51 protein-coding genes, 1 other RNA gene, 2 pseudogenes and 1 other annotated feature (1 of these 55 cut by a window edge) are annotated in these 57,671 nt (G+C 60.9%); of the genes and pseudogenes, 19 read left to right on the forward strand and 35 right to left on the reverse strand.

The window, feature by feature from the left end:
- Window positions 1-301 precede the first annotated feature (301 nt).
- The 4 genes from AAA969_RS12040 to AAA969_RS12055 all read left to right on the forward strand — a co-directional run bounded on the left by AAA969_RS12040 (window position 302) and on the right by AAA969_RS12055 (window position 3,265).
- Entirely contained in the window at window positions 302-643 is a 342-nt protein-coding gene (locus AAA969_RS12040; protein WP_338246304.1) for a hypothetical protein, read from the forward strand.
- Between the two features lie 101 nt (window positions 644-744).
- Window positions 745-1,305 carry a hypothetical protein gene (locus tag AAA969_RS12045; RefSeq protein ID WP_338246305.1) on the forward strand — a complete coding sequence of 187 codons (561 nt, stop codon included), beginning with the start codon at window positions 745-747 and terminating at the stop codon, window positions 1,303-1,305.
- Between the two features lie 58 nt (window positions 1,306-1,363).
- Window positions 1,364-1,927, forward strand: a complete 564-nt coding sequence (locus AAA969_RS12050; RefSeq protein WP_338246306.1) for a hypothetical protein — start codon at window positions 1,364-1,366, stop codon at window positions 1,925-1,927.
- Between the two features lie 153 nt (window positions 1,928-2,080).
- A complete protein-coding gene (locus AAA969_RS12055) occupies window positions 2,081-3,265 on the forward strand; it encodes a cupin domain-containing protein (RefSeq protein ID WP_338246307.1) in 1,185 nt (394 codons plus the stop codon).
- A gap of 110 nt (window positions 3,266-3,375) precedes the next feature.
- On the opposite strand, the gene tkt is transcribed toward AAA969_RS12055, so the two are convergent.
- The 10 genes from tkt to metF all read right to left on the reverse strand — a co-directional run bounded on the left by tkt (window position 3,376) and on the right by metF (window position 16,229).
- Window positions 3,376-5,358, reverse strand: a complete 1,983-nt coding sequence (tkt, locus tag AAA969_RS12060) for a transketolase (protein WP_338246308.1) — start codon at window positions 5,356-5,358, stop codon at window positions 3,376-3,378.
- A 28-nt stretch (window positions 5,359-5,386) separates the two neighbouring features.
- A complete protein-coding gene (gene pgi / locus AAA969_RS12065; protein ID WP_338246309.1) occupies window positions 5,387-6,940 on the reverse strand; it encodes a glucose-6-phosphate isomerase in 1,554 nt (517 codons plus the stop codon).
- A gap of 78 nt (window positions 6,941-7,018) precedes the next feature.
- Window positions 7,019-8,152 carry an AGE family epimerase/isomerase gene (locus AAA969_RS12070; RefSeq protein WP_338246310.1) on the reverse strand — a complete coding sequence of 378 codons (1,134 nt, stop codon included), beginning with the start codon at window positions 8,150-8,152 and terminating at the stop codon, window positions 7,019-7,021.
- Window positions 8,153-8,176: 24 nt separating this feature from the next.
- Window positions 8,177-8,935: a YebC/PmpR family DNA-binding transcriptional regulator gene (locus AAA969_RS12075; RefSeq protein WP_338246311.1), complete on the reverse strand. Its 759-nt coding sequence runs from the start codon at window positions 8,933-8,935 to the stop codon at window positions 8,177-8,179.
- A gap of 90 nt (window positions 8,936-9,025) precedes the next feature.
- Complete coding sequence (locus AAA969_RS12080) at window positions 9,026-10,099, reverse strand: mannose-1-phosphate guanylyltransferase/mannose-6-phosphate isomerase (RefSeq protein ID WP_338246312.1); 1,074 nt, start codon at window positions 10,097-10,099, stop codon at window positions 9,026-9,028.
- A gap of 123 nt (window positions 10,100-10,222) precedes the next feature.
- The gene (locus tag AAA969_RS12085; RefSeq protein WP_338246313.1) at window positions 10,223-10,492 is read right to left on the reverse strand and encodes a hypothetical protein; all 270 of its coding nucleotides are present in this window, start codon (window positions 10,490-10,492) and stop codon (window positions 10,223-10,225) included.
- Window positions 10,493-10,697: 205 nt separating this feature from the next.
- Window positions 10,698-11,513, reverse strand: coding sequence for a TIGR00282 family metallophosphoesterase (locus AAA969_RS12090; RefSeq protein WP_338246314.1), 816 nt, complete (start codon window positions 11,511-11,513; stop codon window positions 10,698-10,700).
- A gap of 82 nt (window positions 11,514-11,595) precedes the next feature.
- On the reverse strand, window positions 11,596-14,253 hold the full coding sequence (gene metH / locus AAA969_RS12095; RefSeq protein WP_338246315.1) for a methionine synthase: 2,658 nt from the start codon (window positions 14,251-14,253) through the stop codon (window positions 11,596-11,598).
- 12 nt (window positions 14,254-14,265) lie between these two features.
- On the reverse strand, window positions 14,266-15,324 hold the full coding sequence (locus AAA969_RS12100) for a homocysteine S-methyltransferase family protein (RefSeq protein ID WP_338246316.1): 1,059 nt from the start codon (window positions 15,322-15,324) through the stop codon (window positions 14,266-14,268).
- Window positions 15,321-16,229, reverse strand: a complete 909-nt coding sequence (gene metF / locus AAA969_RS12105) for a methylenetetrahydrofolate reductase [NAD(P)H] (RefSeq protein WP_338246317.1) — start codon at window positions 16,227-16,229, stop codon at window positions 15,321-15,323. Before metF ends, AAA969_RS12100 begins: the two co-directional genes overlap by 4 nt.
- 192 nt (window positions 16,230-16,421) lie before the next feature.
- On the opposite strand from metF, the gene metK reads away from it, so the two are divergent.
- On the forward strand, window positions 16,422-17,603 hold the full coding sequence (gene metK / locus AAA969_RS12110; RefSeq protein ID WP_338246318.1) for a methionine adenosyltransferase: 1,182 nt from the start codon (window positions 16,422-16,424) through the stop codon (window positions 17,601-17,603).
- An 81-nt stretch (window positions 17,604-17,684) separates the two neighbouring features.
- Window positions 17,685-19,094 (forward strand): adenosylhomocysteinase, encoded by a 1,410-nt coding sequence (gene ahcY, locus AAA969_RS12115; RefSeq protein WP_338247248.1) that lies wholly within the window; start codon window positions 17,685-17,687, stop codon window positions 19,092-19,094.
- Window positions 19,095-19,178: 84 nt separating this feature from the next.
- Here ahcY and AAA969_RS12120 read toward each other — a convergent pair whose 3' ends face one another.
- The 5 genes from AAA969_RS12120 to AAA969_RS12140 all read right to left on the reverse strand — a co-directional run bounded on the left by AAA969_RS12120 (window position 19,179) and on the right by AAA969_RS12140 (window position 21,258).
- Entirely contained in the window at window positions 19,179-19,589 is a 411-nt protein-coding gene (locus tag AAA969_RS12120; protein ID WP_338246319.1) for a hypothetical protein, read from the reverse strand.
- Window positions 19,590-19,612: 23 nt separating this feature from the next.
- On the reverse strand, window positions 19,613-20,194 hold the full coding sequence (locus tag AAA969_RS12125; RefSeq protein WP_338246320.1) for a 5-formyltetrahydrofolate cyclo-ligase: 582 nt from the start codon (window positions 20,192-20,194) through the stop codon (window positions 19,613-19,615).
- A gap of 2 nt (window positions 20,195-20,196) precedes the next feature.
- Window positions 20,197-20,356, reverse strand: a non-coding RNA gene (gene ssrS, locus AAA969_RS12130) — 6S RNA.
- Window positions 20,357-20,390: 34 nt separating this feature from the next.
- The gene (locus AAA969_RS12135) at window positions 20,391-20,816 is read right to left on the reverse strand and encodes a cell division protein ZapA (RefSeq protein ID WP_338246321.1); all 426 of its coding nucleotides are present in this window, start codon (window positions 20,814-20,816) and stop codon (window positions 20,391-20,393) included.
- 4 nt (window positions 20,817-20,820) lie between these two features.
- Window positions 20,821-21,258, reverse strand: a complete 438-nt coding sequence (locus AAA969_RS12140) for a DUF4164 family protein (protein ID WP_338246322.1) — start codon at window positions 21,256-21,258, stop codon at window positions 20,821-20,823.
- A gap of 71 nt (window positions 21,259-21,329) precedes the next feature.
- Between AAA969_RS12140 and AAA969_RS12145 the strand changes: the two genes are divergently transcribed.
- Window positions 21,330-21,917, forward strand: coding sequence for a hypothetical protein (locus AAA969_RS12145; RefSeq protein ID WP_338246323.1), 588 nt, complete (start codon window positions 21,330-21,332; stop codon window positions 21,915-21,917).
- On the opposite strand, the gene AAA969_RS12150 is transcribed toward AAA969_RS12145, so the two are convergent.
- A complete protein-coding gene (locus AAA969_RS12150) occupies window positions 21,914-22,915 on the reverse strand; it encodes a glycosyltransferase family 2 protein (RefSeq protein WP_338246324.1) in 1,002 nt (333 codons plus the stop codon). The two genes, AAA969_RS12145 and AAA969_RS12150, sit on opposite strands and share 4 nt — an antisense overlap.
- Window positions 22,916-23,137: 222 nt before the next feature.
- Between AAA969_RS12150 and AAA969_RS12155 the strand changes: the two genes are divergently transcribed.
- Together AAA969_RS12155 and cysQ are read left to right on the forward strand one after the other, a co-directional pair.
- Window positions 23,138-23,854, forward strand: a complete 717-nt coding sequence (locus tag AAA969_RS12155) for an SLC13 family permease (RefSeq protein ID WP_338246325.1) — start codon at window positions 23,138-23,140, stop codon at window positions 23,852-23,854.
- Window positions 23,855-23,857: 3 nt separating this feature from the next.
- Entirely contained in the window at window positions 23,858-24,664 is an 807-nt protein-coding gene (gene cysQ / locus AAA969_RS12160; RefSeq protein WP_338246326.1) for a 3'(2'),5'-bisphosphate nucleotidase CysQ, read from the forward strand.
- A gap of 53 nt (window positions 24,665-24,717) precedes the next feature.
- Here the strand turns inward: cysQ and cysN are convergent, their stop codons facing one another.
- The 4 genes from cysN to glmS form a co-directional block, all read right to left on the reverse strand.
- Window positions 24,718-26,613: a sulfate adenylyltransferase subunit CysN gene (gene cysN / locus AAA969_RS12165; protein ID WP_338246327.1), complete on the reverse strand. Its 1,896-nt coding sequence runs from the start codon at window positions 26,611-26,613 to the stop codon at window positions 24,718-24,720.
- Window positions 26,613-27,581 (reverse strand): sulfate adenylyltransferase subunit CysD, encoded by a 969-nt coding sequence (cysD, locus tag AAA969_RS12170; RefSeq protein WP_338246328.1) that lies wholly within the window; start codon window positions 27,579-27,581, stop codon window positions 26,613-26,615. The genes cysN and cysD overlap by 1 nt, the downstream gene beginning before the upstream one ends.
- A gap of 145 nt (window positions 27,582-27,726) precedes the next feature.
- Window positions 27,727-28,854: a DegT/DnrJ/EryC1/StrS family aminotransferase gene (locus AAA969_RS12175; protein ID WP_338246329.1), complete on the reverse strand. Its 1,128-nt coding sequence runs from the start codon at window positions 28,852-28,854 to the stop codon at window positions 27,727-27,729.
- A 106-nt stretch (window positions 28,855-28,960) separates the two neighbouring features.
- Window positions 28,961-30,781, reverse strand: coding sequence for a glutamine--fructose-6-phosphate transaminase (isomerizing) (gene glmS / locus AAA969_RS12180; RefSeq protein ID WP_338246330.1), 1,821 nt, complete (start codon window positions 30,779-30,781; stop codon window positions 28,961-28,963).
- Window positions 30,782-31,008: 227 nt separating this feature from the next.
- Between glmS and AAA969_RS12185 the strand changes: the two are divergent.
- From AAA969_RS12185 to AAA969_RS12215, 7 genes and pseudogenes are all read left to right on the forward strand, one after another.
- Window positions 31,009-31,661: pseudogene (locus AAA969_RS12185) on the forward strand (IS5 family transposase); the annotation flags it as partial.
- A 115-nt stretch (window positions 31,662-31,776) separates the two neighbouring features.
- Window positions 31,777-33,005 (forward strand): IS3 family transposase gene (locus tag AAA969_RS12190; protein WP_338244211.1). Its coding sequence is split into 2 segments (ribosomal slippage): window positions 31,777-32,065 and window positions 32,065-33,005, totalling 1,230 coding nucleotides; the frame shifts between segments, so codons are not numbered across the junction.
- Window positions 32,058-32,174 (forward strand) — a sequence feature (AL1L pseudoknot). (Overlaps the previous gene by 117 nt.)
- Before the next feature lie 225 nt (window positions 33,006-33,230).
- Window positions 33,231-33,983 (forward strand): glycosyltransferase family 2 protein, encoded by a 753-nt coding sequence (locus tag AAA969_RS12195; RefSeq protein ID WP_338246331.1) that lies wholly within the window; start codon window positions 33,231-33,233, stop codon window positions 33,981-33,983.
- Window positions 33,980-35,191 (forward strand): glycosyltransferase, encoded by a 1,212-nt coding sequence (locus tag AAA969_RS12200; RefSeq protein ID WP_338246332.1) that lies wholly within the window; start codon window positions 33,980-33,982, stop codon window positions 35,189-35,191. The genes AAA969_RS12195 and AAA969_RS12200 overlap by 4 nt, the downstream gene beginning before the upstream one ends.
- On the forward strand, window positions 35,192-35,377 hold the full coding sequence (locus tag AAA969_RS12205) for an integrase core domain-containing protein (RefSeq protein ID WP_338246333.1): 186 nt from the start codon (window positions 35,192-35,194) through the stop codon (window positions 35,375-35,377).
- A gap of 166 nt (window positions 35,378-35,543) precedes the next feature.
- Window positions 35,544-37,907 carry an acyltransferase family protein gene (locus AAA969_RS12210; protein WP_338246334.1) on the forward strand — a complete coding sequence of 788 codons (2,364 nt, stop codon included), beginning with the start codon at window positions 35,544-35,546 and terminating at the stop codon, window positions 37,905-37,907.
- A 291-nt stretch (window positions 37,908-38,198) separates the two neighbouring features.
- Window positions 38,199-38,888: an HlyD family efflux transporter periplasmic adaptor subunit gene (locus tag AAA969_RS12215; protein ID WP_338246335.1), complete on the forward strand. Its 690-nt coding sequence runs from the start codon at window positions 38,199-38,201 to the stop codon at window positions 38,886-38,888.
- Between the two features lie 201 nt (window positions 38,889-39,089).
- On the opposite strand, the gene AAA969_RS12220 is transcribed toward AAA969_RS12215, so the two are convergent.
- The 11 genes and pseudogenes from AAA969_RS12220 to AAA969_RS12270 all read right to left on the reverse strand — a co-directional run bounded on the left by AAA969_RS12220 (window position 39,090) and on the right by AAA969_RS12270 (window position 50,071).
- Window positions 39,090-39,959 carry a hypothetical protein gene (locus AAA969_RS12220; protein ID WP_295695998.1) on the reverse strand — a complete coding sequence of 290 codons (870 nt, stop codon included), beginning with the start codon at window positions 39,957-39,959 and terminating at the stop codon, window positions 39,090-39,092.
- A gap of 86 nt (window positions 39,960-40,045) precedes the next feature.
- Entirely contained in the window at window positions 40,046-40,336 is a 291-nt protein-coding gene (locus AAA969_RS12225) for a hypothetical protein (RefSeq protein ID WP_295695996.1), read from the reverse strand.
- A gap of 279 nt (window positions 40,337-40,615) precedes the next feature.
- A pseudogene (gene tnpC / locus AAA969_RS12230) lies at window positions 40,616-41,356 on the reverse strand (IS66 family transposase); the annotation flags it as partial.
- A 46-nt stretch (window positions 41,357-41,402) separates the two neighbouring features.
- The gene (tnpC, locus tag AAA969_RS12235; RefSeq protein WP_338246337.1) at window positions 41,403-42,923 is read right to left on the reverse strand and encodes an IS66 family transposase; all 1,521 of its coding nucleotides are present in this window, start codon (window positions 42,921-42,923) and stop codon (window positions 41,403-41,405) included.
- Window positions 42,924-43,021: 98 nt separating this feature from the next.
- On the reverse strand, window positions 43,022-43,369 hold the full coding sequence (tnpB, locus tag AAA969_RS12240) for an IS66 family insertion sequence element accessory protein TnpB (protein WP_338244216.1): 348 nt from the start codon (window positions 43,367-43,369) through the stop codon (window positions 43,022-43,024).
- Window positions 43,366-43,773 (reverse strand): IS66-like element accessory protein TnpA, encoded by a 408-nt coding sequence (gene tnpA / locus AAA969_RS12245; RefSeq protein WP_338244217.1) that lies wholly within the window; start codon window positions 43,771-43,773, stop codon window positions 43,366-43,368. Before tnpA ends, tnpB begins: the two co-directional genes overlap by 4 nt.
- A 99-nt stretch (window positions 43,774-43,872) precedes the next feature.
- On the reverse strand, window positions 43,873-44,472 hold the full coding sequence (locus AAA969_RS12250; RefSeq protein ID WP_338246338.1) for an FkbM family methyltransferase: 600 nt from the start codon (window positions 44,470-44,472) through the stop codon (window positions 43,873-43,875).
- A 231-nt stretch (window positions 44,473-44,703) separates the two neighbouring features.
- Window positions 44,704-46,545, reverse strand: a complete 1,842-nt coding sequence (locus tag AAA969_RS12255; protein WP_338246339.1) for an exostosin domain-containing protein — start codon at window positions 46,543-46,545, stop codon at window positions 44,704-44,706.
- Between the two features lie 84 nt (window positions 46,546-46,629).
- Window positions 46,630-47,568 carry a sulfotransferase family protein gene (locus tag AAA969_RS12260; RefSeq protein ID WP_338246340.1) on the reverse strand — a complete coding sequence of 313 codons (939 nt, stop codon included), beginning with the start codon at window positions 47,566-47,568 and terminating at the stop codon, window positions 46,630-46,632.
- On the reverse strand, window positions 47,565-49,118 hold the full coding sequence (locus AAA969_RS12265; RefSeq protein WP_338246341.1) for a hypothetical protein: 1,554 nt from the start codon (window positions 49,116-49,118) through the stop codon (window positions 47,565-47,567). The genes AAA969_RS12260 and AAA969_RS12265 overlap by 4 nt, the downstream gene beginning before the upstream one ends.
- Entirely contained in the window at window positions 49,118-50,071 is a 954-nt protein-coding gene (locus AAA969_RS12270; protein ID WP_338246342.1) for a hypothetical protein, read from the reverse strand. Before AAA969_RS12270 ends, AAA969_RS12265 begins: the two co-directional genes overlap by 1 nt.
- 200 nt (window positions 50,072-50,271) lie before the next feature.
- Between AAA969_RS12270 and gmd the strand changes: the two genes are divergently transcribed.
- Both gmd and fcl read left to right on the forward strand, forming a co-directional pair.
- On the forward strand, window positions 50,272-51,345 hold the full coding sequence (gmd, locus tag AAA969_RS12275; protein ID WP_338246343.1) for a GDP-mannose 4,6-dehydratase: 1,074 nt from the start codon (window positions 50,272-50,274) through the stop codon (window positions 51,343-51,345).
- A gap of 4 nt (window positions 51,346-51,349) precedes the next feature.
- Window positions 51,350-52,300: a GDP-L-fucose synthase gene (gene fcl / locus AAA969_RS12280; protein ID WP_338246344.1), complete on the forward strand. Its 951-nt coding sequence runs from the start codon at window positions 51,350-51,352 to the stop codon at window positions 52,298-52,300.
- Window positions 52,301-52,315: 15 nt separating this feature from the next.
- On the opposite strand, the gene AAA969_RS12285 is transcribed toward fcl, so the two are convergent.
- Both AAA969_RS12285 and AAA969_RS12290 read right to left on the reverse strand, forming a co-directional pair.
- Window positions 52,316-53,296 (reverse strand): hypothetical protein, encoded by a 981-nt coding sequence (locus tag AAA969_RS12285; RefSeq protein WP_338246345.1) that lies wholly within the window; start codon window positions 53,294-53,296, stop codon window positions 52,316-52,318.
- Entirely contained in the window at window positions 53,280-53,972 is a 693-nt protein-coding gene (locus tag AAA969_RS12290) for a sulfotransferase family protein (RefSeq protein WP_338246347.1), read from the reverse strand. Before AAA969_RS12290 ends, AAA969_RS12285 begins: the two co-directional genes overlap by 17 nt.
- 116 nt (window positions 53,973-54,088) lie before the next feature.
- On the opposite strand from AAA969_RS12290, the gene AAA969_RS12295 reads away from it, so the two are divergent.
- Window positions 54,089-54,877: a sulfotransferase family protein gene (locus AAA969_RS12295; RefSeq protein WP_338246348.1), complete on the forward strand. Its 789-nt coding sequence runs from the start codon at window positions 54,089-54,091 to the stop codon at window positions 54,875-54,877.
- A 7-nt stretch (window positions 54,878-54,884) separates the two neighbouring features.
- On the opposite strand, the gene AAA969_RS12300 is transcribed toward AAA969_RS12295, so the two are convergent.
- Together AAA969_RS12300 and AAA969_RS12305 are read right to left on the reverse strand one after the other, a co-directional pair.
- Entirely contained in the window at window positions 54,885-56,087 is a 1,203-nt protein-coding gene (locus AAA969_RS12300) for a type II secretion system F family protein (protein ID WP_338246349.1), read from the reverse strand.
- A 15-nt stretch (window positions 56,088-56,102) separates the two neighbouring features.
- A protein-coding gene (locus AAA969_RS12305; RefSeq protein WP_338246350.1) for a GspE/PulE family protein crosses the window boundary here: on the reverse strand, window positions 56,103-57,671 show its 3' portion. The gene runs 225 nt beyond the window's last position; the window shows 1,569 of its 1,794 coding nt (coding positions 226-1,794); its start codon lies off the right edge, out of view; its stop codon occupies window positions 56,103-56,105.

The raw sequence follows: 57,671 nt of genomic DNA on the forward strand, positions 1-57,671 counted from the left end.
CGGATCTACATAGCACCAGCTGCGCGGTTGGAACAAGACGAGAACGACATCGGGGACAGCCTATACCAAGCCCACCTGTCAGCCATGAGAATGGATTGCATTGTCACAATATACCATCTGCACATCATTCTCATAGTCATAGCTAATAAGAATTACTCTCAATATCTCCCGCAACCCGCTGATTAAAAAGCGAAAAAAAATAGCCCGAATTGTTTGCCAGTCATCCGACCGCCGCATAAGCTAAACGTAATTCTGGCAGAGCTACATTGTGTAGCGCGCATTCTAAGGGGGAATTTGACACATGGCCAAAAAAGGCAAGCTGAGCCGCCGCTCCTTCCTGACCCGCGTCGCGGGCGGAACGATTGCTGCAGGTGCTGTGGCAACGGTCGCTGGCGCGGCAGTCATTCAGCGGAACTCGGACGCAGACCCGGCCGATAGCGGCGGTCGCGCCCGTACGGGCAACACGGATAGCGATCCGAACGATTACGCGAACCACGGCGTTCGCCGCACCGGTCGCACTGACAGCGACAGCGGCTCCTGCGCCGACCAGGCGGGTTATGGCCGCGGCAACACCGGCTACACCGACAGCGACAGCTCCGGCTGTTCCGACCCCGGTGGTCGTGGTCGCGGACCGAGCCTCTAAGACTTCAGCGACGGCGCCTTCGGGCGCCGTCGTCATATCTCGAGCGTGAGGGACGACAGGTAATTCTTGGGGGATTACCGACACGACTATGAGGTAGTTACATGGCCAAAAAGGGCAAACTCAGCCGGCGCTCCTTTCTGACTCGCGTCGCGGGAACCGCGATTGCGACCGGCGCAGCCGCCACTGTCACGGGCGGCGCTATCGCCCAGAACTATACGGGCCGAACAGATAGCGACACAGGCAGCTATGCAGACCGCAGCGGCTATGGCCGCACGGGCGCAACAGATAGCGATTCAGGCCGCAATTCGGACCGCGCCGGCTATGGCCGGGGCAGCACAGGCGTGACCGACAGCGACACCGGCTCCTATGCAGACCGGGCTGGCAATGGTCGCGGGCGCTCGGGCATCACTGACAGCGACACGGGCACATATTCCGATCCAGCCGGCAATGGCCGCGGACGCCGCACCACGGGTATCACCGACAGCGATACCGGCTCCTATGCCGATGCCGTCGGCAATGGGCGCGGGCGTTCCGGCATTACCGACAGCGATACCGGCGCCTATGCCGACCCGGCCGGCAATGGCCGTGGTCGTCGCTCATGCACAGACAGCGACACCGGTGCCTATGCTGACGCCGTAGGCCGTGGCGATCGCTGCCGCTGACACCAGGCCCGATAGTCGGTCGTCTCGGCCGACATCGCCCCTGCACATGGAGGCCTGAATGGCCCAACGCGGAAAACTCTCCCGTCGTTCTTTTTTGACCCGGGTCGCCGGCGCGGCGGTTGTGACCGGCGCTGCCGGCACAGTCGCCGGGTGCGCGACAACCGGCTACACTGATAGTGATATTGGTCGCTATGCGGACCCGACCGGTGCCGGCCGCGGCGGCAGCGGCGGATATGGCAGTACCGGCGCGACCGACAGTGATACCGGTCGCTATGCCGACCCCGTCGGCAACGGGCGTGGCGGCGGCTATACCGATGCTGATTCCGGTCGCTATGCCGACCCGGTCGGCGGTGGACGCGGCGGCGGCATCACCGATGCTGATACTGGGGCCTACTCTGACCCGGCCGGGCGCGGCCGCGGCAGCTCTGGCATTACGGACAGCGACACCGGATCCTACTCCGACCCTGTCGGGCGCGGCCGCGGTGGTAGCCGCCGAGGCGCAACGGATAGTGACAGTGGCCGCTATGCGGACCCGGTTGGCGGGGGGCGCGGCAGCCGGTCCTGCACCGACAGCGATACCGGCAGCTATGCCGATCCCGTCGGTGGCGGCCGGCGCTGCTGAGCCTCACCCGCCGGCGCGGTTCCAGACTGAACAAACCCCTGCGACCCGTCGTGGGGGTTTTTCATCGACCATGTGCAGTTGAGCACGCTCGGACAGGCGACAAGCCGCCCCTGTCTCGCTAACGTTTCCAGTACACTAGGGGAGAGACACCACATGACTGAACCGCTCTGGCTGACCGATCCATTTCGCGCAATGATCGACCCGATCGACCGCGAGACCTTCTTTCGGGACTACCACGAGAAAAAGCCGCTGATCGTCCATCGCGAGGATCCGTCCCGGTATGCGGGCCTGCTGTCCATCGCCCGGATCGACGACATCGTTTCCAGCATCGACCTGCGTGAGGGATCGCTTGACATGGCTCGCTCGGAGCCGCCGGTTCAGCGCGAGGACTACATGTTCGACACAGGCTATGTCGATCGTGGCGGTGTGGCCAACCAGTATCGCCAGGGCGCGACCATTATCCTTCCCCAACTGCACATGGTGGACGCCACACTTGGCGAGTTCTGTCGCTCCGTGGAGTCGATCCTGAGCTGTCATGTCCAGACCAATATCTACCTCACGCCGCCGGACAATCAGGGTTTCAATACCCACTATGATGACCACGATGTCTTCGTGATGCAGATAGAAGGCGAGAAGCTCTGGCGTTTCTACGCAACCCCGGTCGAGAACCCCTACCGAGGAGAAGGTTTCCGCCCCGAGGCCCACGAAGCCGGAGAGCCGGTCGCTGAATTCGTCCTGAAGGCAGGTGAGTGCATCTATGTCCCGCGCGGCCTCATGCATGATGCCCAGACCCACGGGACCGAGGCCTCGCTCCACATCACCCTGGGCCTGATCGTCAAGACCTGGGCCGATCTCATGCTGGAAGCGGTCTCGGAAGTCGCCTTGCGCACGCCCGCCATGCGCCGCTCACTGCCCACCGGCTTTGCCCAGCCCGACTTTGACCGGGCTGACGCGGCCGCGCAGTTCAAGGCGCTCACTGATACGCTCGCTCAGGAAATGAGCCTCGACGGCGCCATGGACTTCTTTGTCGACAGTTTCATCCGCTCCCGCGTGCCCAACACGCGCGGCACGATCAGCAGTTATCGTGCAGCGTCGAGCCCGGATCAGGCCTTCCGCCTGCGTCCCTTCGTGCCATGGCGCTTTGCTGGCGATGACAAGGAGAACGTCCTCATCACGGCTGGTGGTGAAGTCCGTTTTCCGGCCGAGGCGGAAGCCGGCCTTCATACGCTGCTTGATGGCGGCACCGTGACCGCGGCCAGCTTTGTCGGTCAGGACGAGGCCGCGGCGGTAGAAACCCTCGGCAAGCTGCATGCCTTCGGTCTTGTGGTCCCGGTCTGAGCGACCGACCACACCATCTCAACAACACGCATACCAAAAGAAAGCGGCCCGGTCATACCGGGCCGCTCGCTCTTTTCTGGATACGCTGAAACGGCGGCCTGAGGAACGCTCTAGCCGAGCAGAGCGTCGGCCTGGGCGACGATGGCCTCGGCGGTGATCCCGAAATGGTCATAGAGCACCTCGGCCGGCGCACTGGCGCCAAACCCCGTCATGCCAACAAAGCCACCCTTGCGCCCGATAATCTCGTCCCAACCAAACCGCAGGGCCGCCTCACAGGCGATGATCGGGGTGCCGGTCGGGAACAGGCTTTCAAAATAGGCATCACCCTGCTCGAGCAACAATTCCAGACACGGTGCCGAAACCACCCGAACCGAAAACCCCTTGGCCCGCAGGGTTGCCGCAGCGTCGACCGCCAGACTGACCTCGGAACCGGTCGCGACGAGAACGATATCAGCGGCTCCATCGCTCTCTTGCAGCGTATAAGCGCCACGAGCCGAGCGGTTTTCGCTGCCGTCATCATCGCGCAGGAAAGCCAGTTTCTGACGCGACAGGGCGAGGACCGACGGCCCGTCAATCCTGCGCAGCGCCAGATCCCAGGCTTCAGCCGTTTCCAGCGCGTCGGCCGGACGGAAGACATGCATGTTGGGGATTGCCCGCAAGGAGGCCAGCGTCTCGACCGGCTGGTGGGTCGGACCATCCTCGCCCAGACCGATCGAGTCATGGGTCATCACATAGATGACCGGTTGCTGCATCAACGACGAAAGACGCATCGACGGCCGGCAATAGTCAGCGAAGACGAGGAAGGTCGCAACGTGCGGACGGAAGCCGCCATGCAGCGACATGCCGTTGGCGCAGGCAGCCATGCCGTGCTCACGGACCCCGAAATGCAGATACTGGCCAGCATAGTCACCGGCCTTCACAACGCCGACATTCGGCGTTTTGGTCAGGTTCGAACCCGCGAGGTCGGCCGACCCCCCGGCGAGGCTCGGCCAGTCACCGATGATCGCGGCCAGGGTCTGGCCAGACGCCGCCCGGCTCGCCAGATCCGGCTTGTCGATGGCAACCTGGCGCCGCCAGGCATCCAGCGCAGCGAGCTCTTCCGGTCCCGGCTCGCCGGAAATACGGGCAACAAAGTCGTCGGCCTTGTCTGAACCGGCCAGTCGATCCTGCCAGGCCTGATGGGTATCTGCCGAGCCCGTAGCGCGCCAGGCATCGAGAATGTCTGCAGGCACCTCGAACGGTGCGGCATCCCAACCCAGCGCCGCGCGGGTACCGGCGATCTCCTCAGCCCCAAGCGGGGCCCCATGGCTGCCAGCGGTTCCCGCCTTGGTCGGTGCGCCGAAACCAATGGTCGTCCGGCACGCGATCAACACCGGCTTGTCCGAAGACCGAGCCGCCTGGAGGGCCGCGTCAATCGCGGCGTGATCATGCCCGTCAATTCGCGACACCGCCCAGCCGGCGGCCTCGAAACGCTTGAGAACATCAGTGCTTTCGGAGAGGTGGGTCGGGCCGTCGATCGAGATTTCGTTATCGTCCCAGAGCACGCATAGACGGTTGAGGCCGAGATGGCCGGCCAGCGAGATCGCCTCGTGGGAGATGCCTTCCTGGAGGTCACCGTCGGACGCGATCACCCAGGTGCGGTGATCGACCAGCTCGTCGCCGAAGTGTGCGTTCATCATGCGCTCGGCGAGCGCCATGCCGACGGACATCGAAATTCCCTGGCCAAGCGGACCGGTCGTCGCCTCGACACCCGGCGTATGACCATACTCCGGATGGCCTGCAGTCAGGCTGTCGAGTTGACGGAAATCCTTCAGCTCATCCATCGTCATGCCCTCGAAGCCCGTGAGGTGAAGGATGGAATAGAGCAACATCGAGCCGTGCCCGGCCGACAGCACAAAGCGGTCGCGATCGGCCCAACCGGGGGCCGCCGGATCGAACTTCATATGCTTGGCCCACAAGACCGTCGCCACATCGGCCATGCCCATCGGCATTCCGGGATGGCCGGAATTGGCCTTCTGGACCGCATCCATGGACAGGGCCCGAATGGCGTTTGCCATGCTGGACATCGAAACGGAGTTGGAAGGCGTGGTCATGAGAGCGTCTCCATGGGCCGGGCAGTGGCTAGCCGGGGGTCAGACCGGTCCTTGCGAGCAAGGCTCGTGTCGAGGCGTCATAGCTGGATATATCGCCGTCCAAAATGCCTTTGGTCAGCACCTTGCCCAGCTCCACGCCCCACTGATCGAAGGGATTGATGTCGTAGAGTACGCTTTCAACAAAAACCTTGTGTTCATGCAAGGCGATAAGCGCGCCCAGGCTGGCCGGGTTCAGATCATCGAGGAGCAGGGTTGCCGACGGACGACCACCCGGCATGGATTTGTGGCTGGCGAGTTCGGGCTCGACTGCCGGATCGACCTTGCGTCCATCCAGAAGGGCCGCACCCTGGGCCGCCATGTTCGCGGCCAGCGCCCGCTCGCGCGGATCATCGCTGGCGAAATGCCGGGCAATGCCGATGAAGTCGACCGGGACGACATCACCGCCCTGGTGCAGCCACTGGAAGAATGAGTGCTGGATCTCGGTGCCATTCCCACCCCAGACCAGCGCGCCGCCCGGCGTCTTGCCCGGCCTGCCGTCAACGGTCACTGACTTGCCGAGCGATTCCATTTCCAGTTGCTGGAAATAATCCGCCAGCTTGCCCATCCGGGCCGAATAAGCGGCGACACAGCGGGCGGGATAGCCAAGGCCGATGCGGTTCCAGACATCGATCAGCCCCTTGAGGACCGGCATGTTGCGCTCCAGCGGTGCGGTCGCGAAATGGGTGTCCATCGCCTTGGCACCATCGCGGAAGGCCTGGAAGACATGCGGGCCGAGCCCGATCTCCAGGGCCAGACCGACCGCGCTCCATACCGAGTAGCGCCCGCCAACCCAGTCGGGGAAGTCAAAGACCAGGGTCGGGTCGATGCCGAACGCCTTGGCCTTTTCCGGCGCTGCCGAAGCGGCGGCAAAATGCGCGCCGGCGCGGTCGGCACCAACATGGCCGGCGAGCCAGTCGCGGGCGGCCTCACCCGACATGAGGGTTTCCTGGGTCGAGAAGGATTTTGATGCGATGATGAAGAGGATGGATGCCGGATCCGCGCCCGCAACCGCATGCCTCAGATCACTCGGGTCGAGGCTGGCGACAAAGCGCAGCTCCGGCCCGCCCTCAGCCTGATCGGCCAGCGCATCTGCGACAAGGCGCGGCCCGAGATCCGAGCCGCCGATGCCGATATTCACGACCCGACCGATCCGCACGCCGGATGGGGCATAGGCACCGGAGCGAACCCGCTCGGCGAACTCACGGGTTTCAGCCTGGGTCCGTTTGACGAGAATTGCGGCATCGCTGCCCGCCAGATTGCCGCCCTCGCGATAGGCCATGTGCAGGGCCGGACGGTTTTCGGTAGCGTTCACAATTCCACCCGAAAGAAGCGAATCACGCTTGCTTTCAAGCCCACTTGCGCGCGCGTGCGAAAGCAGGGTTGCCAGCGCCTCGAGGTCAAGACGCTGCTTGGTCGCATCAAATTCAAGCCCGGCCGCGGTCAGGATTAGCGCCTCGTCGCGCCCGTCGCCCGCCTCGGCAAGCTCCCGCAGAGACAGGCCGGACAGGCGCTCGGCATGGGCCTTCAGTTCAATGTCGGACACGGGACCTCCTGTGGATGACGCGTCGTCGAGCAGACTATTGGGAGGGGCACCGCTTCACAAGGCGTTCAGGGCGTGGCGTCAGGATTCACGGGTCGCATCTGCAGCGTCGAGCGCGGCACCGAATAAATGATAAAGCGTACTCGCAGGGATCCGATCAACAGCTCGGTGTCCGATCTCATCAACATGATCAATCCAGCCGCCCGTGCCTGCGGGATCTACATGCCACCTCAACAGCTCTGCAGCAGCGGTTTCCGCCTCACTCAAGTTCGCGGAGCTTCCCTGGCGATAACGGGCCAGCGCGGCCCGAAGCCATTCAGTCTGGACCCAGGTCCGGCTGCCGCCCTGCAAAGCCCTGCCATCCCGCGAAATAGCACTCATCATGAAACCGGTGGCAGGGTTCACACCAAACATCTGAGCATGGTGATACAGGCGCTTGGCAATCTGGTCCGGAACCGGGCCACCAGCTCGCTGATACGAATCGAGGAGCCACACCCACTCCATCTCATGACCCGGTTCGACAACATCCCCGACCGTCGACGGATCAGGACGCCACTGATCATCGAAAAATTCCATCAGACACCCGCTGGCAGAATCGATGAAGCGCGTCACAAGCAAGCCAAGCACCTCGCTCGCCCGATCCAACCACATCCGATCGCCGGTCACGGCGTGCCAAGCCAGCATACACTCGAAAAAATGCATGTGTGGATTTTGCCGGCGCGTCAGTGTTGGGGCCCCGACACTCTCTGCGTACCCGCCATGGACATGTCGCAAATCAGCATCAAGAAACGCCAGAATGGCCTCAGCCTCACGCCGATATCGCGGATCATGCGTCAACCGATACAGCCAAGCCAGAGCCAGGAGGATGAAGGTATGGTCGTATAAGTCGCGGGTCGAATCTTCGACCCCTCCGGAATCAGTCAGGCGATGCACCCAGCCCCCGGATCCGTCCGGGGCTTTTGCGCGCTGTTCCAGAAGTTCATATCCATCGATCGCCAGATCGGCACTGTCACACCAACCCGCAATATGGGCTCGCGCGAAGACATATACCTGTCGAGCCTGTGTACGGACGCGCCGGGAATCGCCGGTGACCGGTCTACCGTCAAGGCTCAATGCCTCAAGAAAACCACCCGACCGACGGTCCCATGCGTGCTCCGCCCAGTAGGGGAGCGCAATATGCCTGCACCAATCGGCGTATCGCTGAACCGAGTTCATAACCGCCGCCCCCAATGGCGCTCGTCAGAGTTGCGCCATATCCTCGTCGGAAATGTCGAAATTGGCGTAAACGTTTTGCACGTCATCGCTATCTTCCAGCATTTCCATCATCTTCATCAAAGATCCGACCTTGTCGCCGGTGACTTCGATGAGGTTCTGCGGCTTCCATATCAGCTTGGCAGAGGAGGGATCCTCGAACGTCTCCGACAGATTGCCGACGACTTCCATGAGATCCTCGCGCGCCGTGTAAATGACGTGCTCACCTTCATTGTCCTCGTCGCCGGGCTCAGACGTGACATCCTCGGCACCGGCTTCAATCGCCGCTTCCATCATGGCGTCTTCATCGGCCTTCGACAGCGGGTAGCGGATTTCTCCGACATTATCGAACATGAAAGCGACAGACCCGGTCTCGCCCAGATTACCGCCATTCTTGGCAAAGGCGGTGCGGACTTCGGCCGCCGCACGATTACGGTTGTCCGTCGAGACTTCAACGATCACACCGATCCCGGCGGGACCGAAACCTTCATAGCGAATGTCTTCATAGGACTCGTCATCGCCCCCCGACGCCTTGTCGATCGCGCGCTGTATATTGTCCTTGGGCATGGACTGGCCCTTGGCATTGGCGATGGCCAGACGCAGGCGCGGATTGGCATCCGGGTCCGGGCCGCCCATCTTGGCAGCGATGGAAATTTCCTTGGACAGGCGCGAGAACAGCTTGGAACGCAGCTTGTCCTGGCGCCCCTTGCGGTGCTGGATATTGGCCCATTTGGAGTGTCCGGCCATGATCGGCTTCCCTATTCCTGCGGATTCGAGGCGACTTCCTTACCCAGAATGGCGCCCCAACGCTACTGCTCGCGCCACATGCAAGCGGTCTCAGAGCAAATCCGTCCGCCCCTCTTCTTTCAGCGCATCGACCAATGCCTTCACATCCTGGGATCGACCGGCGTCGCTTACGAGAACAGCATCGTCCGTCACGACAATCACGACATTCCGGACCCCGACGACCCCAACCCGGGGGCCCGTCGACATGACGTATGAATCGCGGGTCTCAACGAAATGCACATCGCCCCGGGCAACATTGCCATCGGCTGTCTTGTCAGACGCTATTTCCCAAAGCGCCTGCCAGGCGCCGATATCGGACCAGCCAATATCAGCCGGCACGACGACCGCCTTGTCGGTCTTCTCCATGACCGCGTAATCAAACGAGTTCGACGGGCAGTTTGCGAAGCTATCCACGCACAAATTGACTTCATCGCCATTATTGCTGGCGTTTTCCAGAGCCAGGAAAGACGCACTGGCGATCTCCGGGCAATGTCGGTTCATCTCGGAGATGACCGCGCCTGAACCGAAAAGAAAGATGCCGGCATTCCAATAATAGGCCCCGGTATCAATAAACCGCTGGGCAGCTTCACGATCCGGCTTTTCCGTGAAGCGCCTGACCCGGTACCCCTGACCCAGCTTCTCGCCGCGCTCGATATACCCGTAACCGGTCTCGGGCCCGGTAGGCTGCACGCCGAACGTGATGATCGAACCCGCCGTCGCGAGTTCAGCGGCCGCCTCGATCGCCGTGTGGAATCCATCGACATCGCGAATGTGGTGATCGGCCGGCAGCAACAGGACAAAGGCGTCGGGTCCATACTCGCGCGCCACCAAATGAGCCGCGACCGCAGCCACCGCGGCCGTGTTTCGCGCCACGGGTTCGATCACATAATGAGAGGTCGGAACGCTCATCGCTTCGAGCTGAAGCCGCGCCAAAGCATGCTGGCGCTCATTCAGCACGATCATCGGGCGGGCAAAAGAAAAATCCCGCCGCGTGTCACTCACGCGCGCTACAGTCTCCTGAACCATCGTCAGCTCGGAAACCAGTGCATGCAGCTGCTTCGGATGGGCAGTCCGCGAGAGCGGCCACAGACGAGTTCCGGAGCCTCCCGACATGATGACCGGCACTACCTGTCTCACGACATCCCCCTATCCGTCAGAACCGCGCCCACATGAACCATATCGGCGCTGGAACGCAATATCATTGGGCGAAGCATTGGCAAAAGCGACAGAGCGACAAGGCCGCAAGCGCTAATGGTCGGCCAAGGCGTAGGGTTTGTGCGCCGGGGTTGCCGGGGGGAAATCACGCGCCGCGAGGTAAGCCAGCAAGCGCCCGAGAAAATCTGCGCAATCTGTCTGAACAACCCGCAGGTGGGCGTTTCCTTCGAGGCTGCTCGATGTAAAAACGCAGGGCGTCTCGGCGGTCTTTTCAGCATCCATCGAGCGTAAAAACGCTGCCAGGTGCTCATCGAATTCATGGGCCGCGCGCACATCATCAAACCTGATCGTTTGCTTGAACACGTCCCTTCCCCCTTTGCCCTGCGCTGAACACGGCCACCATTTCTAAGCCGGGAAGCACCGCTCCTAGCGTGATGGCCATCACGCGCGCCTCACACTTAAACCTAGCAAGTCCTCTGCCAACACGCTAGCGGCACACCAAAGGCGATCAACCGGTTGCAGCTGCGCACCGACCGTATTGCGCTGCATCGCAGCAAATTTGTCACATTCAGACGGGAAGCGTCTCGGACAGCTGGCCACCAAGGCGGATCGGTTCACAGCGGAGCGCCAGACCGGTGGAATCATCGGTCTCCACGAAGACGCCACACAGTGTCGCCTCACCCGTCGCCGGCTCGAAACGGGCCGACCGCATGCGCGTGGTGAAGCGGCGCAGCGGCTCTTCCTTGTCCATGCCGATCACACTGTCATAGTCACCACACATGCCGGCATCCGTCTGGTAGGCGGTTCCGCCCGGCAAGACGCGGGCATCTGCGGTCGGGACATGTGTGTGCGTACCGACAACCAGGCTGGCGCGGCCGTCACAGAACACACCCATCGCCATTTTCTCGCTCGTCGCCTCACCGTGAAAGTCCACGATGGCCGCATCGGCGACCATGCCAAGGGGTGCGGCGGCGAGTTCGCGTTCAACGGCCGTGAACGGATCGTCCAGGGTCTCCATGAACAGGCTGCCCATGACATTCATGACAAAGACACGGCGTCCGTCGGGAAGGTCATACAGATTGGCTCCCGCACCCGGCGTTGAGCCAACCGGGTAATTGGCGGGCCGGAGAAGACGGGGCTCACGATCAATGAAAGTGAGCGTCTCGCGCTGGTCCCAGGCATGATTGCCCAGGGTCAGCACGTCGGCTCCAAGATCGAAAAGCTGATTGCAGATCCGCTCTGTGACGCCAAATCCGGCGGCTGCGTTCTCGGCATTGATGACGACAAAGTCGAGTTGCAGAGCCTTCCGGACCCGCGGCAGGTGGTCCTCGATCGCGCGGCGGCCGGTCTTGCCGACAATGTCTCCAAAAAAGGCCAGGCGCATGAAAAAGGCTCCGTCAGCGGTCAGGCCGACGGATATGGCGCATCAGACGTGGAAAGTCCAAGTCATCGCTGATGCAGCCTGCTCAGGCCGCTGTCTGCGACCCTGTCACATAGTCGAGGATCGGCGCCAGACAGCGCTCGGCTTCCGCGACCGTCCAGCCCTTGCGCCGGGCATAGTCCTCGACCTGGTCGGGAAGGATGCGACCAACCGCGAAGTAATGGCTGTCCGGATGCGAGAGATAAAGGCCGGAAACGGACGAGGCCGGGGTCATGGCAAAGGAGTCGGTCAGGTCGATCCCGGTCGTCTCTGCCGCGTTGAGAAGGGTAAAGAGGGTTCGCTTTTCCGAATGGTCCGGCTGCGACGGGTAGCCCGCTGCCGGTCGAATGCCGGCATAGGCTTCCGCGATGAGCTCACGATTGCTGAAAGCCTCGTCGGGCGCATAGCCCCAGTATTCGCGACGCACCCGTTCATGAAGCCACTCGGCCGCGGCTTCCGCGAGACGGTCGGACAAGGCCTTGAACAAGATCGAGTTGTAATCGTCCTTCGCCGCCTCGAAACGGGCCATCAAATCCGGATTATCGCCAGCCGTAACGGCGAACCCGCCAATCCAGTCGGCATGCCCGGCCGGGGCCAGGAAGTCGAACTGGCAAACATGGGGGCGGTCATTGTCCTTGGCCGCCTGCTGGCGAAGACCATAAAAGCGGGCGAGCTCTTCGCGGCGGGTGTCATCGGTGTAAAGCACCGCGTCATCCCCGTCACGATTGGCGGGCCAGAAGCCGACCACGGCGCGCGGCTCCAGCAGCGCCTCGTCGACCATCCGCGCAAGCATCGCCTGGGCATCGGCAAACAAGGCCCTGGCCGCCTCGCCGCGCTTGGGGTCCTCGAAGATCGCCGGATAGCTGCCCTTGAGCTCCCAGGTAAAGAAGAAAGGTGTCCAGTCGATATAGTCGACCAGCTCGGACAGGGACGGCTTCAAAACCGTCAGTCCAGGCTTGGCAGGCGCCGGTAGCGAACACGCATTCCAGTCGCAATCCCACGCCTTCTCCCGGGCCCGCTCGAGCGGCAGCCGCGCCTTCGCCGAACGCGCAGCAAGCCGTCGCTCCCGGATCCTGGCGAGATCGTCCTTGACCGATTGGGCATAACTATCGCGCTGGTCAGACAGGAGTTTCGAGACCACCCCGACTGCGCGGCTGGCGTCCAGCACATGGATCACCGGGGCGACGCTGATGGCCGGATCGATCTTGACCGCAGTATGGGCCGGGCTGGTCGTGGCGCCACCGATCATGAGCGGGATGTCGACCTTCAGGCGCTCCATCTCGGACGCCACAAAGACCATCTCGTCCAAAGACGGGGTGATCAGACCGGACAGGCCAATGATATCTGCCCCTTCTTCCCGCGCCGTTTGGAGAATTTTCTCGCACGACACCATCACGCCGAGATCAATGACGTCATAGCCGTTACATTGCAGCACTACGCCGACGATGTTCTTGCCGATGTCGTGGACATCGCCCTTCACCGTCGCCATCACGATCTTGCCGTTGGACTTGCGCTGGTCCCCGGTTCTGGCCTTTTCGGCTTCCATGTAGGGGATCAGGTGGGCGACAGCCTGCTTCATGACCCGCGCCGACTTCACCACTTGGGGCAGGAACATGCGGCCGTCGCCAAACAGGTCGCCGACGACGTTCATGCCGTCCATCAACGGCCCCTCGATGACGTGGAGCGGACGCTCACACGCCTGGCGCGCCTCTTCCGTATCCTCAACGATGAACTCGTTGATCCCGTGCACAAGGGCGTGACGGATCCGGTCATTGACCGGGGCTTCGCGCCATTTCAGATCGCGGACCTTGGCCGGACCGCTCGCCTGCCCACGATACCGCTCGGCGGCCTCCAGCAGACGGTCAGTGCCATCATCGCGCCGGTTGAGGATCACATCTTCGACCAGCTCGCGCAGCTCGGGCTCGATGTCGTCGTAGATGTCGAGCTGACCGGCATTGACGATTCCCATGTCCATGCCGGCCTTGATGGCATGAAACAGGAAGACCGAATGCATCGCCCGCCGCACCGTCTCATTGCCACGGAAGGAGAACGAAATGTTCGAAAGACCACCCGAAACATGACAGCCGGGCAGGTTCTCGCGAATCCGGCGCGTCGCCTCGATGAAATCGACAGCATAGTTATTATGCTCCTCGATCCCGGTCGCCACGGCGAAAATATTGGGGTCAAAGATGATGTCTTCCGGCGGAAAGCCGATCTCGTCGACCAGGATTTTGTAAGCGCGGTCGCAGATCTCGAACTTGCGCGCGGCGGTATCAGCCTGGCCGGTCTCATCGAACGCCATGACCACGACGGCCGCACCATAGGCCAGGCACTTGCCGGCCTGCTCGCGAAACTGCTTCTCGCCTTCCTTGAGGCTGATCGAATTGACGATCGCCTTGCCCTGGGTGTTCTGCAGACCCGCTTCGATGACGTCCCATTTCGAGCTGTCGACCATAACCGGGACGCGGGCCACGTCCGGCTCGCCTGCGATCATGCGCAGGAAGCGGGTCATGGCCTCGACACTGTCGAGCAGGCCCTCATCCATGTTCACATCGATGATCTGGGCACCATTCTCGACCTGCTGACGGGCAACAGACACGGCTTCCGCATAATCACCCTCGGTAATCAGCTTCCGGAAGCGGGCCGAGCCGGTAACATTCGTACGCTCGCCAACATTGACGAAACTGGGGACGGAAACGGTCATGTCAGAATGGCCTCAGGATGCCAGCTCAAAGGGTTCCAGGCCGGACAGGCGCATAGCACGCTTGTGTTTGGCCGGACGACGAGGGGCCGCTGAACCGGCAGCCGCGGCAATGGCCCGGATATGATCCGGCGTGGTGCCGCAGCAGCCACCCAGAATGTTGACCAGGCCGGACTCCGCCCATTCGCCGAGATGGGAGGCGGTCTGGTCCGGCGTTTCGTCATACTCGCCCATATCGTTCGGCAGGCCGGCATTGGGGTAGGCGATGATGCGGGTATCAGCGACACGGGACAGCTCGCTGATATAGGGCCGCATCTCATCGGCACCCAGCGCACAATTCAGCCCGACCGCCCAAGGCCGGGCATGCCGGACCGAGTACCAGAAGGCTTCGGCCGTCTGGCCCGACAGGGTTCGTCCTGATCGATCAGTGATTGTTCCGGAGATAATGATGGGAACAGTGTTGCCGGTCTGGGCGCGCAGATCGAGCAGGGCCTTGATCGCCGCCTTCGCATTGAGGGTATCGAAGATGGTTTCGATCAGAAAGAAATCGACGAAAGCTTCCATCGCCTCCGCCTGTTCGAGATAGGCCGCGCGAACGGTCTCGAAATCGACATCGCGAAAGCCCGGATCGTTCACATCCGGCGAGATGGACAGTGTCTTATTGGTCGGACCGATCGCGCCGGCCACTGCCCGGATACTACCCGTCTCAGACGTGACCTGGTCCGCAGCCTCGCGGGCAAGTCGCGCACCTTCACGGGCGATTTCCGGCGCCAATGCCTGCATCTCGTAATCGGCCTGTGCGATCGAGGTGGCCGAGAATGTGTTGGTTTCAACAATGTCCGCGCCAGCCTCGAAATAGGCCCTGTGTATTGCTTTCACAGCGTCCGGCGCCGAAAGGTTGAGAATGTCATTATTGCCCTTGATCGACACGCCCCAGTCAGAAAACCGCATTGCCCGGTAGCCGTCTTCATCAAGCTTGAGATCCTGGATCTGCGTCCCCATGGCCCCATCAAGAATGAGTACCCGCTCCGCTCCTTTGGCCTCTATAGCCTTGATACGGTTTTCTCGCGTCATGATGCCGCCGCCACCCGTGCTCGATCCCCGGATCTGACACCCAGCAGCTGACAGGTCGAGAGTGCCAGCTCGGCTCGATTGAGCGTATAAAAATGGAACCCGTCCACCCCGCCATTCCGCAGATTACTGCACAGCTTCGCCGCGACATGAGCTGTGACCAATTGGCGGGTGACAGGATCATCGTCGAGTCCGTCATAGGCCTCGTGCAACCATTTCGGCAAGCTGGTGCCACAAAGCCCTGCGATCCGCTTCAGTCCGTTGAAATTAGGTTGCAACATAACACCCGGCACCAAAGGAATATTGACCCCAGCCTCCACCGCCCTATCCCGGAAGCGGAAATAGATATCCGCATCGAAAAAAAACTGGGTAATTGCCCGCGTGGCGCCAGCATCAATTTTGGCCTTGAGCAAATCAATATCAAAATCCGGAGTGGGACTCTCCGGGTGTGTCTCGGGGTAACATCCGACTGAAATCTCGAAATCGCCAATATTCCGAATCCCGGCAGCCAGCTCAGCTGCGTTAGCATATCCGTTTTCCGGCGGCGAATACGCTCCGCCAATGGCATCGGGCGGATCTCCGCGCAACGCCACTATGTGACGCACGCCGGATGCCCAATAGTCACGGATCACCTCATCGACCTCCTCTCGCGTCGCATTGACACAGGTGAGATGGGCGGCAGGCCGGATAGTTGTTTCCTCGACGATCCGATGGACAGTCCGATGGGTCCGATCACGGGTCGACCCGCCAGCCCCGTAGGTCACAGACACGAAGCTAGGTGCGAGCGGCTCCAAACGAGAAATCGATTCCCAAAGCGTGGCTTCCATCGCGTCTGTTTTGGGAGGGAAAAATTCGAACGAGACCGCGAGGTCGCGGCTGGCGTTCGAAATCTCGGCATCGGGTCCCATGATGTCACTCCTTGAAGCCCGTAAAGTTAAGGCAGGCCCTACATGTTCACATAAAGATATCTTTATATAAGATTGATGGCTAGCCCCGCCGTAAGGTTGTTTCAGCACCAGAATTTTAAGCACCCCCGGCAGCTCGCACTTGCATCGCGGCCCCAGTTCTGGTCTATGCCCCGCATATAAAGCGATCTTTATATGAGGATATATGCCGTGAGCCGATCGTCCTACATTTTTACATCTGAGAGCGTTTCCGAGGGCCACCCTGACAAGGTGTGTGACCGTATCTCTGACACTATTGTCGATCTGTTCCTCGGCAAAGACCCAGAAGCTCGCGTTGCGTGCGAGACCCTGACCACCACCAATCAGATCGTCCTGGCCGGTGAAATCCGTTGCGCCGCAGCGGTTGACGACGCCGAAATCGAGGCTGCAACCCGTGAAGCAGTGCGCGACATCGGCTACGAGCAGGCCGGATTCCATTGGAAAAATTCTACCTTCCAAAACTTCCTGCATGAGCAGTCCGCCCACATTGCCCAAGGCGTCGACGCCAGCGGCGACAAGGATGAGGGCGCCGGCGACCAGGGCATCATGTTCGGATACGCCTCGGACGAGACACCCCAACTGATGCCGGCGCCGATCACCTACTCGCACCAGATCCTCAAGCGCATGGCCGAGCTTCGCAAATCAGGCGCGCGCCCCGAGTTTGAGCCGGACGCCAAGTCCCAGGTCACCATGCGCTATGAGAATGGCGTTCCGGCCGGTGTGACCTCTGTTGTGGTTTCGACCCAGCACAAGGAAGGCCTGACCCAGGCTGACATCCGCGAGCTGGTCCGCCCGATCGTCGCGGAGGTCCTGCCGGAAGGCTGGTTCCCGCCCGAGGACGAATTCTACGTCAATCCGACCGGCACGTTTGTGATTGGTGGACCGGACGGCGATGCCGGTCTGACCGGTCGCAAGATCATTGTCGACACCTATGGCGGCGCGGCACCGCATGGCGGCGGCGCCTTCTCAGGCAAGGACCCGACCAAGGTTGATCGCTCGGCCGCCTATGCCTGCCGCTGGCTGGCGAAGAATGTCGTCGCCGCGGAGCTAGCCAAGCGCTGCACCATCCAGGTGTCGTACGCAATTGGCGTCTCCAAGCCGCTCTCGCTCTATGTGGACCTGCACGGCACCGGACGCGTCGACGAAGCCAAGCTCGAAGATGCTCTGATGCAAATGGCAGACCTGTCACCGCGCGGCATTCGAACGAAGCTTCAGCTGAACCGCCCGATCTATGCGCGCACAGCGGCCTATGGCCACTTTGGCCGTACACCAACCGACGATGGCGGCTTTTCATGGGAGCGCACCGATCTCGCCGATCAGCTGCGCGGCCTACTCTAAACACCTCAATCACTTTGGGCCGGCGATGTCGGCCCAAACCCCAACACACCAATACTGCCCAAAAAGAAGGACCTGATGGTCATGACGCAATTTGCTGCGGACAAACCCTATGTCGTGAAAGACATGTCGCTGGCCAAATGGGGCCGGATCGAATTCGACATGGCCGAGATTGAGATGCCGGGCCTGATGGCCTTGCGCGAAGAATACAAGGACGCGCAGCCGCTCAAGGGCGCGCGCATTGCCGGCTCGCTGCACATGACCGTGCAGACGGCGATCCTGATCGAGACGCTGACCGCTCTGGGTGCTGAAGTGCGGTGGGCCTCGTGCAACATCTTCTCGACCCAGGACCACGCCGCCGCCGCGATTGCCGAGACCGGCGTGCCGGTCTTCGCGACCAAGGGTGAGACGCTTGAGGAATACTGGGACTATGCCGACGCCATCTTCCATTGGCCGAACGGCGAAACCGCCAACATGATCCTCGATGATGGTGGCGACGCGACCATGTATCTGATCCTCGGCGAAAAGGCGGAGGCCGATCCGTCCATCCTCAATCACCCGAAGTCGGAAGAGGAAACCTTCCTCTTCGCCCAGATCAGGAAGCGCATTGCTGCCTCCCCGGGCTGGTTCGCCAAGGCAAAGGCCGCGATCAAGGGTGTATCGGAAGAAACCACCACCGGCGTGATGCGTCTCTACCAGATGCACAAGCGCGGCGAGCTGCCCTTCCCGGCGATCAATGTGAATGACAGCGTCACCAAGTCGAAATTCGACAATCGCTATGGCTGCCGCGAAAGCCTCGTCGACGCGATCCGTCGCGGCACCGATGTGATGATGGCCGGCAAGAAGGCCGTCGTCTGCGGTTATGGCGATGTGGGCAAGGGCTCCGCCGAATCGCTCGCGGGCGCCGGCGCCCGCGTCTATGTCACCGAGATCGACCCGATCTGCGCCCTGCAGGCCTGCATGGATGGCTTCGAGGTCGTCCGCCTGAATGACGTGGTCGGCGACATGGACATCTTCGTCACCGCGACCGGCAACAAGGACATCATCACCGTCGACCACATGCGCGTGATGAAGGACATGGCGATCGTCTGCAATATCGGCCACTTCGACAACGAGATTCAGGTCGAGAGCCTGAAGAATTTCAAGTGGACCAATGTGAAGCCGCAGGTCGACCTGGTCGAATTCCCGGAAGGCAACCGCATCGTTCTGCTGTCGGAAGGCCGCCTGGTGAACCTCGGCAATGCCACCGGCCACCCGAGCTTCGTGATGTCTGCCAGCTTCACCAACCAGACGCTGGCCCAGATCGAACTCTGGACCAAGGGCGAGAACTATTCGAACGAGGTCTACATCCTGCCCAAGCACCTCGACGAAAAGGTCGCCGCACTGCACCTCGACAAGCTCGATGCCAAGCTGACCGTGCTTTCGGAAGACCAGGCCGATTATATCGGCATCCCGCAAGCCGGCCCGTTCAAGGCCGAGCATTACCGCTACTAGGCCAGCGACCAGGCCAGCGCCGAGGCCTGTCCGGCATGCACAGCAAACGCCCCGGTTCCACGAGCCGGGGCGTTTTTGGTCCGGCTATTCGGTAATCGGCAGGCAGTTGCAGGCGGCTGCGGACGTCCAGTCCAGCCGGATCCAGCAAAGCGCCGTCTCGCGATCATGAAATTGCCCGACCTTCCGGCCGAGCGAGTGGGCGACGGTGGCCACGATCATCGACACGGTCTCCTGGTCCTCGGCGCGACCAACGAAGCCGAGCTTGGTGCCGGGAAGAAGGTCATCGACAAGGCCCTGGACGTTATCGATGATTTCAACCGGCGGCGCCTCGATCGAGGCGTCTGTAATGTCGATAATGGCGCCGCGCACGGAATTGGCATTCGCCACCGCCTTCAACTCGAGACGGGATGCCCTGATTTCATCACCGCTGACGACGCCGATATGGATCAGGCAGGCTGCATGATTGGCGGGAACATGTGTGACGGTGAAAGTCATTGCGTGCCGGCTTGCTCCCCTGATCAGGCTCGTTCATCCCGAAAATCGTACACTTCAGCATCCGTGACCAGCCCATCCAATGGCTCATCATGAGCTTGGGCGGGAAGCTCGGCAACCATTTGACAATCGAAAGCCAGACCGATCGCGAGGATGGGGCCGGTCGCACGCAGAGCGGCCAGCGTGTAGTCATAATACCCTTTGCCGAAGCCAAGCCGGTTACCGGCCCGGTCGCAAGCAAGCAGCGGAACCAGGACCAGACCCGGGTGACACTCCGGCTGGCTTGAAAGCGGCTCGAAGACGCCCATGCCGCGCCGCTCCAGCGCGTCACCCTTCCGGTAGGCGCGGAATGTCAGCGGACGCCCCGGCCCCTCGACCACGGGAAGACACAGCCGGGCTCCACCGGTGACAAGACGCTCCATGAGCGGGCGGGGGTCGATTTCGCCGGCAAGCGGCCAGTAGCCGGCCACGACGCCACCGGGTGACGGCAGCCAATGGTCCGGAAATCGGGAGGCGAGCGCCCGCCCCGCATCCGGCGATACCAAGCCGGCTTCACGACGCCGCTCCAGCATGCGGGACCGCAGCGCGGGCTTGTCCGTGGAAATCATGTGGCGGCTCCACTCGCGCCGTTAGAGCGTGTATATCCCCACAAACCCGACTGTTCAGGTGGGCACCACTTGAACGGGACCAGGGTCCCAGACAGAGGCAGTTCCCTCGTGGAGGTGTACGGTCCGCAGGATAAACGCTCCAGTCGAACGCAGCAGATAACCGCCACCCCCTATGTGGGGCCGAATGGGCCGAAGCTCAAGCGTCGGCTTCGGCAAGTGCGTCATTCTGCGCAGACAGGATTTCATCGTCATCCGCATCGAGCTCACCGGTTTCCATCGCCCCGGCGAAACGCTCCATCCGGGCAGCCAGCCGGTTGAGCTGGTCGGTCAGACGCGTGCGGGCTTCGGCATGCAGGCTGGCGGCGCCGTGATTTTCGTGCCGCAGGCGTTGCAACTGGCCCTCGAGGCTCTCGATGCGACCGTCGGACTCCCGCAAATCGTCGACAAGAATGAGCGACGCCATCAGCAATAGCCGCAAATCACCGATCTGGCCGACCTGGCCCGAAATTTCCGAGACGCGCTTGTCGAGGCTTGCCGCGAGCTCGCGAAGATAAGCTTCCTGACCCTCTTCGCAACCGATGGTGAAGTCCCGACCATTGAGAGTGACGGTCACGCGCGACATCGGCTCAGTCCTCCCCACGGAGAAGATCACGGAGTTCGGTTATCGCGCCATCCAGCGCGTCTGACGCAAACTGTGCCGCCTCCTGCAAAGCGGCCTCGCGACCGCGCGCCTCGTCCAGCGCTTCGGCGAGGTGGGCGCGATCAACATCGGCGTCCCGTGCTTCGATCGCGGCAAGCTCGGCCCGCTTTACCCGCGACCGCATGGACCGCGCTGCACCCTCCACGCGCGTCATGGCGCCGTCCAGCCGTGCGATCACAGCCTCCAGGGCATCTTCAGGCATATCCGGACGCACGTTCATGCGCTGAGAATCAACTGTGTCGCGGCAAAGTTCAAGTTCTTGATCAACTTCATCCCCTGCGGCATTGAGTTCATATCCCTTCATGGCGGTGAAAAGGGGCCAAATCGAGGTGCCGCGGCCGGTCGGCCTGCCGCCGGGCATCATTTGACGCTTGTGTCCTGACAGTCCACAAGGTCAAAGCTTTACAGCGCTCGAACCAAAGGCGATTTCGACAGATGCTTTCCCTTCCCGACTGGGCATTCTACCCGATCGCGACCGCAGCGGCTGCCGCCATGATTGCCGCGGCCATGAGCTTTGGGGACACCGATCACCGCACACCGGAGGAGATTCGCGCTGAGGGCCTGATCTATGAGGGCGAACGCCTGGCGGGGATGACACTGGGAAATGGTCTCACTATCGAATTCCTCACTGAGGACGGCTCGCAGTTTGCCCGCATTGCCGCAGCCCGCGGTCCCTTGGACGGCCTCCAGTCGGCGGGTGCGTTTTTCACGCTGTCACCAGACGAGATCGAAGCGTTTCAGGGGCACCGCCTGCGAGTGACTTACACACTCCGGGCAACCCCGGACCAGGGGGCTGAACAGACCCTCCTCAATGTCTTCATACCCGGTCGGAGCCAGGCCGATTGGGAGAGCCAAGAAACCAGCGAAAACTATGAGAGCCTGACGATCGAACTCTTGCCCGCGCGCTGCGAACTTGCCTTCGCCTATGTCAGCCTCTGGCCGGACTGGCGCGCACAGCGCAACCGGATCGACCTGCAGCGTGTCGAAATCACCGCGTTGGAACCCCTGCCCTGCGAAAGTTAGGGCTTCTGTCGACTCAGCAGGCGTACTTTCGCCCGCCGTGTCAGCAGGTCGATCGGGTTCCAGTTCATCATGCGGGCAATCGCTGACGGCGGAACCCGTCTCGCCTTCTGAACCTCAGCCCGTGTCAGGAATATATCCCTCCGGCCGGCCAGACCGTCTCCCAGGGCTCGCGCGAAAACACGCCCTTGACCGAAGCGAAGTGACGATAACCAGAGCAGCCCGGTCACCAGAACATGGCCAGGAAGCAGCAACCAGAAAAGCCAGCCCGGGGTGTTCTTGAGGAAGACCCACAGCCGGTTGCGGACACCGTGATAGGTTGCGAATTCCGAACGTCGGCCGGAAGATCCATAGCCAACATGATCGACCGCCGCGCTGGCGAGCTGGATGACCTGATAGCCCTGCAACCGGGCACGGTAGCCAAGGTCGACATCCTCATTGTAACAGAAAAAGCGCTCATCAAACCCGCCCAGGGCTTCATAGACGTCGCGCTTTATGAAGAGCGCCGCGCCGCAGGCTGCGAACACTTCGCCCTCGGGGAGCGACCGGGCAGGTCGCCCATAGCCGGAGCGATAGGCCAAGCCGAGCGCATGGTAACAATCGCCTGTGCCATCCAGTGTATCGAGCTGATTGGCTACAAACTGGGTCGAGCCGAACATCGACGCCGCCGGATAAATCGTGCGGGCGCGGTCCAACTGCTCGATCCAGTCCGGGTGCGGATAGGCGTCAGGGTTCAGCAGCGCGAACCAGGCCCCCTTCGCGAGCGTCGCCAGATAATTGTTTCCACCGGCGAAACCAAGATTCTCGTCACTCTCCACCAGACGGACGCCCTCTGGCATATCGGCGGCCCGCACCCGCTGACCGTCGGGAGATCCGTTTTCCAGGACAATGATCTCACGTGGTGCGAGGCTTTGCGCCGTCAGCGCTGCGAGACAGCCTGCAAGAGTGTCGACGCTCTTGTATGAGACAATGAGAACGGAGATGTCAGCGGTTTGAGGCACGCGATTTCCCGGCTTCGATTGAGACGTGCTGCGTTGCAGCGCCTTTCATTTCCAGCAATAGCGGGTAGCATGCTTCCCGTCCGCCGCGAACTGCTCGCGCACGTCCCATCATCATGACGACACCCCGTGCGGATGTCCGAAGCAGGCTTTCACGGGCAGATATGGCGCTGAGCGCGTTCTCCGGGCATGACAGCGAATGAGTGAGGGCGTGGGGCAAAACGCATGAGCACAATCCTGATTGATGCGGGACTGGTCCTGGGGCTGGGCGCGATCCTGTTGTCCGGTCGCCTGTCGACCGCCCGCGCCTTTGCGCTGTTTGCGGCCGCGACCATACTCACCGGGCGTATCGCCTTCGACGATGCCCTGGACCGCCTCACCACTCCGGCCATCCTGGCCGTGACCAGCCTCGTGATCATTGCATCGGCGCTGGCCAAACTGCCGGGTCTGAGCCGGACGGTGTTCGGCCGACCGGGGCGGGCGCCCCGCGTGACGCTGGCGCGCTTCCTCGGCTCGGCCGCGCTGGCCTCCTCGGTCACGCCCAACACTGCTGTTGTCGCAGCTCTCCTTGGGTCCGCTGCGCGCCGACCAGACATCTCGCCTCACCTCCTCCTGCTGCCACTGTCCTACATGGCCCTCGCCGGTGGCATGCTGACACCCTTTGGCACTTCGGCCAGCCTCATGGTGACGGGCGAGGCGGCACAATTCGGGGTCGATCTCTCGGTCTTTGACTTCGCCCTGCCCGGTGCCGCGGTCGCGATTGCCGTGTTCATAGTCCTCGTCGTGACGGCGCCTGTCATCCTGAAGGACCGCAAGACGCAAGAGACCGACACCAGCGGCATCTTCCATGTTGAAGCCCGGATCGATGACGACTCCCCGCTGAACGGCCGCAGCGTCGCCGCTGCCCATTATCACCCTTTTGTATCTGTGACCTGGATCTGACCCATGCCGAATCTCGACGACAAGAATGCAATAGCCTTCGAATTTGCCCGCATATGCTCACTCGCTGCGGTCAAGATCATGGAAATCTATGAGAGTGATTTCGAAGCACGGGGTAAGGACGACAAGTCCCCGGTAACGGACGCGGACGAACTGGCCGAGAAAATCATCCTTGCAGAACTCGAGGCCGCCCTGCCCGGCATTCCTGTCCTCGCAGAAGAGAGTTTTGCTGCCGGTTTCCGCCCCAAAACCGATGGCGCCTTCATCCTCGTTGACCCTGTCGACGGCACCAAGGAATTCATCAACAAGAATGGCGAGTTCACAGTCAATATCGCGCTAATCGAAAATCGGGCGCCGACGGCGGGTTGCGTTTTCGCCCCGGCTCGCGAGCGAATCTTTGTCGGTGGAACGCACGCCTGGGCCGGCGCGCTGAAAGCCGGCGCACCGGTATCGGCCGACTCGCTTGATATGATCACGACACGCGACCGGCCTGCCGGGGGCATGACAGCCGTGATGAGCCGCTCGCACGCGGACGAAAAGACACGAGCCTTTGCCAACGCCCAAGGCGTGACGGAAACGGTTTCTGCGGGCTCGTCACTGAAATTCTGCCTGATCGCCGAAGGAACTGCGGACGTCTATCCACGCTTCGGGCCGACCAAGGAGTGGGACACCGGCGCGGGTCACGCGGTTCTCAACGCCGCCGGCGGCGCGGTTCTGACACCGGACGGAGCGCCCTTCATCTACGCCAAGGAAGCCGTCGAATACCTCAATGGGGCATTCGTCGCCTGGGGCCGTATAGCTGGGGCCGTATAGACTAACCCCATCTCGTGACGGCGGCGCCCGGCCGGCGCCGCCCTCGCCGAAACCTAACCCAGACGTCCCATGCGTTTGAGCTCGGCGATCACCTTGTCGGCAGCATCCTCGGCGCTCAGATCGGCTGTCTTGATATGCAGCTCCGGCATCTCGGGCACTTCATAGGGGCTGTCGAAACCCGTGAAGTTCTTGATCTCACCCGCCTGGGCTTTCTTGTAGAGGCCCTTGGGATCCCGCTCGATACAGACCTCAAGCGGCGCGTCGATGAAGACCTCAATGAACTCGCCATCCTCGACCAGCTCGCGCACCATTCGGCGTTCCGAACGGAAGGGCGAAATGAAGGAACACGTCACAATCAGGCCTGAATCGACAAACAGCTTCCCGACTTCACCGATGCGACGGACATTCTCAACTCGGTCCTCGTCAGTGAAGCCGAGATCCCGGTTCAAGCCGTGACGGATATTGTCACCATCCAGGGAATAGGTGTGGTGGCCTGCTTGCGACAGCTTGCGCTCAACCAGGTTGGCGACTGTCGATTTGCCAGCACCGGAAAGGCCGGTGAACCACAGGATGGCCGGCTTCTGCCCCTTGATCTGGGCCCGCGCTTCTTTCGTCACATCCATGGCGTGATGGTGGATGTTGGACGCCCGGCGCAGGCCGAACTCGATCATGCCGGCACCGACCGTCTGGTTGGTGAAGCGGTCGATCAGGATGAAGGCGCCCATGTCCCGGATCTGGTGATAGGGATCGAAGGTGATCGGGCGGGCGGTCGACATGTTGCAAAAGCCGATCCCGTTCATCTCGAGCTTGCGGCTCGGCTTCTTCTCATAGGTATTGACATCGACCCGGTGCTTGAGTGCCGACACGGTTGCCGGTGTCGTCGCAGTCCCGATCTTGAGCAGGTAGGAGCGGCCGGGCAGCAGGTCTTCCTCGGACATCCAGAGCAGCTTGGCAGCAAACTGATCAGTGACTTCAGGCCGCGCTTCGGCCGCCGCGATGATGTCGCCGCGCGAAATATCGATCTCATGATTGAGCACCAGCGTCACCGCGTCGCCGGCGACCGCCTCGGCCAAGTCACCGTCAGCGGTCACGATCCGCTCAACATTGGCAGCCTGTCCCGACTGCGCCACGACGATGGCATCGCCCGGCTTTACGGCGCCGGCAACGATGGTTCCGGAGTAACCACGGAAATTCAGATTGGGGCGATTGACCCACTGAACCGGCATGCGGAACGGCTCGTTCTGGATCTCGCTGTTGATGTCGAGGCTTTCGAGATGTTCGATCAGAGTCGGCCCGGTATACCATTTCGTGTCATCACTACGCTTGGTGACATTGCCACCATAGCGCGCAGACATCGGTATCGGGGTGATCGTCTCGAAACCCAGATCGTCAGCGCTCTTGAGATAACTCGCCACGATCTCGTGGAAGCGTCCGCGCGAATGGTCGACCAGGTCCATCTTGTTCACAGCCAGCACGATGTGGCGGATTCCCATCATGCGCGCGATATAGGTGTGACGCAGGGTCTGAACTAGGACACCCTTGCGGGCGTCAATCATCATGACGGCGACGTCAGCCGTTGAGGCGCCGGTCGCCATGTTGCGGGTGTATTGCTCATGGCCGGGCGTGTCGGCGACGACGAATTTGCGCTTCTCCGTCGCGAAGAACCGATAGGCGACATCAATCGTAATGCCCTGCTCGCGCTCAGCCTCGAGACCATCCAGAAGAAGCGCAAAATCGATCTCATCGCCCGCCGTGCCGTGCTTGCGGCTATCGCGCTCGAGCACATTGATCTGATCCTCGAACAACAGCTTGCTGTCATAGAGAAGGCGTCCGATGAGGGTCGACTTGCCGTCATCGACGGAACCGCAGGTCAGGAAGCGCAAAACACCCTGTCCGCCGGACTGGGTCAGCCGATCCATGACATTCGCGCGCGCATCTTGAGTATCCATCAGAAGTAACCCTCGCGCTTCTTCTTCTCCATCGACCCGGCCTCGTCATGGTCGATCAAGCGACCCGACCGCTCGGAAGTCCGTGCTGTCAGCATTTCCAGGACAATCTCTTCGAGCGTCTGGGCACTCGACTCGATCGCCCCGGTCAGCGGATAGCAGCCCAGGGTCCGGAAGCGCACGAGCTTGAGGTCCGGCGTCTCGCCTTCCTTGAGCGGCAGGCGCTCGTCATCGACCATGATGAGCTGGCCATCGCGCTCGACTACCGGCCGGTGGGCCGCGTAGTACAGCGGCACGATCGGGATATCCTCCTCGAGGATGTACTGCCAGATATCCAGCTCGGTCCAGTTGGACAGCGGAAAGACCCGGATCGACTCGCCTTGCTTGATCTTGGTGTTGTAGGTGTGCCAGAGCTCGGGCCGCTGGTTCTTCGGGTCCCAGCCGTGATTGGTGTCACGGAAGGAGAAGATGCGCTCCTTGGCGCGTGACTTCTCCTCGTCGCGACGCGCGCCACCAAAGGCCGCATCATACTTGTGACGGGTCATCGCGCTGCGCAGGGCCTCGGTCTTCATGACCTGGGTGTGAAGCTGGGAGCCATGATCGAACGGATTGATGCCCCACGCCCGACCCTCCTCGTTGATCTCGACGCGGACCTCCAGGCCAAGCTCCTTCGCGATCGCGTCGCGGAAGGTGATCATGTCCTTGAACTTGAACGTGGAGTCGACGTGCTGCAGCGGGAAAGGCGGACGCGACGGGTAGAAGGCCTTCAGCGCCAGGTGAAGCATGACCGCGCTGTCCTTGCCGATCGAGTAGAGCATGACCGGGTTGGAAAACTCGGCGACCACTTCCCGCATGATATGCATGCTCTCGGACTCGAGCGCCTTGAGATGGGCAGAGAGCGGGCGTTGGCGCGTCTTGGCCGAATTGAAACGCTCAGCATAAGCGCGCACCGTTTTCCCGATGTCAGCCATTTTGCCCCCCGATCAAGGTAAGATTTTAGTGCCACGCGTGCGGCACATCGCCCATTCAGGAGGCGATGTAGGACAAGCTGTCACAAATTACCACCCAGGAAGCCCGGGCGGTCGCCATCGCGGCATCCGCACAGAAGCCAACAGCCTACGAACGAAATCCGGTCACGGCGGCGACAACACGTTCGATGTCGGCCTGCGGCATGTCCGGATGCATCGGCAATGACACGACACGGTTCGCCGCAGCTTCTGTCGCCGGCAGGCCGCCAGGCGCACGCGGATAGCCGGCATACGGCTCATGCATGTGAAGCGGGATGGGGTAGTAGATCGCTGTCGGTACGCCTTGTTCGGCGAGGTGCGCGCGAAATGCGTCGCGATCCTCCACCTCGACCGTGTATTGCGCCCAGGTTGACTGCGCACCCGCGATGATGTGCGGAAGCTTCACGGCATTGCCAAAACCAGCCGCATAGGCGTCCGCCACCCGCTGCCGCATCTCGATCTCCTCGCGAAACACTTCAAGCTTCGCGAGCAGGATCGCGGCCTGAATTGTATCCAGACGGGAGTTGAGCCCAATCCGGGCATACTCGTAGCGGGCCTTGCCTTCACCGTGGACGCGAACCGATTTCATGGCGTCGTAGAGCGCATCATCCTTGCACAGGATCGCGCCGCCATCGCCATATGCGCCAAGCGGCTTGGCGGGGTAAAAGCTGACGGTCAGGACATCGGCCCAATGCAGAGACGCCTTGTCACCCAGCGTACAGCCAAAACCCTGAGCACAGTCAGAGACGAGCTTCAATCCGTGCTTGCGCGCGACCGGTTCGAGGCGCGGATAGTCTGCGGGCTGACCGAAAAGATCGACGGCGATGACCGCTTTCGGGTTCAGCGCGCCTTCGGCTTTGACGGCATCGATTGCGGCTTCCAGGCTTTCCGGCGACATGTTGTAGGTATCGGGGTCGATATCGACAAAGACGGGTGACGCGCCCGCCAGCACCACGACCTCCGCCGTCGAGGCGAATGTGAAACTCGGCACAAAAACCGCATCCCCCGGCCCGATCCCCCAGGCCATCAGAGGAATCAGGATCGCGTCCGTCCCGTTGGCGCAGGAGAGGGTTCGCCCGATGCCGGCAAACTCGGATAATTTTTCTTCCAGCTCGGCCACTTCCGGCCCGAGAATGTAACGTCCCTCGTCCAGAACCTTGGCGACAGCCGCGTCAGTCCGTTCCTTGATTCGCGCCCGCTGGGCCAGAAGGTCGATGAAGGGGATCATGTCAGCCATGGCGAGAATGCATCCTTGCTGCGTCGGGGCCCATACCCCGGATCATCATGCGCATTCTTCGCCTATAAAGGGCAGTACCGACCCGCCAAAGTCACGAAACATTTCGTTATTCGACCGTCACGGACTTGGCGAGATTGCGCGGTTGGTCCACATCGGTGCCCTTGTGAACAGCCACATAGTAGGCGAGCAGCTGCACGGCTGTCGCCGCGACGATCGGGGCAGCCATGCCCTGCACATCCGGCAGTTTCAGAATGGCGCTGACCTCCCCCTCGAGTTCAGCCGCACCCGCATTGTCTGTGATGGCGATGACTCGCGCGCCACGGGCACGCACTTCCTGGATCGATGAGCGCGTCTTGGCGAACAGGGCGTCATGAGGCGCGATAACGACAACCGCAACATCCTCCTCGATCAACGCGATCGGGCCATGCTTGAGCTCACCAGCGGCGTAGCCTTCGGCGTGGATATAGCTGATTTCCTTAAGTTTCAGCGCGCCTTCAAGGGCCAACGGGAAGAACGCGTTGCGTCCGAGGTAGAGGACGATGGATGCGTTGGCGAGCTCGGTGGCGAGCGCGTCAACTTCCTGGTCGATCTTGAGCGCTGCGCCCATGAGGCTGGGGATCGCCAGCAAGTTGGCGACATGGCCTGACTGGGCCTCACTATCCAGACAGCCACGCTGGTGTCCCGCCAACACGGCTAGTGCCGCCAAGGCTGCCAACTGACACGTGAAGGCCTTCGTGGACGCCACACCGATTTCTGGCCCGGCGAGCGTCGGCGCGACGATATCCGCTTCCCGCGCCATGGCTGAATGCGGCGAGTTCACCAATGCGATCGTCGTAACGCCGGCCGCCTTGCAGAGCCGCAGCGCCTCCAAGGTGTCAGCGGTTTCGCCAGACTGCGAAATGAACAATGCAGCATCGCCTTTGAGAAAAGCCGGGTTGCGATAGCGAAATTCTGAAGCAATATCGACTTTGACCGGGAGCCCCGATAGGGCTTCGAACCAGTATTCCGCGATCTGTCCGGCGTAGGAGGCCGTGCCACAACCGACGATCAACAAGCGTGTGATCGCGCGAAAATCGACACCGTCACGAGCTCGAATGCAGCCTGAAGCCGCGTCCAGATAGGCCGCCAATGTCCGACCGACCACTTCCGGTTGCTCGTAAATTTCCTTCTGCATGAAATGACGATGGTTGCCTTTTTCCGCTTGAGCCATCGAGGCTGGCGCGGGCACGGCGTGACGGACGACTGGCAAACCGTCCAAGCCGTAGACCTCAATTCCGGATGGTCGCACAAGAACGCTATCACCCTCTTCCAGATAGATAACTGACGTGGCCTCTCCGGTAATCGCCATTATGTCCGATGCCAGGAAGCCAGCGCCCTTGCCACTTGCCGCGACAAGCGGTGCCCCACGGCGCGCACCAAGAACAAGGTCCGGCTCGCCTTCGATAATGGCCGCCAGGGCGAATGCGCCTTCCAAGCGGGACAAAACATTCAACAAGGCTACTTTTGGATCCGACACAAGATCCAGTTCTCGATCAAGGAGGTGTGCAACGACTTCTGTATCGGTCTCACTGGAGAATGACCGGCCTTCAGCAAGCAATTCCTTCCTGAGCGGGCTGAAATTCTCTATTATGCCATTATGAACAAGGCAGACGCGGCCGGCTCGGTGCGGATGGGCATTCGCCTCAGTGGGAGCGCCATGAGTCGCCCAGCGCGTATGCGCGATTCCCGAGGTCCCACAAAACGGTGTGGATATCGCGGCTTCAAGAGCTGCCACCTTGCCCGCTGCTCGAGCACGTCGAATCGCGCCATCGGGCTCGTGAACAGCGATCCCCGCCGAATCATAACCTCGATACTCCAATTGCTTTAATCCCCTCAGGAGGATAAGCGCCGCATCGATAGAGCCTGATACGCAAACAATTCCACACATAAATTCGCCATTCCTGAATATGCTGAAGGGGAACTTCGACCGATAACTTGAGTGACACTTAAACTTCGACTCCCCAACGCTTTCAAGGGACAGTTACTGTTTCTTGGCTGCTCCTTGCTTGGGACTCTGAAGCGCACCGAGTTGTCTAGGCTCAAAACCCAATCAGTCTATTGATAGGGTGCTGCAAATCATGATTCCAATGGCTTGAGGCTTTTGGAGGATGTTGGATGGCGCGCCTGTTTTGGCTGAGCGATGCGCAATGGGCGCTGATTGAACCGCATGTCCCGAGCAACCAGCCTGGCGCGCGGCGTGTCGATGACCGGCGTGTGATCTCGGGCATCCTCCATGTCCTGAAACCGGGCTGCCGATGGTGTGATTGCCCGGCGGAATACGGTCCCTCGACGACGATCTACAACCGGTTCAATCGCTGGTCCCGCCGGCGCCTCTGGACCGATCTCGTGGAGGCTCTGGCGGTGTCCGGGGCGGTCACGAAATCGACCTCCATCGACAGCACTTACGTCAAGGCGCACCGCTCGGCCCACGGCGGAAAAGGGGGGCGAAAACTCAGGCGATCGGCCCTTCGCGCGGCGGACAGACGACCAAGGTCCACGCCCTCACAGACACGCTCGGGCGGCCCTACGCCTTCGAACTGACGCCCGGCAATGTGGCGGACGTGAAAGCGGCGGGTCTCTTGCTGCACCGCGCCGCAGGCGCACGCTATCTCATCGCCGACAAGGGCTATGACGCCAACGCGATCCGCAAGAGCCTGCGCCAGGCGGGAAAGGTCCCCGTCATCCCGGGCCGCTCCAATCGCAAGCGCAAGATCGTCTATGACAAGGCCAGATACCGTGACCGCCACCTCGTCGAAAACGCCTTCTGCCGCATCAAGGACTTCAGGCGTGTCGCCACCCGATATGACAAACTCGCCAGAAACTTCCTCTTTGAACCGCCCCGGGTTTCCTGGAGGCTCCAACCTGTGAGAAGGAGGAGCCATCATGGAACGACATACGACACGATATCCGGCGGAGGTTCGCGAGCGGGCTGTCCGGCTGGTTCTGGATCATCAGAGCGATCATGCTTCGCAATGGGAAGCGATTGGCTCGGTGGCGGCGAAGATCGGATGCACGGCGGAGACGCTGCGCCGTTGGGTCCGGCAGGCTGAACGCGACAGCGGGGCTCGGCCCGGGGTGACGAGCGAGGATCGCGACAAGATCCGCGCGCTCGAGCGGGAGAACCGCGAGCTGCGTCAGGCCAACGAGATATTGCGCAAGGCCAGCGCTTATTTTGCCCAGGCGGAGCTCGACCGCCGGTTCAGGCCATGATCGCCTTCATCGACGATCATCGCGAGGTGCACGGCGTCGAGCCGATCTGCAAGGTATTGCCGATCGCCCCGTCCACCTATCGCGAGCACGTCGCCCGGCGGCGCGATCCGGACAGACGCCCGGCACGGGCCAGGCGCGACGCGGCCTTGAAAGTGGAGGTCCGGCGCGTGTTCGAGGAGAACTTCGCGGTGTACGGCGTGCGCAAGGTCTGGCGTCAGCTGCGGCGCGAAGGCTTCGACGTGGCGCGCTGCACGGTGGAGCGGCTGATGCGTGAGATGGGGTTGGCTGGCGCCATCCGCGGCAAGCCGGTAAAGACCACCAGGAGTGACAAGAGCGCGCCGTGCCCGCTTGACCGGGTGAACCGCCAGTTCCAGCCATCCGCGCCGAACCGGCTATGGGTATCGGACTTCACCTATGTCGCCACCTGGACCGGCTTTGTCTACGTGGCGTTTGTCATCGACGCCTACGCCCGGCGTATCGTGGGCTGGCGCGTCAGCCGCTCGGCCCATGCCGCCTTCGTTCTGGACGCCCTTGAGCAGGCGTTGCATCAGCGCCGCCCGATGTCCGGCGGCGGGCTCGTCCATCATTCCGATCGCGGCAGCCAGTACGTTTCGATCAAGTACACCGAACGGCTCGCCGAGGCTGGCGTCGAGCCTTCCGTGGGCAGCGTGGGCGACAGCTACGACAACGCCTTGGCCGAGACGATCAACGGGCTCTACAAGGCCGAGGTTATCCACCGAAGGGGCCCGTGGCGTTCGCTGGAAGCGGTCGAATACGCCACCCTGGAATGGGTCCACTGGTTCAATAACCGCCGCATACTCGAGCCGATCGGCAACATCCCGCCGGCCGAGGCCGAAGAGCGCTACTACGAAAACCTGGATCAAACCGGCATAGCCGCGTAACACTCAAACCAAACAGCCTCCGGGAAATCCGGGGCGGTTCACTTTGCCGTCGCACTCGCTATCCTCGTCGCCTTCTGGCTATGAATGAGTCTGGACCCTCGGGCCGTAAAGTGTTTTTCGCAGACTTTTTTACGCACGCAGTTTCGCGATTAGGATAACCTGAAGTTCAAGAAGGGAAGTGGACCTTTCTATGTTTCGTGCAGGCGCACACAAGAAGACTCAGCAATGACCTCAACAATATCCTTTGCAGCAGCTGTCCCAATCGGATCCTGGCATGCCTTCATCCCGAAGGCTTTTGAAAGCCTCGCCACCCAAGAGGTGTCCCTTGCGGTTGCGCTGCTGGATGCGTCCGGCGACGCGCGGGTTGCCCTTGCCGCCGATGAAAGCCGACTTCCTTTCGCCTATCGCCGTCATGGACCCGACAAGGGCCAGTCCGATGCGATAGACGAAGGTTGGCGCGAAACCCACGGCTCGGTTGTTTTTTGGCTAAATGGTGATGACCGCCTGACGCCTGACGCACTCAAGCGGGTTAACGACCTGTTCGAATTCAATCCCGGCGTAGATGTTGTCTACGGTCGGTCGAATTTTATCGACGGGCGGGGGCGATGCATTGGCCACCATGATCAGATTGGGGTCATGTCAGACCTGCTCTACCGATCGAACATCATCTCACAACCGTCCTGCTTTGTGCGGCGGTCAGCGCTGAATTCCATTCAAGGCATCGACAAATCCTTACATTACGTGATGGATTGGGATTTGTGGATCCGGCTTTATAGAAATGGAGCACGATTTCTCCACACAAATGATACCTACTCGGAGGTCTATGTCGGCAGAGACACGAAAACGGGCGCAGTGTCGCCTGACAGGTTGGCGGAAGTATTCAACTTGGTCCGTCGACACGCCGGCTACTGGTCCGCGCTCAAATCGACCATCTCGCTCGCATCGCACACCCTTCAAACTAGGCGAAAACACGCATGATGAACGCGGCGCTCCCCAATATTCATCTGGTCACCCCGAACTATAACGGGGCCGACTACCTAGAAGACACGCTCCTGTCGGTTCTCGATCAGAACTACCCAAACATCCACTATGCGATCGTAGACGGGGGTAGCACCGATGGTTCGATAGATATTTTGGCGCGATATCGCGACCAGCTCTCAGAAATCGTAATCGAACCAGATGGTGGTCATGCCGATGCATTGAACAAGGGCTTCTCGACCCCGCGCGGCGACATTATGGGCTGGATCAATTCCGACGACATTCTTTTGCCCGGTTGCCTGTCAATTGTCGGCCGGATTTTTGCCACCTACCCGGAAGTCTCATGGATCACAGGACTGCCGACAACTTGCGATCTAACCAGCAAGCTGACCTATGTCGGCCCCACCAAGCACTGGTCAAGACTTCGCTTTCTTGCGGGCGACCACCTTTGGATCCAACAGGAATCAACCTTCTGGCGACGCAGCCTGTGGGATGAGGCGGGCGGCCTATTGGACACACGCTTCAAGGTCGCCAACGACTTTGAATTATGGTCACGCTTTTTCCGTCACGCCGACCTTCATACAGTGGAGTCCATGCTTGGCTGTTTTCGCGTCCGCGAAGGACAGCGCTCTGACGTCGACCGAGCTCGCTATATGCGGGAGGTTGATACTGTGCTGAAACGGGAACTCGACCAGCTTGCGCCGGATTTCCGCGAAACATTCGGCAGTCTTGTACCGAGATCCCCACGCCTGTTGGAACCGGAAACACGCCTCGAATTTGAATCCGAGCTGTCCCAAGCGGACCCGCCGATCATCACCCGACGCGGACTGCGGCGGCATGAACCGCTTCACCATCGAGATGTAGCCGAAATGGTCGCCGCCCCACGCCATCCGGTCAATCCGATTTCGAGCGTCTGGCGCGGCGTCGCGCGTCGAAACTGGCGTTTTCTGGTCGCCGGTGCAGCTCTATGTGTGACCAGCCTCCTCGCCGCCGCGACATTTGCGAATTGGGCCATCTGGATCGCCCTGGCGGCTGGGCTTGGCGCGTCGATTGGCCTGACCCTCGCCATTGCCATCAAGGTGCGGAGAATACTCCAATCGCTGATCAGATCCATCAACGACGAGCGACTGATGATCGCCAACTCCACACTCAGCAGGCATATGGCTGAGCTTGAACTCGATGAATTATACGAGCGGACTTCCGATTGATTGACCCAGCCCCGAGAGCTGCTGCCGCGATGGAGGCATGACTATAACCACCACCGGCCTCACTCATCCCTGGGCGGGCTGGCGCCCGCAGCGTGCCGGTCGCTCGAGCTAAGCAGGGGCTCCGCTCCCGGCACCCTCGCCAGATCGCAAACCGTGGACTATCAAAGCATCAGACTCTCAAAATAAACGAGGGAGCCGAAGGGCTCAGGTCAGGGGCGATATAAATTCGGTTACACCTTCAATCGTCGCTCGTCACGGGCAACGACGGTGTCCAAGATGGAAATGAAATCGAGCGCGCAGTTTCGCTATAAGAATGTCGAATTCGTTAGACAAATAAATACAAGGCCCATCAATGATGCGAACCACCTCTAATTACATTCCCGCATTGGATGGATTACGCGCAGTTTCGATTATTTTGGTATTGGTTTTTCACCTCAACAAAAACTACTTGCCTGGTGGTTTTATAGGGGTAGATATATTCTTTGTAATATCCGGATACATTATTTCTCGTCACATAATAAATGAGCGCACCACTAAATTTTTCAATTTCAGTAAATTCTACTGGAGACGTGTAACGCGTCTGGTGCCTGCAGCGACCGTCACGGCGCTTATTACCTACATCGCCTCTTTGCATGTTTTCGGTTCAGATCGCACCGCTGAACTCACTGGGTCATTCGCGACCTCGACGCTGTGGACCTCAAACATCTACTATTACTTCAATATTGGATATTTTGACACAATTTCATCAAGCAATCCGTTTTTGCACTACTGGTCGCTATCAGTTGAAGAACAATTTTACCTTGCTTGGCCAGCACTTATCGTCTTTGCCGTAGGAGTCAAATTTTACCGGTATGCATTACTGTTCATTGCATCCCTAGCTTTTGCGGCGATCCTGTTTTCGTTTGATCCGCAAGCCATGTTCTACCTGATGCCCGCTAGGGTCTTTCAGTTCGCCGCCGGCGCATCGATCGCGTGCGCACACTTTTACCGTCAGGCTTGGTTCGAATCGGGAAACGGGGCCGCCAGTGCTGCCGGATTCGTCTCCCTTGTCATCATGGTCGGCAGTGCCGTTTTCGCCTCCGGTGAAGACTATAACTTCATTATCGCCGCGCTCGCCCCGACGGTCGGCGCATCGATTTTTATTCTCTATGTCAACACCGTACCGCTTAGCCTCACCATCGGTTCAAGCTGGTTCACCTGGATCGGCAAACGCGCCTACAGCATCTACCTGGTTCATTGGCCGATCATGGTGTTCGCCTCATTCTACCTTGGCCCCAACAAACCGATTGTCATCGATGCGCTGATTCTCCTCGCCTGCTTCGCCGCCGCTGACCTGTTGTACCATCAGGTCGAAACGCCCTTGCGCCAGTACGGGCGCAAGTTTGGCGACCGGACCGGAAAGGCGATTGGGCTGAGCTTGGCATCGCTCGCTACAATTACCGCCGTCGCCCTGGCCTATTCGGCCTTTTTCCTGCAACGGAATGCGGCGGATGGCGGTCCCGTTGCCGCCACGCCTTCCGTCAGCGAGCAACAAATCGCGGATACAGGCGCGACACCAGCGGAAAGCAGCAATGAGATCGAGTTCGGTGCAAACCACTTCACCCAATTGGCTGGAGAGATCAGTGCGCGCCGCTACAGGCAGGGGCGCATCTCGCGGGGTTGCCATCTTCCCTATGGCGAACCGTTCGATCAGTTTATGGTCGACGCTTGCCTGCCCACACTACCAGCGGGGCAGAAGGTGATATTGATTGGGGACAGCTATGGCGCAGAAACCATACCATTAATCGAGACTTGGATAGCGCCGGACCAATTGATCAGCGCCGTCAGTGGAGGTTGCCTGCCTATCTACCCGGAGCCGGGTGTCGCGAGCCGCCCGCAAAGCTGCCAGGAATTGAATCGCTACCGATATGATGTCTTGGCAAGCCGTGAGGACGTTACCGCAGTCGTGCTCGTCAGCAACTGGCGACATTGGCGTGCGATCAATATCGAAAGTACGATTGAATACATCACGTCGCTTGGAAAGCAGGTCTTCGTGATCGGCGCGCGCCCTCAATACTCCGAAAGCATCCCAGGGTTGCTTGACTCGCCCATAGGATCACAAGTCTACCAGGATCTTAGCCGCTATCACATGTACGATCCCCATGAGAAAAATGCCCTCCTTGAGGACATTGTCGGCCGGTTCGACGGGGCCTTTTTCATGGATGTCCTGCCGGCATTTTGCACGGACACCTGCCCGGCTCTCTTCGGCGATCAACAGCTCATCTACATGGACGCCGCGCATACAGGACCGGATTTCGCGCAGCAGATCGCGCAGCAAATCGAACTGAATCAGCCAGACGTGATCGCCGCGCTGCGCGGGTCGGTCGGCCAACCGGACACCCCCGCACTGCCAGCGAGAACCGGAACGGTCAGCCCCATCCTGGCTCTTCGCTTGGAGTGCGCAGCGATCAATGAGGACCTGCCCGCCGCGACGCGGACATTCCAGGCCCCGCTAACCAACGGCGCATTCAGCTTCCAGATTGGCACCCCATCCGACGATCGATATGAGCGCTGGAGGGGCGTTATCGATGCCGATGGCCGATTAACCATCGAGGGCGAGTACATCGAAGGTGCTGGTGGGATCAAACCGGTTCGGCTTGAAGGTAGGTATCGCCCAGGACAATTGTCAGCGAGTGGCAACCGCGGCATTCGTCTATGTGATCTTTTCATCGATTGAACAGACCGGTGAGTCGCACTCGCTAGAGCAGATTCTGATCATTCGGGCTCATACCCTGCGGCGATGAAGTAGTTGCGGCAGGGTATGAGCCCGAATGATCAGAATCTGCTCTGAACGAACTTCGGATTTTCCGCAACCACGGCGCCGTCCCCGAGCTGTATCTTGCCATAGGGTGTTTCGCACAAACGCCCACGCTCATAGTCCATTCGTAACCGTCCGGCCAACCCGCCCTACCGATGACGCTGGGCCTGTCTTACGCTCAGTTTCGCTGAGCGTAAGACGTAAGACCGCATGTCCTTTCCAACCAGCTGCAGCCTTATCGAACGCGTCCGCAACTCGCTGATCAATGCGCAAGGCGTGCTTCAGGATATCGCGCGTCAGCGGCTGGAACGCGAACGCCAGTTGAGTGAAGTACGCCACCAGGTAACCCAGTTGCCTACCCGGCGCGATCTCGAACTGTCCCGGGCGCGAGACAGCGTAACGGCACTGGAGCAGGCCCGGCGCGATCTCGAACGCGCAGCCGGGTACACGATTTCCGCCCCGATCGCCGGCCGCGTGACGTCCGTCCAGGCCTCGATCGGGCTGGCAGTCCGACCCGAGCTGCCATTGGCCGCCTTGGTGCCGGAGGGTGAGGTCCTGCGGGCCCACCTCCTGGTGCCGACCAGCGCGGCGGGATTCGTCGAACCCGGCCAGGCCGTCCGGTTGCGGATCGATGCGTTCAACTACCAGCGTTTTGGAACGGTGGAGGGCCACGTGGCCGACCTTTCAACCTCGGCCCTGTCTCCGAGCGAGCTCGCCGCGCCGATCTCCGTCCAGGCACCGGTTTATCGGCTCAGCGTGGATCTCGCCCGGCAGAGTGTCTCGGCCTATGGCTCCTCCCAGCCGCTCCAGCCCGGCATGACGCTAAGCGCCGATGTGATCGTGGACGAACGTCCGCTGTGGCGATGGGTAATGGACCCGGTGCTAGCGGTGCGAAACTAGCGAAGCTTCGGATGTCGAGCAGATTGCAATTCCGGCGGCGCCGCCTCAGTGCTCTTCGAAACGAGCTGACAACGTGCGCGAGGAGAAAGCCCGCCTGTCCCTGATCGGTCACAATGATTTTGAAGAGCGTTTCCGGTACACTGCAACATACATAGTATCCTCTTCGTCAAAGATCGTGACCAAGGGATTTTTCTTGTGCCACTAATCAGCCTCTTCAACACATAGACCTATCGTCGAGCGAGCGATTTTCTCTCCTTCTAGGATGACTTGGCTGTCAGGCAACGGATGTCGGAGATTCATACCGCCTACGAACGACCACTGCGCTACCATGCGATCCGGCAATGTTTCATCGTAGAGCTGGACGGTTGCTTGTTCATGATCGTCGCCACGCCATCGTTGGAGCGTTTCGGCTAAAGGCAACCAGTACTGGTGAGTACTCTCGAACGCTGTACGTCCGTTCGCGACCAATGATATGACACCATCGTTGATCGCTCCGGCACAAATTGGCTCCACTAGAGCGGTGCTTTCTAAATGAAATCTCCACGGGATTGTCGCCGCCAATTGAAAACTTCTCTCGAACTCTGCTCCGACATCTGCGACAGCCCGATGCTCTGCCTGCGCCCACTCAGCGGTGCGCCGAATGAGCTCCAGCCGATATCCTAATGTGGAGTGAGCAACGAAGATCGCTCGCTCGCGGAGCACCGCTTTGTTCGCTCCTACGTAAAGCTCGACGCACGCCGAGATGCATATGCCGTCGAACGCCACCGCAATGGCTTTACTATTGATCTGCTCAACTATCGTATTGATCAGAATGCCATCACCGCCCGTACTTCTGACAGTGAGGAACTCAAGCTCACCTGGTTCAAGCGAAACTAGGAAGTCGCTTGCAGTGCGCCCAAGGACACCACAGAGCATGCCCTCCTGGCCGGATTGCCAGATCTGGGGTGGGCTTGCTCGAGGGTCACATTCTGCATCGTGTTGCGATGGCAGTAGAGCAGTGAATTCCTCTGCAGCGGGAGTATCACATCCCCAACAAAACACTGCAGAAATAATGATCCAAAATCGGGCCATGGAAGGCATTATCACATCAATTTGGAAGCGGGCGCCGCGTGTCACGCGGCGCCCGCTCAGATTTCAGCAGAAACACCAGTCGAGGACTAGTTTCCTTCGGTCTCGTTATCACGTGCGTGCATACAAATGCCTGCGGTTATCGCGGGATCGCCGCCCAGCGCGGTGAGAATAGCGCAGGCTGTAATAGCAGTTAACCCGCCTTCATCATTGTCCCCTTGACCCCCACCAATTTCCGGCTCGATAAGATCCCGATTGTCCTCAATCGGAGGAAACGGCCCCGGATTGTCTGGGTCGGGTCCATCGGGATTGTCGGGCGGATTACCATCGTAATATCCACCAGCCACGTAGTCCATTTCCGCTACGGTCAGTACACGCATAGGGTCCTCCTTTTAAGCATGCCATCTCAGACTGCCGCTTAGGTTGTTTCGTGTCCAGAAAAAATCGAGAGAATATTGCTTCCGCCGATTCAAGGAGAGCGCTTCCGTGGCGAAATGGTTTCATTCACAACTACTGGTCATTGGGCAAGCGTTGCAGCAGCTTGCCGTCAGTTACAATCGACTAGGGCCGTGGCCAGACGCTAATGAGCCGGGACGAGCTGGCCCTCCAAAACCGTCCGGTGAACCCGCCCTGCCGGTGAAGAGCGGCCTCGCCTACGCTCAGGCTCGCTGAGCGTAGGTCCAGGGCAGGAGGTCGTCGAGAAGGGTGATTTTGGTGTCGGCGATGCGGGCGAGCACGTCGGTGAGCCAGGCCTGGGGATCGACGCCGTTGAGTTTGGCGGTCTCGATCAGGGTGTAGAGGCAAGCTGCTGCGTGGCCGCCCTTCATCGAGCCGGCGAACAGAAAGTTCTTGCGGCCCAGGGCGACCGGGCGCATGGCGCGCTCGGCAGCGTTGTTGTCCAGTTCCGTGACGCCATGCGCCAGCCACGGCTCAAGCCGCTTCATGCGCGTGAGGGCATAGCGGATCGCCGCGGCGAGAGGCGTCTTACCGGATATCCGGGTCAGTTGGGTCGCGAGCCAGGTGTCGAACGCCTCGAAGATCGGCCGCGACCGGGCCTGTCTCACCGCGGCGCGCTCGTCCAGCGGCTTGCCGCGGATGGCCTTCTCGATGGCGTAGAGCCGGGCGATGCGCTGGATGGCCTCTTCGGCGATCGCCGAGCCGGAGGCCTTGTGCACGTCGACGAACTTGCGCCGGATATGCGCCATGCAGGCGACTTCGGTAATCTCGCCGGTGTCGTAGAGCGCGTTGAATCCGGCATAGCCGTCGGCATGCATGAAGCCTCTATATCCCGCCAGGTGCTCGACCGGGTGCTCGCCCTTCCTGTCCGGGGTGAAGCGATAATAGGCCGCCGGCGGCGCCTCACCGGCCCAGGCCCGCTCGTCGCGCACATAGGTCGTAACCGTCCGGCCAACCCGCCCTACCAGGGGCGACGCACCTGTCTTACGCTCAGTTTCGCTGAGCGTAAGACCAGGGCATGAGGTCTTCAAGGCGAGTGATCTTGGTGTCGGCGATGTTGGCGAGGACATCGGTGAGCCAGGATTGCGGATCGACATCGTTGAGCTTGGCTGTCTCGATGAGGGTATAGGCGATCGCCGCGGACTTACCGCCGCTGGGCGAGCCGACGAAGAGGTAGTTCTTTCGCCCGACCGCCAGGGGTCGGATGGCGCGCTCCGCGGTATTATTATCGAGCTCGGTGACGCCGTGGTGGAGCCAGGGTTCCAGCTTTTTCATCCGCGTGAGACCATAGCGGATCGCTGCGGCAAGAGGCGTCTTGCCGGATATCCGGGTGAGCTGGGTCTGCAGCCAGGCGTCGAGGTCCTCGAACACGGGTCTTGATCGGGCCTGGCGTACCGCGGCGCGTTCGTCCGGCGGTTTGCCGCGGATCGCCTTTTCGATCGCATAAAGCCGGGCAATGCGTTCAACCGCCTCCTGGGCGATGGCCGAGCCGGACACCGTTTGCACATCCACGAACTTACGCCGGATATGGGCCATGCAGGCCACCTCGGTGATCTGGCCGGTGTCGTAGAGCCGGTTGAACCCGGCATAGCCATCGGCATGCATGAACCCGCGATAGCCGGCCAGATGATCGGCAGGATGTTCGCCCTTGCGATCTGTTGAGAAGCGATAATGGGCCGCGGGCGGGGCACTGCCCGACCAGCCGTGCTCATCACGGACATACGCCCACATGCGGGCGGTGGCGGTGCGCCCCTTGCCCGGAGCGAGCATCTTCATGGGGGTATCATCGGCGAAGATGGCCTGGCCCTGGCGGACATGGCGCCCGATGGCTTCGGCCAGCGGTTCCAGCAGCCGCGCGGACTGTCCCACCCATCCGGCCAGGGTGGAGCGTTCCAGCTCGATGCCTTCGCGGGCATAGATCTGGCTCTGGCGGTAAAGCGGCAGGTGATCGCCATACTTGGAGATGAGGACATGCGCCAGGAGCCCCGGTCCGGGACGGCCCTTCTCGATGGGGCGTGAAGGCAGTGGGGCCTGGTGCATGCGCTCGCAGCACGTGCACGCCATGCGCGGGCGTTTGATGCGGTTCACAACAAAGCGCCCCGGTACGTATTCCAGTTCTTCGGTTATATCCTCGCCCAGCGGCTTGAGCCCGCCGCCGCAGGATAGACAGGCCTCGCCGGGCGAGAGGATCTCGTCATGACGCGGCAGGTGATCGGGCAAGGACTTGCGGCTGGGCTTGGCCGGTTCGTGCGCCTGCGCTGACCCGGTCTCGACTTCGGTCCCAACCGCTGGTGCCTCAGCGGCCTCGGCGATCTCCTCGTCCTCCAGCCGCATCTCAAGCTGATCGAGGCGTTCCGAGCGGGAACCGAACTGGTGGCGGCGCAGTCCGGCCAGTTGATGCTTGAGCTTCTCGATGAGAAGATCGCGATTATAGAGCTCGCGCTCGAGCATACCGACCGCGCCCTTGAGGGCGTCGATGTCATCGGGAAGCTGGCTTGGCGCGGTGATCATGGGCTCAACATCTATCTGAGCCGCAGCGTGATGTGAATCGAAAATCGGCAATTTAGTACAATAAATACAATGATATGCGTCTATACTTTATAGACACTTCAACCCGCCACCAAGGGCCTCCAGGTGTGCTGCGGCATGCGCCAGTCGATGCCCTCCAGCAACATCGCTAGCTGCGCCCGGCCGAGCGCCACCTTGCCGTCGGCCGCAGACGGCCAGACAAACCGCCCCCGCTCCAGCCGCTTGGAGAAGAGGCACGCCCCCTGGCCATCCCACCAGATGATCTTCACCAGATCACCGCGCCGGCCCCGGAAGATGAAGATCTGACCGGAATGAGGATCTTCGCTGAGCTTACTCTCGGCCAGTGCGGCCAGCCCGTTAAACCCCTTGCGCATATCCGTCACCCCGCCAGCCAGCCAGACCCGCGTCTCGGCAGGAACCGGGATCATGCTGCTGCTCCGATCGCCCGGATCACCCGCGTCAGCGCGGCTTCTTCGACATGGCTCTCAACGCGTAGCCGCGTACCGCACACCAGCGCGATCTCGATCGGGCTGGGCGATGCAGGTGGATCAGTGGCCGGCAAAGTCGCATCAGTGCGAGACCCCATGGCGATGGGCGCAAAGGCTTCGGTCCCGATCTCAACCGGCAGGAAGACCGGCTCGGCTTCAGGCAAGGCGCCCTCGGCCAGGCTCGGGTTAAAGCGCGGATCGCGGCGCCAGGTACTGATCAGGTTGGCGTTCATGTCGTGACGCCGCGCCACACCAGCGATCGACATGCCGACTTCGAAACTCTCCGCCACGATCGCCCGCTTCTCTTCCAGGCTCCAATACCGGCGCCCCGTAACTCCCGCCATGTCCCTCTCCGATAATGCCCACGATGAACGCTAGTGGGCACTACCACCCGACCGCGAGCCCATAGACTCGCGATACCGGAAATCTAGACAAGGGCGGGTTCACCGAACGCTTACGTCCATTCGGATCCGCCATCCAGCATTCCGAAACAGTGTGACCATCGAGTGATGTCCGTCTGATGACAAATGTGTGCCAATGAGAACCGTTTTCACGCGATCATTCAGAACGCCGATTACCTGCGGGACCGTATCATATTCGGCGCCCTGAATGTCGACATGCATGAAATCAGCAGGGCCAGACATCCGGTTCAACAACTCTTCAATCGTGTAGGCGCGTACCGTGACATATTTTGGAGCCGTCGCCGTCCCACGGAGTGACGCGCCAAAGTCCTCGTCCGGATTCTCGATCACAGGAAATGATATCTCGCCCAGCTCTGCGCTGACCGCACCATGAATGAGATGAACCCCCGCGGTAAGCAGACCATTTTTGCGGAAATGGTCTTCCATCCATTGCCAATGAGTGAGATCGGCTTCGACTGCTACCGCTTCAACATCGTGAATCTCGCGCCGTTGTCGCACAGCTGCGAGGGCGGTGGACGACCAAGTCCCCCAGCCCGCACCCAGCTCGACGAACCTATAAACGCCTTTCGCGCGCGCCACGCTCTCGAGCACCGCAACCCAGTCAAGATAGTGCTCATTCAATACCGGCAGCTTGGCGCTGAATCGTTTGCCCGCTTTCGGCGCGAACCGGGACCAGCCCTTCTTGAAGCGAACCTAGGTCCCGACCCCGAGGAAATCATAGATGCTCGCACCATCAGTTTCGACGTCGATGACATCAAATTCTGAGAAAATCGGGTCGTGAGTCGACATATTCAAATCCAATCCTGATCTTTATTCGTGTCTTCCCGCTACCATCGGTGCCTGCGAGCCAATCTAGGCTGATTGCAGGGCCTTGAGCACGTCAGGGACGAAATTGGTTCGGCCATAGCGGGCAGCAAGTATTTTCAGCGCGGCCCTGCGCCGGCGCAGGGCTTCGGTATCGGCTGCGATTGCCTCGAGACGCCCCGGCAATTGGCTGATGCTCTGACGATCTTCACCGCATTGGATCACGGCCTGTTCCCAGATCGATTGGGAGCCGGGAGCCTTGTAGGTGTCGGCGAGCACAACCGGGATGGCACCGCTGCAAATGGTTTCCCAAAGACGGATCGAGTTCGGGCCGGTACCCGACGGGCAGAGGGCGAACTGCGTCTGAGCCATGACCTGTTTGAACTCTTCAGACGCGTTCTTATCAATCAGCCCCGCACTGCTCTGCGCGCGCGCCAGGACCTGATGGTCATAGACGATCTTGTTGTAATGCCAGGTTTCACGATCCTGAACGAGACCCCGCGGGTGTTCGGCCAGCTCCTCGATCAGGAATGTCCGCGACTGGGTGAGATAGATCGGGGTCGCCTTGGCGCCGACGAAGGAGAACAGATAGGGCCGCTCCTCAATCGGTATCTCCGGGCCTTCCGGGATCTGAACCGGGTAGAGCGGGAATGGATGGATGGCCAACCCCCGATCGTCACCGAAACGGATCCGGCCGTGGGTAGCATGTGACCAGAATACATCGGTCACACCCGCCGCTTCGAACAACTCAGGGAAGTTCAGCATGTGGATATGCTGACAAACCGTAATGACCTGCTTGTAGCCCGAAACGGCCCGCGCAGCGCTTTCAAGACCGGATTGGAGGGCCGAGAGACGTTCCGTATCACCCTTGTTGTGATTGCTAACATCGATCAGGGTTGCCCATGGAAACCCGAGGTAAGCGGCATTCCCGCCACGCATCGCGAGCAACCTGATCTGGGAGAATGCGTGCTGTTCGGTGATGGCTGGATGCTGCCAGTGCGCATCGTATGCGACAATATTCCGGTCGACGTACAGATCTCCGTCCCGCGATGGCACGGCAAGCGGTGCTGTCTCGACCCATATAGCAGACTGTGCCTTCGCGCGCAGCGGAGCATCGACCGCACCCGGTTCGATCGGCCGGACAGGGGGGAGCGAAGTTCCCCGCTCACTCGCCCAGCGCTCGAGAGACTTGTTGATCTTGGCATCTCGAAAATGTGTTGATCGTACGGGCCAGACTTCAATGTCCAGCGCAGCCGGGTCTGTCAGGCCTTCACTGGCATGAACCATAGCCGTGCCGCCGACAATGCGAAGGTCTCCCTTCTTGTCGTAGGTTCTCAACCCGGTTTCATGGACGTGAATGCTTCGAACCTCGCGGCAAGGATTGTAGATGGCGTGGCCATAGACGGCGAAGGTGTAAGCCACTTTGTTGTCGCACCGCGGTACGCCCAGCGGGAAGTTCAGGCACCGATCACGGTCCGGGTTGGACGCGTGCGCCGGCCAGTAGGCCCAGGTATCCTGCGACCAATGCGGATTGGGATGCAGGCTGGTTTCATTGCCCGACAATTCATGCCGGCTCAATGCGACAAACCCCGTCGGGTCGGCATCAAACACAGGCTCGAGAAGGCTCAGCGTTTCATCAAAATAGATATCGGCATTGGCAAGCACCGATATATCCTTGGGACAATACGCCTCGGAGAGTCGCGTCCAATCCTCATAGGTCGGCCTGCGGTCCATCCGCAACACGGTGACCCGCCCATCTGACTGATCGACAGCCGCATCATCATCAATCATCAGATAAATATGAGAAATCAGATCATTCGCCCGGTTCTTTTCCAGACAGAGGACCAGTTCCTTCTCGCGCGCCGGATCGGATGGCTTGAAATACGGCATGAACAAAGAAATCGGCACTACTTCCCCCTTCGGGCATGTTTATTGGCCATCATCACCGCGAGGAAAGCGAATCTGGCCTCGTCGTCAATAGGCATGTTCCGCCCTATCCAGCTCAGCGTCATAGCCCAATTGCAGGCAGAGATCCTGATAAGCGCCGCTCGCCTCGGCTTCCACGACAAGCTCATCGGAGTAGTCCCGCCGCGAACGCGGTGCGATCTTGTCGCCGCTCCTGCCACTATCGCCGGACAGTCGCATAACCGAAATCAGCGCTTTCCAGTCCGGATTGTAGGCAAGTTCGAGATGTCGGCAGATCTCACGCATCGTCTCATCCGGATCTGACACAAACCGCTCATAGCGGACGATTGCAATATTCTGATACGCAGAGAGAAATGCCAAGTAGCGGCGCGCGTATTCCTCGAGCGAAAACGGTGAAAAATGCCGCCAATCATTGCGATCAAGCGCAAGATAGGAATCAATGGGATGCCGAACGGTCACGATCGATCGCAGTGGAAACCAGTCAGCCAGCATGGCCGCCAATGTCGGCCGCCCTTCCCAATCCGCGTCGGTACAGAATTGTGAATGGGCATGATCACGCAAAATCAAGCGCCGCCCGATTCGGTGCATCCGTCCGTGCAATGCCTTCATCGATGCACAAAACATCTCCACCGCCGTGTCTTCATCAATCGGGCTGAGCGCGCCCCGCGCCAGCAGGATCGGGTCTGTCGGGGCAAACCGCGAGCGCTGCGTATTCAGCTGGATGGTGCTGAGCGGGTCCACTTCACTCAACAATAGGGCGTTTGGTTGCGATTGTAGCCCTCTGGCAATCAGTGTGCCGCCTGTGCAGGCAAAATGATGAACAGTACGAATCGGCGTCAGATCATACTTGGGGCGCGCTTTCAGGAATTCCGACACGCTCCGAAGCTCGGCCTCGCTCATCCGACCGAACGCAGCCATCGGCGACCGTGCAAGGTCGCCAAAATCCACGGCGGACGGAGCACCGGAATGAGGCAATAATGCACTCATGAAGGCTTCGCCCGGCTTTTTGCTCCTGCACGCTTCGGCGTGGACTTCGAAGCGGCCCTTGTCCGACCGGCTATGCGCTTGGGAGCTGGCAGCGGTTCTTTCTCCTCCGACTCGATTACCTTCTGCGCAAGACCATCCAGGAATTGCTCCAACTGGCGCTTCTCGTCAGCCAGCATCGCGTATCGGTCTTGCAGGTCAGCCAGATCGGCCTGAGCAATCCGCTGGATCCGCAACGACAGTCGATTGTCGTCGCGTAGCGCATCAATTTCCGCACTCAACCGCTTTGTAGACTGGTCTTGATCATCATAGCGATGCCGGGCGGCATCCAGCTCTGCCTTCAGCCGATCACGCTCGCTCCGCATGGTTTCAAACGCTGCGAGGTTCGCCTGGGCGTCTTTCGCAGTTTGGTCACGTGCAGCCTTCAACTCATTCACTTGCTGTTTCAGGGTCTCAAGGTCGTTTTTGGCCGACTCAGCAGCCTTGGAATTCGCCTCCTGCTGAGCCACCATTTCTTCCTTGAGCGCATCGCGCTCATGCGTCATCGAATCCAGCGACGACTGGGCAGCCTGCGTGGCCTCGTCATGCTCCGTCCGCAGTCGATCCAATTCCTCATTCAGCGCATCGCGCTCATGCGTCATCGAATCCAGCGACGACTGGGCAGCCTGCGTGGCCTCGTCATGCTCCGTCCGCAGTCGATCCAATTCCTCACTCAGCGCATCGCGCTCATGCGTCATCGAATCCAGCGACGACTGGGCAGCCTGCGCCTCGGCACGTGCTTGATCCCGCGCCGCGGTCAAGGCGCCCACCTCCTCATTCAAGTGGTCGAGACTGGCCCGGTTTTCTTCGGACACCCGGGAATAGGAATGTCGCAATTCCGATACGATCGTCTCGAGCTCAAGCGCACGCCTTTCATTCCGCAGGTTGCACGTCTTCCAGTCCTTCTCGACGAGCGCGAAACGAACATCCGGATCAGCGGGATCGGATTCCCAGACAATTCGGCGCTGGCTCTCTGTGAGCCAGGCTTCAACCTGCTCCAGATCAGCGCCACCTTCGTGAAGCTGTACCGCGGCGACTCGAATGACGACCGTGTCGAAGTCATCAAGCAAGCCCGCCTCATCGAGGTCCGACAATACGAGCAGAACTTCTGACGGTGCATCTACGACCAGCGCTGATCGCCCGCTCGACACCCCGGCCCCGCGGGCTGCCAAAAGGTTTCTGGGTTGAATCAGCTTTACCGGCACGCTTTCGAGACTTCGGAGTCCCGGAAACAAAGTCATGGCCCCGGTCGGCACGCGCAGACTATTCAGATCGCCAAAGCTCGTTCGACGAAAGGAACCGTCGCCGTTTCGCTCCGCTACCGCTGCCTCGACAAGCTTTCCAGATCCGCCGCCATCGAGCCATTTCCGCACAGCATTGGCGCGCTGAGGGTCAGGCTCCACCAGAACAAGGTCGTCAACACGACCCTGCCAGAAGCGGCCCGCATCATCGCCGCACCCAATATGAACGACCAGACCGAAGTTTGCCGTTTCGACGCCGAACAATCCTTGCATTACTCAACGCCCTCGTCCGCCACGGAACCGCCGCGAAACATGCGCAAGGGCGCCGTCACCTTCCATGAGGTCGAGTTTCGTGTCTGTTTCAACGCGTCGCGCAATTGTTCCGCGTCCCGCCTAGACCATTCCAGATGGAATGCCTGTTCGGCGCTCTCCGCACGCAGTCGATCCCGCTCCCTGATTGCCGCATCCCGTTCTTGCTCAATCCGCCTCTGCTCGAGCCCCCCCCCCTGACGCGACGCCAACCGGTGGTACCATTCGAGCTCTGACTGGCATTCGAGGAGCGCATCCTGCAGGTCGGCGACCAATGCTCGCTGGGCATCCAGTGCCGTCACGGGCCCTTCGCCGACACCCGCGGGCGTCTGGTTGGCCGAGCCGACACGCTCGATCAGCTCGGTGAGGCCGCTCAATGAGACCGCAACCTCCTGCTCCAGCACTTCGGCGTCACGCTCGACGCATCCCATGCTTGCTCGCAATTCCTGGTCGAGACGGGTCAGGAGCGGGCTGGCATCTACGGCCGCCCTGCCAACCAGTTGGTGGAGAAGCGAAACCGGTAAAAGCTCGGGCATGTCGTCCAGTCGAACACGAAAAACGGGTTGCGCGCTGTCATCGAAATAGGCCTGGACAGCGCGCGATACGATGTCTCCGGAAAGCCAGCCTATCTCGCTGGGCAGGATGAGGATCTGACGCCGCGCGTGCCGAAACAGATTCAGCATCTCCTTCACCCGGGTAGAAACCCAGTCGTGCGCCTCATCGACTCCCAAGCCGTCTGCCAAGCACGCCGCGTAAAGTCGAGCGACAGGTGCGGCCAAAATGACAAGGCGCGACCCCGAGCTCTCTCGAATGCAATTGTAAAGTGCGTTGTGATTGAAGGTCACCGCTTCGCCGAGATGGGCGAGGTGCGCGCCATCCCCGTTAACAAGTTCCGAATGCGCGACCGAATAATACAAGTTGACGCCCTTTCTCAACGTGTTGAAATAATCCGATACTCCAATCGGATGCGGGCAACAAGGCCGCGAACCCCAGTCCACCACCGCTCGACGGTGTGCCGATGGCCTGCGTTAGCAGGCGCGGCGCTTGTTTTCAAATGGGTGACAGTTTAACAGGGATGTCCACGATCCAACCACCATGAACAAGTTCCGGGAACTTCATGATAAAGCGTGCACTTATTACCGGCGTGACCGGGCAGGACGGCGCCTATCTGGCCGAGCTCTTGCTTAGCAAAGGCTATGAAGTTCACGGACTGAAGCGCAGGGCCTCGTCCTTCAACTCCCAGCGCGTTGATCATCTCTATGTTGATCCGCATGAGGGTGAGACCCGTTTCTTCATGCACTACGGTGACATGACCGACTCGACCAACCTGATCCGCTTGGTGCAGCAAATTCAGCCAGACGAAATCTACAATCTGGCGGCCCAGAGCCACGTGAAGGTGAGCTTCGAAGCTCCTGAATATACAGCCAATGCCGACGCCATAGGCGCGCTTCGCCTGCTGGAAGCGATTCGCATCCTCGATCTGCAAGACAAGGCCCGCTTCTATCAAGCCTCAACCTCGGAACTCTACGGGCTGGTGCAAGAGGTTCCTCAATCCGAAACCACTCCTTTCTACCCCCGCAGCCCCTATGCCGCCGCGAAGCTCTATGCTTACTGGATCACGGTGAATTATCGCGAAGCCTATGGGATGCACGCGTCAAACGGAATTCTCTTCAATCATGAAGGCCCGACCCGCGGTGAAACCTTTGTCACGCGCAAGATCACGCGTGCGGTTGCAGCCATGCACCAGAAGCGCCAGGCCAAGCTTTATCTCGGTAATCTTGATGCCCAACGCGATTGGGGACATGCAAGAGACTATGTGGAGGGAATGTGGCGGATCGTGCAGCACGCCTCAGCCGACGATTTTGTACTGGCAACCGGAGAAACGCACACGGTTCGCGAATTCGTGGAGCTGGCATTCAAGGAAATCGATATCACCTTGGAATGGGTAGGGGCCGGCGAGTCCGAGACCGGTCGCTGCGCCGCAACCGGCCGTGAGCTGGTGGCCGTCGATCCGCGGTATTACCGGCCGACCGAAGTCGATCTCCTGATCGGTGACCCAACCAAAGCGAAGGAGAAACTGGGCTGGAAGCATACAACCCCCTTCCCCGAGCTGGTCAGCGAAATGGTCCGGAGCGATCTGAAGGTGATCGCCACTGAGGCAGCCTACCGCTCCAATCACGGCGATGTCTGATCCGATGTATTCGCTCACAGGCAAACGCGTTTGGGTTGCCGGCCATCGGGGGATGGTGGGTTCCGCGCTTGTCAGACGCCTGAAGCAGGAAGAGCCGACTGAAATCCTGACGGCGACTCGCGCCCAGCTCGATCTCACCGATCAGGCGGCGACCGCAGCCTGGGTCAAAAACACGCGCCCGGACGCGGTGTTCATTCCCGCAGCCAAGGTGGGCGGGATTTATGCGAATGACAGTTATCCGGCTGAGTTTCTCTATCAGAATTTGATGATCGCTTCCAACATCATCCACGCCTGCTATCAGGCGGGTACTGAGAAGCTGCTTTTCTTGGGATCATCCTGCATCTACCCGAAATTCGCCGAACAACCGATACAGGAAGAGGCCCTGCTCACCGGCGCGCTTGAGCCCACCAATGAGTGGTATGCGATCGCCAAGATCGCCGGCGTCAAGCTCTGCCAATCCTATCGCAAGCAGTACGGCGTGGATTTCATCTCCGCCATGCCGACTAATCTCTACGGCCCGGGCGACAATTACCACCCGATGAATTCCCACGTCATCCCGGCGCTTATTCGCAAGGCCCATGACGCGAAGGTCGACAAGGCGGAATCAATGGAAATCTGGGGCAGCGGGACGCCGCGTCGGGAATTTCTCCACGTCGATGATTGCGCGGATGCGCTTGTGCACCTGATGAAGGTCTACTCGGACGCTGGACATATAAATGTCGGTTCGGGTGTAGACCTTCCGATCGGGGAATTGGCCCACCTGGTCATGGATGTTGTCGGCTTCAAGGGCGAGCTGACGAAGGACACGAGCAAGCCTGACGGTACGCCGCGCAAGCTGATGAGCGCCGACAAAATTCGGGCCCTCGGCTGGCAACCCTCGATCAGCCTGCGCGATGGCCTGGCTGACGCTTATCACTGGTTCCTCGCCAACGAAGAGAACATCCCCTCACGTTGAGTGCTGAGCCGGTGTCTATCGATCGGTATCCGGCAAGCAGGCCTCGATCTGCGCCCACCAGTAATCAAGTCCGAGCCTGTTGATAACTTCCTGACGCCGCGCATTGACACGACCGCTTCGGAAATGGACTTCGAACCACTCATCGAGCTTTCCGGCGCTTAGCGCATCCGCCTGCCAAGCATCGACCTGGACGAGCGGAAAGTCAGCATATGCGGCCGCGACCGGTGTCTTTCGTATGATCGGAACAGCGCCATTCAGTAGTGTCTGCCAAGCCTTGGGCGACGGATCGAGGCCACCGCCTTCCACGCAAAGGACAAAGGCGTGGGCCCGGATCAGCGCCTCGAATTCGTCTTCAGCGACCGGATCCTCGAGGACCGTCACGAAGCTGCGCCAGTGGGCCTTCGCCAGCGCGGTTACCTTTTTCCGAATTTCCCACTGAGAACCATCTCGGACTCGATGAGCGCACAGGATGCGCCGATGACGTTGGCCTGCTTCGCCCCATTCAGGCACTGCGAGGACAGTGTCGGCTCCGGCCTCGGGAAAGACCATGCCGAGCGGAAGGGGACGGAGTTTCGGGTGGGCCGCCTCGTCGAGATTCTCACAAAACCATTGAACCAGGAGAGGATTATTGAGCGCCTCCAACAGCCGATCACGCAAGGCTGCCGGCATGGCGGGCCAGCGCTGGTCGGTCTGGTTCGGCAGGGTCACATCCTCCGACCCGCTCACCAGCACGAAGGGTGCTGTCAGCCTTGGCAGCACATGGTCGAGAAAATGCTCGAGCGCGACCTCATGTGACCGGAGCGAGACGAATACCGTTCGGACATTGGCGATATCGATGCGGAGTCGGTCCGCGACCCGGGGTTCGTCCCGATCACTCAGCACAACCCAGTCGCAACGCGCGGCAATCCCGGTCAGCGCATAGGCATCAGCGCCCTTGAACTTGGGGAAAAGCCGGGTGGATAGCGGGCAGAACCGGGTTTCAGAGCGCGCGATCAAGCAAGCCTCTCCAAACGCTCTGGACCGGGTCGGGCAGCCTGTCATCTTCGGTTTCACGGACGGTTTGCAGAGAGGCGTCGAAGAATTCCAGCGGTTGCTCCGTGACCAGTCCCAGCGCCTGAAGCAGGCTTTGCAGCTTGGCTTGCATGGCGACCGTCTCCGGCAGGCACTGAACGATCGGGAAATCCAGCCGCGTCTGCCAGTCCAGCAAGCGTGAATTATACGCATGCCAGATCGCCAACCCCTTCTCGATCGGAAATCCGTTGCGGCTCTCCAGCGAGCGTGCAACCGCCATGGGGTGGCGGAATATCCCGAGCGGTCGGGCGTTGGGGAGGACTTTGAGCCACCCCTCGAGTGTCAGAAGGGTGCGCGGGTCCTTGAAGCCCCAGCAGGCCTCACCGTCACGTGACTCGATGAACAGATCCCTGACCGCCGCATGCATCGGAAACCACTCCACCTGCTCCGGCGGCTCGTTCCAGCTCCCGCCATTGGCCTTGAGCAGGTCCTCTTGCATGTAAAGCACGGCGGGGGGTTCCTGCAGCCCTTTTGGATTGCGGGTAATACTCTTGTCCAGGACGCGACCCAGATACACACCGGCTTCCATCAGCGTTCCGGCAAGCGCACTGGTGCCACTTCGATGCATGCCCAAAACGATATAGCAGGTGTTGTCACTCATTGCCGTCTCCCCCCGGACTTTGCACCCTGTCAGTCGCGGCGCAGGTTAGCGGATGAGGCAAGCGAGGACGAGGCGCCGCAGCAGGCATCCGGTGCGGTTGAAGGAAGACGGAGTCGATGACCGAAACAATGCAGCTCGAACCGCATGCCATGGTGATCGGCGCGCTCGGAGGTTCGGGGACACGCGCGGTTGCGGAAGCCTTTGAACGCCTGGGATATGTGCACGGCCCGGCGCTCAATCGCTCCCGCGACTGCCTGGACTTCACCTATCTCTTCGTCCGGACCGACTGGATGGCATCCCCCCTCCCCTCGATCGGTCATCGTCTGGGCGTGTTGCGCGCCGTGACGGAATCCGGGCACCACCCGGAAGCCGCGCCACTCGATCAACTGACCGACGTGGTGACGGAGAGGAATGCAGCGGCTGAGGGGCGTGCTTTCCTCGTTAAGGAACCCAATACCCACATGTTCGCTGATGACATCCTGACCGCATGGCCGGATGCCGCCTTTCTCTTCGTGCACCGACATCCCCTCGACATGGCGTTTTCCAGCAACACCAACCAGCTCAAGCGTTGGGGGGAGGCGCTGGGCATATCGGCCGAGCGGAGCGGATCATTGCCCGCCGCGCAGCTGGATGTCTGGATCCATGCCCGGCAGGCACAAACGGTGCGGGAGCGCCGCCATGGCGGACGCACGGCGAGCCTCAACTACGAGCGCTTCGTCGAAGCGCCGGTCGAGACGCTGCACAGTGCCTGCCGGGCGTTGGGAATTAAGATCACCGATACTCGACTCGAACTGGCCTGTCGCAATGTATCGTCGCCGGACAGTCGTGGCCGGTGGCGCGAACAGGATTTATCCTGCTTTCGCGACGATCAACTCGCCTACTGCAAGGATGAAGGCTGGTTGTGAGTCGGTGTCAGATGATGTCGATACTGTAAAGGCTCGACATCGCCAGGACGAGGCTGATCACAATCAGGCCAATGACCGAGGCGATAAAGGCGATGGCAAGAGGTTCGGCGAGTGAGGTGAGACGCTTCGCCAGATTCCGGGATTCTTGCTCGCCCGCCTCCGCCACGAAGAGCAGCATCTCGGCGAGCGCCCCGGACAGGCGCCCGGTCCGCACCAGATTGAGCGTCATGGCGTCGGTATTGGTGTGGGCGCGCAGAGCGGTTTCCAGCATTTCACCAGAGCGGACGGCCCGGCGGGCCTGTTCCAGACCCTCACGACGACGCGGTGACAGGACGCCGCGTTCCGCGAGGGCGAGGGCATCGATCAGGGCGGCGCCGGCTGCCAAGGCCGTTCCGGTGACCCGCGCCCAGCGAGCCGTGTCGCTGGCTTCAAGGAAGCGGCCAAGCACGGGAAGACGAAAGGCGACCGCGGTTGCTGCCCGGCGTGTGGCCGGCGCGCGCCATATCTGCACAGCGCCCAGCGCCAGCAGGGCCGCCCCGCCCAGGACTAGCGGGACATTGGCATTGAAGAATTCGCCAATGCCGAGAACGATGCGGGAAATGGCCGGGATTTCGCTCTCCGCGTTTTCCAGCAGGGCGGAAAAACGCGGCACGACGAACATAAAGATGAAGATCACCGCGCCCGTACCGGCAACGGCGAGGAAGCCGGGATAGGCGAGCGCATTGCGCACTTCCTCGGCGGATGTGAGATCACGTTCCATCTGGCTGGCGACCTCGTTAAGGCGAGTGTCCAGCGAGCCTGTAGCCTCGCCGAGCTCGACAAGGCGCGGCGCATAATCGGGCAGGGTCGGCATATGGCGGGCGAGTGCATTGGATAGGCGCCCACCACCGCGCAGGTCTGTGCGGATAGCGCGCATCTGCTCTGAGAGTTCGCGGCACGGCTCTTCCTCCAGCAGGGCATCGAAGGTCGCCAGCAGGGGCGAGCCGGCCCGCAGGAGGGTGGCCAGCTGGCGGATGAATCGGTGGCGGTCCTTCGGGCGGGCGCTCTTGCGATCATATCGCCGTCCCTCCCCGTCGACCAAGCCAATCTCATAGGCGAGAATGCCCTGGGCCCGTAGCTGGCTGACTGCGTCGTCTGCGTCGCCGGCGCTGATCCGACCTTCCACTGAGGCGCCGTCGCGTTTCAAGCCCTTGTAAAGGAAGCTGGCCATGTTGCGCGCCGCCCCTTATGCCCGAACCGTGTCGGGGCGGGTCTCGCGAGCGCCGCCGCCGAGCACCCGCATGGCCTCGGAGACCGAAGTTATGCCGGCACGCGCTTTCAGCAGACCATCTTCAAGCATAGACAGGAAGCCCGCGCCACGCGCGGCGGCAAGTATTTCGGCCTGGCCAGCGCCGTGGGCGATGGCTTCCTTGACGGCGCCGTCAATCGCGGTGGCTTCATAGACCGCGATGCGGCCGGAATAGCCCTGGCCGCGACACGAATCGCAACCGACAGGAACGCGCCAGTGGGCCGTGTCTTCAAAGGCGTCGGCAGGCCATTGCACGCCGCGCTCGCGAGCCGCATCGAGGAGGCCCTCAGCGGCGGCGACCTCATCGCTGGTAGCTGCGACGGAACAATCCGGACAGAGTCGGCGCAACAGGCGCTGGGCAATGAGACCGCGCAGCGAGGCTGAGACGAGAAAGGGTTCGACGCCCAGATCGGTCAGACGTTCGATGGCGCCCAGTGCGGTATTGGTGTGCAGGGTCGAGAAGACGAGGTGGCCGGTCAGGGCCGCCTGGATGGCGATGCGCGCGGTTTCGCCATCGCGGATCTCGCCGATCATGATCACGTCGGGGTCCTGGCGCAGGATGGCACGCAAGCCGCGGGCGAAGTCATAGCCGATGTCGGCGCGCGCCTGCACTTGGGTGACCCCGTCCATATCGTATTCCACCGGGTCCTCGATGGTGATGATCTTGCGCTGGCCGTCATTGACCAGTTCCAGGGCGCGATAGAGCGTGGTCGACTTGCCCGACCCGGTGGGGCCGGTGACCAGGATGACGCCGTTGGGCTCGCGGATCACCCGGTCGAAGACGCGGCGCTGCCGGCCCACGAGGCCCAGCCCGTCCAGCGAGGGGAGTTCCTGGCGTTTGCGCAGCAAGCGCAGGACAAGGCTCTCCCCCCAGGCGCCGGGCAGGGAGGAAACGCGGAGATCGATGTCCTGACCGGCAAATCGCACGGTCTGGCGACCATCCTGGGGCAGGCGGCGCTCGGCGATGTCCATGGCCGAGACGAGTTTGATGCGGGAGGCGACGGCATCGAAACGCGCTTTCGGCTGCGTCTGCATCAGGTTCAGAACTCCATCGACGCGAAAGCGGACCTGGAATTCATGCTCGAAGGGTTCGATATGAATGTCGCTGGCACCATCGCGCAGGGCGTCCTCGAAGACGGCATTGACGAAATCGATGACCGGCGCCTCCTCGGCCATTTCGCGCAGGCGCTCGACATCGGTCAGCGCGCTCTGGCGGGTCCGCGCCCCGGCCGACTGCAGGCGGGCGAGCGCGCTTTCCAGCAGGCGGTTGGCGCCGAGCAGAAATTGCGTCTCGCCGGGCCAGGCCGCGCCGAGTCGTTCGTTGAGACCGGGATCGAGCGGATTGCGGGCGAAAGCGACCAGCCGGACGGCGTCGACAGAGGGTCGGGCGGCAACCTCGCTGTCGAGGGCGGCGAAGGTGTCGTCCCCGATCATGCTCCACCACAGTACCGCGCCCTTCTCGGCCAGCCAGCGGATCGGCAGGTCCAGGGCGGCGGGCGCGAAGGC

It is taken from the genome of Maricaulis maris, from assembly GCF_036322705.1.
Taxonomy (GTDB): domain Bacteria; phylum Pseudomonadota; class Alphaproteobacteria; order Caulobacterales; family Maricaulaceae; genus Maricaulis; species Maricaulis maris_B.

Bases quoted from the DNA above. Each gene is read 5' to 3' on its own strand.
- AAA969_RS12045 (WP_338246305.1), top strand. From the start codon at position 745: ATGGCCAAAAAGGGCAAACTCAGCCGGCGCTCCTTTCTGACTCGCGTC.
- gmd (WP_338246343.1), top strand. From the start codon at position 50,272: ATGATAAAGCGTGCACTTATTACCGGCGTGACCGGGCAGGACGGCGCC.
- cysN (WP_338246327.1), bottom strand. From the start codon at position 26,613: ATGGATACTCAAGATGCGCGCGCGAATGTCATGGATCGGCTGACCCAG.
- AAA969_RS12265 (WP_338246341.1), bottom strand. From the start codon at position 49,118: ATGCAAGGATTGTTCGGCGTCGAAACGGCAAACTTCGGTCTGGTCGTT.
- AAA969_RS12040 (WP_338246304.1), top strand. From the start codon at position 302: ATGGCCAAAAAAGGCAAGCTGAGCCGCCGCTCCTTCCTGACCCGCGTC.
- ahcY (WP_338247248.1), top strand. From the start codon at position 17,685: ATGACGCAATTTGCTGCGGACAAACCCTATGTCGTGAAAGACATGTCG.
- AAA969_RS12100 (WP_338246316.1), bottom strand. From the start codon at position 15,324: ATGACGCGAGAAAACCGTATCAAGGCTATAGAGGCCAAAGGAGCGGAG.
- AAA969_RS12290 (WP_338246347.1), bottom strand. From the start codon at position 53,972: ATGAGTGACAACACCTGCTATATCGTTTTGGGCATGCATCGAAGTGGC.
- AAA969_RS12300 (WP_338246349.1), bottom strand. From the start codon at position 56,087: ATGGCCAGCTTCCTTTACAAGGGCTTGAAACGCGACGGCGCCTCAGTG.
- AAA969_RS12220 (WP_295695998.1), bottom strand. From the start codon at position 39,959: ATGGCCCGATTTTGGATCATTATTTCTGCAGTGTTTTGTTGGGGATGT.
- metH (WP_338246315.1), bottom strand. From the start codon at position 14,253: ATGACCGTTTCCGTCCCCAGTTTCGTCAATGTTGGCGAGCGTACGAAT.
- glmS (WP_338246330.1), bottom strand. From the start codon at position 30,781: ATGTGTGGAATTGTTTGCGTATCAGGCTCTATCGATGCGGCGCTTATC.
- cysD (WP_338246328.1), bottom strand. From the start codon at position 27,581: ATGGCTGACATCGGGAAAACGGTGCGCGCTTATGCTGAGCGTTTCAAT.
- AAA969_RS12155 (WP_338246325.1), top strand. From the start codon at position 23,138: ATGAGCACAATCCTGATTGATGCGGGACTGGTCCTGGGGCTGGGCGCG.
- metK (WP_338246318.1), top strand. From the start codon at position 16,422: ATGAGGATATATGCCGTGAGCCGATCGTCCTACATTTTTACATCTGAG.
- cysQ (WP_338246326.1), top strand. From the start codon at position 23,858: ATGCCGAATCTCGACGACAAGAATGCAATAGCCTTCGAATTTGCCCGC.
- tnpA (WP_338244217.1), bottom strand. From the start codon at position 43,773: ATGGCGGGAGTTACGGGGCGCCGGTATTGGAGCCTGGAAGAGAAGCGG.
- AAA969_RS12055 (WP_338246307.1), top strand. From the start codon at position 2,081: ATGACTGAACCGCTCTGGCTGACCGATCCATTTCGCGCAATGATCGAC.
- AAA969_RS12200 (WP_338246332.1), top strand. From the start codon at position 33,980: ATGATGAACGCGGCGCTCCCCAATATTCATCTGGTCACCCCGAACTAT.
- AAA969_RS12210 (WP_338246334.1), top strand. From the start codon at position 35,544: ATGATGCGAACCACCTCTAATTACATTCCCGCATTGGATGGATTACGC.
- AAA969_RS12195 (WP_338246331.1), top strand. From the start codon at position 33,231: ATGACCTCAACAATATCCTTTGCAGCAGCTGTCCCAATCGGATCCTGG.
- fcl (WP_338246344.1), top strand. From the start codon at position 51,350: ATGTATTCGCTCACAGGCAAACGCGTTTGGGTTGCCGGCCATCGGGGG.
- AAA969_RS12125 (WP_338246320.1), bottom strand. From the start codon at position 20,194: ATGATTTCCACGGACAAGCCCGCGCTGCGGTCCCGCATGCTGGAGCGG.
- AAA969_RS12135 (WP_338246321.1), bottom strand. From the start codon at position 20,816: ATGTCGCGCGTGACCGTCACTCTCAATGGTCGGGACTTCACCATCGGT.
- tkt (WP_338246308.1), bottom strand. From the start codon at position 5,358: ATGACCACGCCTTCCAACTCCGTTTCGATGTCCAGCATGGCAAACGCC.
- AAA969_RS12215 (WP_338246335.1), top strand. From the start codon at position 38,199: ATGTCCTTTCCAACCAGCTGCAGCCTTATCGAACGCGTCCGCAACTCG.
- tnpB (WP_338244216.1), bottom strand. From the start codon at position 43,369: ATGATCCCGGTTCCTGCCGAGACGCGGGTCTGGCTGGCTGGCGGGGTG.
- AAA969_RS12175 (WP_338246329.1), bottom strand. From the start codon at position 28,854: ATGGCTGACATGATCCCCTTCATCGACCTTCTGGCCCAGCGGGCGCGA.
- AAA969_RS12050 (WP_338246306.1), top strand. From the start codon at position 1,364: ATGGCCCAACGCGGAAAACTCTCCCGTCGTTCTTTTTTGACCCGGGTC.
- tnpC (WP_338246337.1), bottom strand. From the start codon at position 42,923: ATGATCACCGCGCCAAGCCAGCTTCCCGATGACATCGACGCCCTCAAG.
- AAA969_RS12255 (WP_338246339.1), bottom strand. From the start codon at position 46,545: ATGCCGTATTTCAAGCCATCCGATCCGGCGCGCGAGAAGGAACTGGTC.
- AAA969_RS12070 (WP_338246310.1), bottom strand. From the start codon at position 8,152: ATGAACTCGGTTCAGCGATACGCCGATTGGTGCAGGCATATTGCGCTC.
- metF (WP_338246317.1), bottom strand. From the start codon at position 16,229: ATGGGACCCGATGCCGAGATTTCGAACGCCAGCCGCGACCTCGCGGTC.
- AAA969_RS12140 (WP_338246322.1), bottom strand. From the start codon at position 21,258: ATGATGCCCGGCGGCAGGCCGACCGGCCGCGGCACCTCGATTTGGCCC.
- AAA969_RS12145 (WP_338246323.1), top strand. From the start codon at position 21,330: ATGCTTTCCCTTCCCGACTGGGCATTCTACCCGATCGCGACCGCAGCG.
- AAA969_RS12075 (WP_338246311.1), bottom strand. From the start codon at position 8,935: ATGGCCGGACACTCCAAATGGGCCAATATCCAGCACCGCAAGGGGCGC.
- AAA969_RS12260 (WP_338246340.1), bottom strand. From the start codon at position 47,568: ATGAGTGCATTATTGCCTCATTCCGGTGCTCCGTCCGCCGTGGATTTT.
- AAA969_RS12295 (WP_338246348.1), top strand. From the start codon at position 54,089: ATGACCGAAACAATGCAGCTCGAACCGCATGCCATGGTGATCGGCGCG.
- AAA969_RS12120 (WP_338246319.1), bottom strand. From the start codon at position 19,589: ATGACTTTCACCGTCACACATGTTCCCGCCAATCATGCAGCCTGCCTG.
- AAA969_RS12225 (WP_295695996.1), bottom strand. From the start codon at position 40,336: ATGCGTGTACTGACCGTAGCGGAAATGGACTACGTGGCTGGTGGATAT.
- AAA969_RS12090 (WP_338246314.1), bottom strand. From the start codon at position 11,513: ATGCGCCTGGCCTTTTTTGGAGACATTGTCGGCAAGACCGGCCGCCGC.